Origin of the sequence: Paenilisteria riparia FSL S10-1204 (assembly GCF_000525995.1) — a bacterium.
Lineage (GTDB): Bacteria > Bacillota > Bacilli > Lactobacillales > Listeriaceae > Listeria_A > Listeria_A riparia.
Genome location: NZ_AODL01000007.1, coordinates 172,424 through 230,094 on the forward strand (window position 1 = coordinate 172,424; position 57,671 = coordinate 230,094).

General features: G+C 41.1%; 47 protein-coding genes and 1 pseudogene. 12 read left to right on the forward strand and 36 right to left on the reverse strand.

The annotated features are described in order from the left end of the window. Positions 1-177 precede the first annotated feature (177 nt). The 18 genes from cls to PRIP_RS05740 all read right to left on the reverse strand — a co-directional run bounded on the left by cls (position 178) and on the right by PRIP_RS05740 (position 26,334). Complete coding sequence (gene cls / locus PRIP_RS05655) at positions 178-1,701, reverse strand: cardiolipin synthase (protein ID WP_036100039.1); 1,524 nt, start codon at positions 1,699-1,701, stop codon at positions 178-180. A 113-nt stretch (positions 1,702-1,814) separates the two neighbouring features. Continuing rightward, a complete protein-coding gene (locus tag PRIP_RS05660; RefSeq protein WP_036100040.1) occupies positions 1,815-2,327 on the reverse strand; it encodes an AI-2E family transporter in 513 nt (170 codons plus the stop codon). 1 nt (position 2,328) lies between these two features. Continuing rightward, entirely contained in the window at positions 2,329-2,928 is a 600-nt protein-coding gene (locus tag PRIP_RS05665; RefSeq protein ID WP_036100041.1) for an AI-2E family transporter, read from the reverse strand. Positions 2,929-2,957: 29 nt separating this feature from the next. Further along, the gene (locus PRIP_RS05670; RefSeq protein ID WP_036100043.1) at positions 2,958-3,899 is read right to left on the reverse strand and encodes an L-lactate dehydrogenase; all 942 of its coding nucleotides are present in this window, start codon (positions 3,897-3,899) and stop codon (positions 2,958-2,960) included. After that, positions 3,892-6,528, reverse strand: a complete 2,637-nt coding sequence (locus tag PRIP_RS05675; RefSeq protein WP_036100045.1) for a cation-translocating P-type ATPase — start codon at positions 6,526-6,528, stop codon at positions 3,892-3,894. Before PRIP_RS05675 ends, PRIP_RS05670 begins: the two co-directional genes overlap by 8 nt. Positions 6,529-6,876: 348 nt before the next feature. Beyond that, positions 6,877-7,569 carry a Crp/Fnr family transcriptional regulator gene (locus tag PRIP_RS05680; protein ID WP_036100046.1) on the reverse strand — a complete coding sequence of 231 codons (693 nt, stop codon included), beginning with the start codon at positions 7,567-7,569 and terminating at the stop codon, positions 6,877-6,879. 300 nt (positions 7,570-7,869) lie between these two features. Further along, positions 7,870-8,847, reverse strand: a complete 978-nt coding sequence (locus PRIP_RS05685) for an ABC transporter ATP-binding protein (protein WP_077912939.1) — start codon at positions 8,845-8,847, stop codon at positions 7,870-7,872. A 16-nt stretch (positions 8,848-8,863) separates the two neighbouring features. Next, positions 8,864-9,673, reverse strand: coding sequence for an ABC transporter permease (locus PRIP_RS05690; RefSeq protein ID WP_036100048.1), 810 nt, complete (start codon positions 9,671-9,673; stop codon positions 8,864-8,866). Positions 9,674-9,700: 27 nt separating this feature from the next. Then, a complete protein-coding gene (locus tag PRIP_RS16175) occupies positions 9,701-10,732 on the reverse strand; it encodes a hypothetical protein (protein WP_052008742.1) in 1,032 nt (343 codons plus the stop codon). Positions 10,733-10,748: 16 nt separating this feature from the next. After that, positions 10,749-11,546: a hypothetical protein gene (locus PRIP_RS05700; RefSeq protein WP_036100051.1), complete on the reverse strand. Its 798-nt coding sequence runs from the start codon at positions 11,544-11,546 to the stop codon at positions 10,749-10,751. A gap of 28 nt (positions 11,547-11,574) precedes the next feature. Beyond that, positions 11,575-11,871, reverse strand: a complete 297-nt coding sequence (locus PRIP_RS05705) for a hypothetical protein (RefSeq protein WP_036100052.1) — start codon at positions 11,869-11,871, stop codon at positions 11,575-11,577. Positions 11,872-11,892: 21 nt separating this feature from the next. Further along, positions 11,893-14,040, reverse strand: coding sequence for a glycosyltransferase (locus PRIP_RS05710; protein ID WP_036100053.1), 2,148 nt, complete (start codon positions 14,038-14,040; stop codon positions 11,893-11,895). Between the two features lie 15 nt (positions 14,041-14,055). Continuing rightward, positions 14,056-16,794: a CgeB family protein gene (locus tag PRIP_RS05715; protein ID WP_241434093.1), complete on the reverse strand. Its 2,739-nt coding sequence runs from the start codon at positions 16,792-16,794 to the stop codon at positions 14,056-14,058. 61 nt (positions 16,795-16,855) lie between these two features. Further along, on the reverse strand, positions 16,856-18,094 hold the full coding sequence (locus PRIP_RS05720) for a glycosyltransferase family 4 protein (RefSeq protein ID WP_036100054.1): 1,239 nt from the start codon (positions 18,092-18,094) through the stop codon (positions 16,856-16,858). An 11-nt stretch (positions 18,095-18,105) separates the two neighbouring features. Beyond that, a complete protein-coding gene (locus PRIP_RS05725) occupies positions 18,106-19,305 on the reverse strand; it encodes a glycosyltransferase family 4 protein (RefSeq protein WP_036100056.1) in 1,200 nt (399 codons plus the stop codon). 54 nt (positions 19,306-19,359) lie between these two features. Beyond that, positions 19,360-20,643: a nucleotide sugar dehydrogenase gene (locus PRIP_RS05730; protein WP_036100057.1), complete on the reverse strand. Its 1,284-nt coding sequence runs from the start codon at positions 20,641-20,643 to the stop codon at positions 19,360-19,362. A 36-nt stretch (positions 20,644-20,679) separates the two neighbouring features. Continuing rightward, the gene (locus PRIP_RS05735) at positions 20,680-21,144 is read right to left on the reverse strand and encodes a DUF4352 domain-containing protein (RefSeq protein WP_052008743.1); all 465 of its coding nucleotides are present in this window, start codon (positions 21,142-21,144) and stop codon (positions 20,680-20,682) included. An 87-nt stretch (positions 21,145-21,231) separates the two neighbouring features. Next, entirely contained in the window at positions 21,232-26,334 is a 5,103-nt protein-coding gene (locus tag PRIP_RS05740; protein ID WP_036100061.1) for an immunoglobulin-like domain-containing protein, read from the reverse strand. A 1,144-nt stretch (positions 26,335-27,478) separates the two neighbouring features. On the opposite strand from PRIP_RS05740, the gene PRIP_RS05745 reads away from it, so the two are divergent. Further along, complete coding sequence (locus tag PRIP_RS05745; protein ID WP_036100062.1) at positions 27,479-28,942, forward strand: AcpB/EbpR/MafR family transcriptional regulator; 1,464 nt, start codon at positions 27,479-27,481, stop codon at positions 28,940-28,942. A gap of 49 nt (positions 28,943-28,991) precedes the next feature. Here the strand turns inward: PRIP_RS05745 and PRIP_RS05750 are convergent. Together PRIP_RS05750 and PRIP_RS05755 are read right to left on the reverse strand one after the other, a co-directional pair. Then, positions 28,992-29,718: pseudogene (locus PRIP_RS05750) on the reverse strand (WxL domain-containing protein). A 133-nt stretch (positions 29,719-29,851) separates the two neighbouring features. Next, a complete protein-coding gene (locus PRIP_RS05755) occupies positions 29,852-30,883 on the reverse strand; it encodes an SDR family oxidoreductase (RefSeq protein ID WP_036100063.1) in 1,032 nt (343 codons plus the stop codon). 104 nt (positions 30,884-30,987) lie between these two features. Here PRIP_RS05755 and PRIP_RS05760 point away from each other — a divergent pair, with 104 nt between their 5' ends. Then, positions 30,988-31,431: a MerR family transcriptional regulator gene (locus PRIP_RS05760; protein ID WP_036100064.1), complete on the forward strand. Its 444-nt coding sequence runs from the start codon at positions 30,988-30,990 to the stop codon at positions 31,429-31,431. 50 nt (positions 31,432-31,481) lie between these two features. Here PRIP_RS05760 and PRIP_RS05765 read toward each other — a convergent pair whose 3' ends face one another. Beyond that, positions 31,482-32,345, reverse strand: coding sequence for a GRP family sugar transporter (locus tag PRIP_RS05765; RefSeq protein ID WP_036100065.1), 864 nt, complete (start codon positions 32,343-32,345; stop codon positions 31,482-31,484). Between the two features lie 336 nt (positions 32,346-32,681). On the opposite strand from PRIP_RS05765, the gene PRIP_RS05770 reads away from it, so the two are divergent. Then, positions 32,682-34,403, forward strand: a complete 1,722-nt coding sequence (locus PRIP_RS05770) for an ABC transporter ATP-binding protein (protein WP_036100067.1) — start codon at positions 32,682-32,684, stop codon at positions 34,401-34,403. After that, positions 34,403-36,175 (forward strand): ABC transporter ATP-binding protein, encoded by a 1,773-nt coding sequence (locus PRIP_RS05775; RefSeq protein WP_036100069.1) that lies wholly within the window; start codon positions 34,403-34,405, stop codon positions 36,173-36,175. Before PRIP_RS05770 ends, PRIP_RS05775 begins: the two co-directional genes overlap by 1 nt. A gap of 100 nt (positions 36,176-36,275) precedes the next feature. Here PRIP_RS05775 and PRIP_RS05780 read toward each other — a convergent pair whose 3' ends face one another. Further along, on the reverse strand, positions 36,276-36,779 hold the full coding sequence (locus PRIP_RS05780; protein ID WP_036100071.1) for a hypothetical protein: 504 nt from the start codon (positions 36,777-36,779) through the stop codon (positions 36,276-36,278). 245 nt (positions 36,780-37,024) lie between these two features. On the opposite strand from PRIP_RS05780, the gene PRIP_RS05785 reads away from it, so the two are divergent. After that, positions 37,025-37,678 carry a Crp/Fnr family transcriptional regulator gene (locus tag PRIP_RS05785; RefSeq protein ID WP_036100073.1) on the forward strand — a complete coding sequence of 218 codons (654 nt, stop codon included), beginning with the start codon at positions 37,025-37,027 and terminating at the stop codon, positions 37,676-37,678. Here the strand turns inward: PRIP_RS05785 and PRIP_RS05790 are convergent. Next, on the reverse strand, positions 37,675-38,667 hold the full coding sequence (locus PRIP_RS05790) for a YeiH family protein (RefSeq protein WP_036100505.1): 993 nt from the start codon (positions 38,665-38,667) through the stop codon (positions 37,675-37,677). The genes PRIP_RS05785 and PRIP_RS05790 overlap by 4 nt on opposite strands. A gap of 98 nt (positions 38,668-38,765) precedes the next feature. Here PRIP_RS05790 and PRIP_RS05795 point away from each other — a divergent pair, with 98 nt between their 5' ends. Next, positions 38,766-39,584, forward strand: a complete 819-nt coding sequence (locus PRIP_RS05795; RefSeq protein WP_052008744.1) for a LysR family transcriptional regulator — start codon at positions 38,766-38,768, stop codon at positions 39,582-39,584. Positions 39,585-39,699: 115 nt separating this feature from the next. On the opposite strand, the gene PRIP_RS05800 is transcribed toward PRIP_RS05795, so the two are convergent. The 12 genes from PRIP_RS05800 to secA2 form a co-directional block, all read right to left on the reverse strand. Further along, positions 39,700-40,185: a CcdC protein domain-containing protein gene (locus tag PRIP_RS05800; protein ID WP_036100074.1), complete on the reverse strand. Its 486-nt coding sequence runs from the start codon at positions 40,183-40,185 to the stop codon at positions 39,700-39,702. A 77-nt stretch (positions 40,186-40,262) separates the two neighbouring features. Beyond that, positions 40,263-40,922 (reverse strand): response regulator, encoded by a 660-nt coding sequence (locus PRIP_RS05805; RefSeq protein ID WP_036100076.1) that lies wholly within the window; start codon positions 40,920-40,922, stop codon positions 40,263-40,265. Continuing rightward, on the reverse strand, positions 40,919-42,091 hold the full coding sequence (locus tag PRIP_RS05810) for a sensor histidine kinase (protein WP_036100078.1): 1,173 nt from the start codon (positions 42,089-42,091) through the stop codon (positions 40,919-40,921). Before PRIP_RS05810 ends, PRIP_RS05805 begins: the two co-directional genes overlap by 4 nt. A 61-nt stretch (positions 42,092-42,152) precedes the next feature. Continuing rightward, entirely contained in the window at positions 42,153-42,380 is a 228-nt protein-coding gene (locus PRIP_RS05815; protein ID WP_036100080.1) for a hypothetical protein, read from the reverse strand. A gap of 3 nt (positions 42,381-42,383) precedes the next feature. Then, positions 42,384-42,575, reverse strand: a complete 192-nt coding sequence (locus tag PRIP_RS05820; RefSeq protein ID WP_036100082.1) for a hypothetical protein — start codon at positions 42,573-42,575, stop codon at positions 42,384-42,386. Between the two features lie 699 nt (positions 42,576-43,274). Then, entirely contained in the window at positions 43,275-43,775 is a 501-nt protein-coding gene (locus PRIP_RS05825) for a hypothetical protein (RefSeq protein WP_036100083.1), read from the reverse strand. Between the two features lie 316 nt (positions 43,776-44,091). Continuing rightward, entirely contained in the window at positions 44,092-45,480 is a 1,389-nt protein-coding gene (locus PRIP_RS05830; RefSeq protein ID WP_036100085.1) for a branched-chain amino acid transporter BcaP, read from the reverse strand. A gap of 79 nt (positions 45,481-45,559) precedes the next feature. After that, positions 45,560-46,129 (reverse strand): hypothetical protein, encoded by a 570-nt coding sequence (locus tag PRIP_RS05835; RefSeq protein ID WP_036100087.1) that lies wholly within the window; start codon positions 46,127-46,129, stop codon positions 45,560-45,562. A gap of 15 nt (positions 46,130-46,144) precedes the next feature. Continuing rightward, positions 46,145-46,471, reverse strand: a complete 327-nt coding sequence (locus PRIP_RS05840) for a hypothetical protein (protein WP_036100089.1) — start codon at positions 46,469-46,471, stop codon at positions 46,145-46,147. 18 nt (positions 46,472-46,489) lie between these two features. Beyond that, a complete protein-coding gene (locus tag PRIP_RS05845) occupies positions 46,490-47,527 on the reverse strand; it encodes a hypothetical protein (RefSeq protein WP_036100090.1) in 1,038 nt (345 codons plus the stop codon). A 217-nt stretch (positions 47,528-47,744) separates the two neighbouring features. Next, positions 47,745-48,914, reverse strand: a complete 1,170-nt coding sequence (locus PRIP_RS05850; protein ID WP_036100091.1) for an AI-2E family transporter — start codon at positions 48,912-48,914, stop codon at positions 47,745-47,747. A 72-nt stretch (positions 48,915-48,986) separates the two neighbouring features. Beyond that, the gene (gene secA2 / locus PRIP_RS05855; protein WP_036100092.1) at positions 48,987-51,302 is read right to left on the reverse strand and encodes an accessory Sec system translocase SecA2; all 2,316 of its coding nucleotides are present in this window, start codon (positions 51,300-51,302) and stop codon (positions 48,987-48,989) included. 424 nt (positions 51,303-51,726) lie between these two features. On the opposite strand from secA2, the gene PRIP_RS16180 reads away from it, so the two are divergent. The 3 genes from PRIP_RS16180 to PRIP_RS05870 all read left to right on the forward strand — a co-directional run bounded on the left by PRIP_RS16180 (position 51,727) and on the right by PRIP_RS05870 (position 54,853). Then, positions 51,727-53,118, forward strand: coding sequence for a LysM peptidoglycan-binding domain-containing protein (locus tag PRIP_RS16180; RefSeq protein ID WP_173400770.1), 1,392 nt, complete (start codon positions 51,727-51,729; stop codon positions 53,116-53,118). A gap of 103 nt (positions 53,119-53,221) precedes the next feature. Beyond that, the gene (locus PRIP_RS17290; protein WP_173400776.1) at positions 53,222-53,569 is read left to right on the forward strand and encodes an NlpC/P60 family protein; all 348 of its coding nucleotides are present in this window, start codon (positions 53,222-53,224) and stop codon (positions 53,567-53,569) included. A 96-nt stretch (positions 53,570-53,665) separates the two neighbouring features. After that, positions 53,666-54,853, forward strand: coding sequence for a class I SAM-dependent rRNA methyltransferase (locus tag PRIP_RS05870; protein ID WP_036100093.1), 1,188 nt, complete (start codon positions 53,666-53,668; stop codon positions 54,851-54,853). A gap of 46 nt (positions 54,854-54,899) precedes the next feature. Here the strand turns inward: PRIP_RS05870 and PRIP_RS05875 are convergent, their stop codons facing one another. Further along, complete coding sequence (locus tag PRIP_RS05875) at positions 54,900-55,271, reverse strand: iron chaperone (protein WP_036100095.1); 372 nt, start codon at positions 55,269-55,271, stop codon at positions 54,900-54,902. A gap of 96 nt (positions 55,272-55,367) precedes the next feature. Between PRIP_RS05875 and PRIP_RS05880 the strand changes: the two genes are divergently transcribed. The 3 genes from PRIP_RS05880 to PRIP_RS05890 all read left to right on the forward strand — a co-directional run bounded on the left by PRIP_RS05880 (position 55,368) and on the right by PRIP_RS05890 (position 57,494). After that, a complete protein-coding gene (locus PRIP_RS05880; RefSeq protein WP_036100097.1) occupies positions 55,368-55,883 on the forward strand; it encodes a GrpB family protein in 516 nt (171 codons plus the stop codon). Between the two features lie 160 nt (positions 55,884-56,043). Continuing rightward, a complete protein-coding gene (locus tag PRIP_RS05885) occupies positions 56,044-56,742 on the forward strand; it encodes a helix-turn-helix domain-containing protein (RefSeq protein ID WP_036100099.1) in 699 nt (232 codons plus the stop codon). A gap of 56 nt (positions 56,743-56,798) precedes the next feature. After that, on the forward strand, positions 56,799-57,494 hold the full coding sequence (locus tag PRIP_RS05890; RefSeq protein WP_036100101.1) for an IS3 family transposase: 696 nt from the start codon (positions 56,799-56,801) through the stop codon (positions 57,492-57,494). The last annotated feature ends 177 nt before the right edge of the window (positions 57,495-57,671 follow it).

The following is a 57,671-nucleotide window of genomic DNA, read 5'->3' on the forward strand; positions in this document are numbered from 1 at the left end:
ATAATACACATTGAGTAGTCTGAATAATTAAATCACGATTATTCATAGTTGTAACAAATAGATATCGTGTGAATTATACCATATTTATGTCTCACACGTCACCTGTTTTTTTAAACTATCTTACGCAACATCAAAAAATACCAACCAGTTCACTAGACACCAGTTGGCATTTCTCGCTTATAAAATTGGTGATAATAAATTCGCTAACGTCTCGCGCATCCGCTTTGTTCTTGATTTCGAAGTCATTTCTGCTTTTGTATACAGATGACTTTCCAAGAAATCGGCATTGAAATCGCGTTCCATTTTCACAATCGCGTCACTTCGGTTATACAAGAATACCATCAACTCATGGTTTAATCGGAAGCTCCGAATATCAAAATTCGCCGTTCCAACTGCTGCGCGCTCTCCATCGATAAGCATCAGCTTCGCATGAATAAACGAATCATCGCGGTACGAATACATTTTTGCACCGGCATCAATCATGGTTTCGATGTAAGCATTGCTACCGTTGAAAGAAACACCGCGGTCGGCTTTACCAGGAATAATCACCCGTACATCAATACCACTCATCGATACGCGGCGAATAACAGCGAGCGATTCTTCATCGGGGACAAAATAAGGACTAGCAATCCAGACTGATTTCTTCGCAGAATCCATCAAATCAAGCATCGCATCACGAACCCACTTCTCTTTGTCATACGGGCCGCCATAAACGATTTGCACCCAATCATCGGCTTTTTCCGCTGGTTTCGGATTCAAATAACGCGCAATGCCGGCTTCACTAATATATTCATCCGCCGCACCAGCCCGATTCTCCATGTACACCCAATCCGTTAGAAACGATTCTTGCAACTCGATAATACCAGGGCCTTCGATTTTCACATGCGTATCGCGCCACACCTCGAAATCTGGCGTGTTACTACGATACTCTTCCCCAACATTCAAACCACCTGTAAAACCAATTTGGCCATCAATGACGACCATTTTGCGGTGATTTCGTAAATTCGCGGTACGAGCAATCCAGATAGAACGAACCGGGTCATACGCATGAATTGTAGCTCCAGCTTGTTTTAATGGCTCTAAAAACTCTGGCTTCAAATGTGCCGAGCCCATGCCATCGTACATAAAACGCACGGTTACTCCAGCCTTGGCTTTTTCAATTAAAATATCGCGGATTTCTGTAGAAATAGCATCTTGACGATAAATATAATATTGAATATGAATATGATCTTGCGCTTCTCGTAACGCCGCCAAAATGGAAGGAAATGTCTCTGAACCGTTTGTTAAAAGCGTGACTTTATTACCGTTCACAGGACGAATATCCGTGAGCGCGTACAAGCTTTTTGATAGTTCGGGTACTTCCTTGTCCGATTGATTGATTGGTAAATTATGTACGGCATCAATCAATTTTTCCTTTTCTTTGATTTGATTTGCTGTGAAAATACGATTTTGTGGGTTTCTACCAAAGAATAAATATAAAACAACACCTAAAACTGGTAACACAAGCACCGCGGCGACCCATGCGATTTTTGAAGTGGTATTGCGCTGGTCCCAAAGAAGTAATCGTACGACCACAACAAGCGTCATAATTTCTGCTACGATTGTCACCACTGTTAAAATAACTCCAGACCAAGTGTATAAGAAATAGCCTACCAGCGCAAAAAGCACAACAATAACGATAAACTGTATTAATTTCTGCATAAAATCGCTCCCTTTTCTTCATTATGTTCCCTTATTATACATGGAAGTGCATGTTTTGTCCTCTTTCACCTGCAAAATACACCGCACCCTAACGATTAGAATGCGGCATAATACTATTCATATTTCCATAACTTGAAACGGCCTGCGTCGTGAAAATCCTTGACGATAACGGTGACAATTGGTGCTAAAATTAGGCCGATAATGCCGAATAGTTGCAGGCCAACATACATTGTAAATAAAGCCACTACTGGGTTTAGGCCAAGTTTTGTGCCGAGAATTTTTGGCTCAATAAAATTACGGATAATGGTGATGACTGTGTATAAAATCAGTAATTCGATTGCAAAACTGAAATCTCCGTTGATAAATGTAAGTAGCACCCATGGAATCATGATTCCGCCAGTTCCAAATACCGGTAACATATCGAAAACTGAAATTCCTAAGGCAATCCAAATCGCGTTAGGAACACCTAGAATCGTCAAGCCGATAAATAGCTCAACACATGTAATTCCCGCGATGATAAGGTAGGCTTTGATATATTCGACCGTCGTTGTTTTGAAATGCTGGTGAACATCATGAGCTACCCGGTTAACACGCTCTGGCAATTGACGACGTATAAACGCGCCCACTTTATCGAAATCCCAAACGATAAAAAAAAGAAAACAACATGCTAAACGAGAAGAAAATGAACATGCTCGGCAAAGACAAGGTCACATTGGCAATCCAGCTCGCGATACTTCCTGATAACGAGATCATAAATGTACCTGCTTTTGCAATAATTGCGTGAAAGACATTCATGTATTGATCGGCAAGTTCTGGCGCCACGTTATGAATCCATTCAGCACCCCAATCTTCAATCTGTTGTAATGCTGGCAGAATATCATTTTGGTAATAGCCTGGAATCTTACCAACAGAGCTTCCCAATAAATGAAATAATTCCAATATGCCAAATATTAGGAGCGTGCTCACGATGGCGTAAAAGATTAACATAACCATCAACCCCCACGCCTTGCGATTTCTCCATCCTGTCTTACGGGCTAGCAATCGTGTAAGCGGCATGCACATCCAAGCAAGTGCGAATCCTATCAAAAAGGGATATAAGAGTGGCAAAACATATTTTAGCGCTAAGAAAATGATACAGACAATGCTAGCAATATACAAAAAGTGGATCAAAAACCGTTTTTGCTTCTGTACATCATGTTTTTTGGTTATTGGCGATTTGGCCTCCATGATGGTGATCCCTCCTGTTTTTTACGATTTTAGAAGAAATCCTTCATCATGCCTTTGATTTCTGATACCGAATTGTCCATATCGGCTTGCTCTTTTTCATTGAGCGGCATTTCGATAATAAACTTGATACCTTCGCGGTTAATGACTGCAGTTGAGCCAATGTAAATGTCGGAATGGCCGTATTGACCTTCTAAATAAACCGAAAGTGGCAAAATCGCGTCTTCGTCGTTGAAAATGGCTTTTGTGATGCGAGCCAGTGAAATGGCAATGCCGTAATAAGTCGAGCCTTTATGTTCGATGATTTCGTACGCCGCATCGCGAACTTTGTAGAATAATTCATCCAGAACAGCATCGGTGATTTCAGGATGGTCTTTCATCCATTCTTTAATTTGTAAGCCACCGATATTGGCATGGGACCAGACTGGGAATTGGCTGTCGCCGTGTTCACCAAGTGTGTAGGCTTGCACATCACGCGCATCAACACCTACTAATTCTGCTAAAGCTTGTTGGAAACGCGCGCTGTCCAAAGAAGTTCCTGAACCGATGACGCGTTCTTTCGGTAAGCCAGAATATTTCCAGACGGCGTACGTTAAGACGTCGACAGGATTGGTCGCAACGAGAAAAATGCCATCGAAACCGCTAGACATGACGCTGTTCACAATGCTTTTCGTTATTTTTAAATTTTTATCGATGAGATCAAGTCGTGTTTCACCAGGAGCTTGTGATGCCCCAGCTGTGATGACAACAAGATCGGCATCGGAGCAATCTTTATAATCTGCAACATAGATTTGTTTTGGTGATGTATACGCCAAACCGTGCGATAAATCCAATGCATCTCCCGTTTTTTTACCGACATTTAAGTCAATAATCCCGATTTCCCGAGCAATATTTTGCGATGTCAATGCGAACGCATAACTTGCCCCAACATCTCCAGCACCAATTAAAATTACTTTTTGTTTATCTTTACGCATTTTTACCGTCTCCTTTTTTGTTTTTTACTGCTTTTTGAATTTCTACAAAAACCAATGGGAATACTGATAAAAGAAAGGCTAGCAACCAGTGCGTTAAGCTTAGCGGTACAAGATAGAAAGTGCTAGCAACTGGCGGTATGATTACCATCAGCAAAATAATGACCATCGATAGCATCGCGCTAAAGAATAACGGTTTGTTTGATAAAAAGCCAATTTTGAAAATCGACTCGTCGCTACGAACGTTGAAAATATGCGATACAGACGACCAAGCTAAGATAACAAACGCCATCGTCATACCCACTTCCGCACTCGCACCAACCGTTGCATTAATGTCTACGAATTTCCCAATATAAAAACCGACCAAGGTAACAACTGTGAACACAACGGCTTGCGTCGCCACTTTTGCACCTAAACCATTGGCAAAAATACCACTGTTTTTCTTCATCGGCGGGCGTTCCATCACGTTAGCATCCGCTTTTTCACGACTGAGGCAAAAACCAGGAATCCCATCAGCAACAACGTTAATAAGCAATAACTGCACGGCAACAACCGGCGCACCCCATCCTAATAAAATCGCAATGAACATAATGAAAATTTGTGAAAAGTTCGTGCTGAGCAAGAAGTAAATCGTTTTGCGAATATTCTCATACGCCGTCCGACCTTCTGACACCGCATCGACAATCGTTGCAAAATTATCATCCGTAATGACCATGTCCGCAGCATTTTTCGAAACGTCCGTCCCGGTGATTCCCATCGCGGCCCCAACATCTGCTGCTTTCAAAGCCGGCGCATCGTTCACGCCATCCCCCGTCATCGTCACCACTTCGCCGTTCTTCTGCCACGCTTGTACAATCCGAATTTTGTCCTCCGGGCTAACGCGCGCATACACCGCATAATGACGCACCGTGCGCTCTAAGTCTGTCTGTGACAACTCGGCAAGCTCCGCACCCGTAATCGACTTGTCACCTTCTTCCAAAATACCGATTTCCCGTGCAATCGCAGAAGCCGTCACAATATGGTCGCCGGTAATCATTACAGTCTTTATTCCCGCTTGTCTGGCCGCCAAAACCGCCCGTTTACTCTCAGGACGCGGCGGATCAATCATACCGACCATCCCCGCAAACGCTAAATCATGCTCCAACGCTTCGGCGCTAAGGTCCGTCGGCATTTCCGTATACCGCTTATAAGCAACCGCAATCACACGCAACGCCTTCTCGGCAAACCGATCATGAACCTCCCGTGCCTGTTGCAAAAGTTCCTCCGTAAAAGCAACCGGTATCCTATCAAAAGCTCCTTTTGTAATAGCCAAAAAGCCATTTTCCACTTCATGAATCGTCGTCATCAACTTACGCTCCGAATCAAAAGGCAATTCAAAAACCCGTGGCGATTTCGCTTCCAAATCCTTTTTCGTCAAGCCTTTCTCATTTAGCAATCGGATAATCGAAGACTCCGTCGGGTCCCCAATAATCCTCTCCTCACCGTCACGCACCTCAATCGTCGCGTTATTCGACAAGCTCAACATTTCCAAAAGCTGATTTTCCGTCTCATTAAACGTCTCTTCCACTTTCGTAGGCGTCCCGTCCACCGACCAAATTTGCTGAATCCGCATCTTATTCTGCGTCAACGTCCCCGTCTTATCCGAACAAATAACCGACGTGTTCCCAATCGTTTCAACCGCTGGAATCCGTCTAATAATCGTGTTTTTCTTCACCATGTTTTGCACGCCATAAGCAAGCGTTATCGTCACAATAACCGGCAACGTTTCCGGAACCGCCGCAACCGCAAGAGAAACCGCGATCATCAGCATTTCAATCATCGTTTCACCGTGCCATAGCCCAATCCCGAATACCAGTACACCAGCAACTAGCGCGACAATACTTAAACGTTTCGCTAGCTCCTTCAAGCGTTTTTGCAGTGGCGTCTCGGTTTTCTTCGTCTCATTAATCAGGCCAGCGATTTTCCCCATTTCCGTCTGCATTCCCGTCTCCACAACGACCGCCCGTCCACGACCAGCCGTCACCAAGCATCCCGAAAATAGCATATTAAAACGGTCACCAATCGGCGCTTTTTCCGAAACAACAGCATCCGTATCCTTCTCCACCGGCACACTTTCACCAGTCAGCGCTGACTCCTCGACCTGCAAACTCCGGCTTTCAATCAAGCGTGCATCCGCTGGAATCATGTCCCCCACATTCAACTCAATAATGTCTCCCGGAACCAATTCCGTCGCGTCAATTTCCTGTTTCACGCCGTCACGAAACACCACCGTCATATGCGCATTCATACTTTGCAACGCCTCAAGCGCCTTCTCCGCATTGTTCTCCTGATAAATCCCAAGCACCATATTCAGCACAACAATCGCCAAAATCACAATCACTTTCGGATAACCGTATCCCGTCGTAACCGCCAAATAAAGCGAAATCGCCGCAGCGACAAGCAAAATAATCGTCGTAATTTCCAGCAAATGATGCCCAATTTTAGAAAGTAATGATTCCTTCTTTCCTTCTTCAAATCTGTTGGTCCCGACCTCGTCTCGCTTCTTCGTTGCCGCATCCGTCGTTAAGCCCGTCTCTGCGTCCGTCTGCAATGCCTTATAAATCGCATCTAGCTTCTTTTCTACCCAGTTCATCTTCATGACCTCCAGATTTTCCAATTTCCCCAATAATCGATATTTCATTTTATTTGCGTATGTATCCCACAAAAAAAGGCTAGAACCACTCCAGTAATCATGTCTTAATCGAAAAAACAAGATTTGCGAGCTGTTCTAACCTTATTATGTTTTGCTTCATGGTAGTTGTAAAAGAGTTATTCACGCTCTTTATGTGACTTACTTCAAGAAAAACAAATTATATGAAAACTCAAATTTCAATAAATCACATAATTTTTATCAATCTCCATACAAGTTTCTGCTCCATTTTCTCTTTTAGCTTATCATAAATAATCAATTGTACTATTTTATTCCCTTTTTGTGTATATTTTAATGCAATGAACCAGCGACTTCAAAGCCTACCATTTGTTTCAATGCATAAATATCCAAAATCGTAATTGGTTTTGGTGTTAATTTGACAAGCCCATCTTCTTCAAATTTGGATAAAATCGTCGTTGCATATTCCCGTGTAATTTGACAATAACTTGCAAGGTGATGTTGACAAATTTCTTTTGGTAACTGTCCTTCTCCTTTACCCAAATTTTTCGATTCTAAATGCAATAATGCGGCTGCAACCTTCGCTTTTGCTGGTAAAAGGTTAAATTGACCGTAATAATTAACAGATTGTGTTAAGTTTTCAATAATTTTAAGCAAAATCGAGGTTCCCCAACCAGATTCATCGATGACATTTAAAACGAAATATGGATCAATAAAGTAGGCTGTTGTCTCCGATATTGTTTCTAACGCAAATTGGCTACTTCCTCGAGATAGTAATGAAGCGAACCCGATAAATTCTCCATCCCCAGAAAATGATATCGTCGTTTCTTTTGTATTATGGCTTGCCACAATTTTGGTTACTCCTTTTTCTATATAAATGAATGAACGATTCTCTGTTACACTAGCATCAATAACAGTTTTTGCTGGTAATACTTTCTTCTTGGAATATTTATCAAATGACTTGTTGGAAAATAAGAGTATTTCCAGAAAATTTTCGTCTATTTCAACTCCAAATGTTTGTAGCATATAAATGCCTCCTTTTATATTTATGTTTCTAGTATTTGAAACTTCTTTTTAGGTTAATCGCTTCCTTGTTTTGGGTGCCATACGTTTAGAACTTAACATGATCCAAAAAATTGTGCGTTGCGTAAAACGGTATATCCGAAACCGTACGCATTGCCGTTTACTTTTCGCTTACATATTGGGGGGATGACATACGAGGAAATGCATTGAGGTATGGGACTCTATTTATATTTTTCAAGTGAAGCCAAGAACATCATCGATGACTAATGGATCTTCTCTTCTATCTTACTTTTTGTGTGTTATTCATCTACCAATTTTAAAAATACTAGCTATTAATTCATGAAATTTCGTCAAAAATGTGGCAGATTCCATGAAGAGTCCGCTGAAGATAGTGAAGACCCAGAGAACGGCAAGGTACAGGATGGTTGATTTTCGGATAGCGCCATGTGCTTTTTTTGCGCTATACGCATGTGCTGTGTCCAGTTGTTCTACGTTGGCTTGGCGTTTCTTAAGGTTTTGTTGGTATGCTTTCTTTTCTTCTTTGGATAGTTTGTTGAAATGATGGACGAATTTGCTGTACTCTAAGCCTACTTCATCGGCTGGACCATCTAAGCGGATTTCGCCGTAGTGTAGCCAGATGATGCGATCGCACAAATCACGAACTTGGCGGAGTGCGTGGCTGACAAAGAAAATGGTTTTTCCTGAAGCTTGAAACTCGGCGATTTTGTCGGTACATTTTTTGTAAAACGTGGTATCGCCAACGGATAAGGCTTCGTCAATAATCAAGATGTCTGGATCGATTTGAACAGCAATGGCAAAACCAAGGCGGGCTTTCATACCGCTGGAATAGCGCTTGATGGGTTGATCGATGAATTCGTGTAAGTCGGCAAATTCGGTAATCGCGGGAATCATCTTGGCAATTTGTTGATTGGAATAGCCAAGCATGATACATTTCAAACGAATGTTTTCCATGCCAGACAAGTTCGGTTTTAAACCTGCACCAATGGCTAATAAAGAAACGTCCCCTTTTGTTTCGACGGTGCCATGACTTGGCTGGATAATGCCTGCTAAAATGTTGGATATGGTTGATTTTCCTGAACCGTTAAGTCCGATTAATCCGACCGTTTCACCTGGTTGAACTGTAAATGAAATGTCTCGTAATGCTAGAAAAGCCGGTTTGAATTGGTTGGGACGAAGTAAGGATCGTAGTTGCTTTGCTGGGCTTGTAATCATGCTATATTGTTTGGAAACATGTGCGACACGCACGATAGGTTCTGTCATTTTTGCTCGTCCTTTCTTATAAATAATCCATAAAGCGATCTTTAAAGCGAAGATGTACAATAGAGCCAACGCCTAAGACGAGTAATGTGGCTCCCCAGAAGTACGCTGTCCACCACGGTTCTTCGAAAAACCACTGCCGTGAGAAGAAACTGTCGCGAAAGCCTTCAATGATATACACAAACGGATTTAATTTTAAAATTTTAGTGAGTAGGGAGTCTGGATTGGCGGTTACATCGACCACGGCGCCGGATACGAAGAATAAAAGTCGCATCGCAGAGCTGATAATCAGCTGGTAATCGCGGAATAAAATCGTGACGGTGGCATTGAATAAAGACACGGCGTACAAGAATAAGCACATACATAGGAAGTAGTAGAAAAATTGTGTCCAGTAAATCGTTGGAAAAATATGATTGACTAGTAAAAATCCGAGTAATATGACAAGCATCGTCGCGTAGCTGTAAAGTGATTTAAAAATCGTAATCGACGGCAAAATACTCATCGGGAACTTCACCCGTGAAACCATAGTCAAATTACTATAAATCGAGTTCGCGCCAGAAACAATAATGGCACTGATGAAAAACCATGGAATAACGCCAGCAAGCATCCAAACAATGTATGGCACACCTGCATCCATCGACGCTGCTCCGTTCATTCGAATCCCGAACACGAAATAGTATATCAACACTTGCAATGTCGGGCTTAACACTTCCCAAATCATCCCCAAGTAATGGCTTTGATACACCGCTCGTTGGTCATACCTCGCAATCCGCGCAATTTTACGAAAATGCTGTGCCTGCTCTTTTAAAATTTGAACCGTTTCGCGCATCGTTTATGTTCACTTCTTCCTTTGTTTTTAGATCATGTTAGAGACAGTTTCAACTAAGAATGGGGTAAAATATTGTCCCGTCTGATTGTGTTCGGTGTAATCCGCTAAATCCAGACGATAGGTCACTTCGCGTTTATCCAGCTCTTTAAATAGTGGCATAAGATGTTTCGGATAATGGAAATCGCCTTTTCCTACATGGAAATGTAATGCTGGAAATTGCGTGGCTTTGGCTACTTGGTTCAAAATCAGCTGATTCCAAAATTGTTTGCCCAGCGCATGATTGTCACCAAGCATCCGATAATAGCGTTCCCGCATCGAATCCGAAGTCGCACGTTGGTTCAAGTAATTGGCAATATACACTTGCGGAGCGCCGATAATGGCTTTGCCGTAACGATATTTCAAACTGTAGTACAATGCTGCGGCACCACCTTTACTAGAGCCTGTCGCAATAATATTTTCAGCAGAAATATGGCATTGATTCGCAATCGTCGTGATTAAACTCACCACGCTACGCTCAAATTGATGCTCTCTTCCAAAACCAACATAGTAACAAAATTGCTCTTGATACGAATCTAAAATAAACAACTTATTCGCATCCACTGGTTCTAAGGTCCGAATGTGGTTATACACGGGTGCACCGCCACGAAACTCTGTGGAATAAAGCCCTGAAAACGATAGAATTAAATGCTTCGAAGGCTTCTTCGCTGGCTGGAATAAATACTTGACCGGCACATCATCCAAGAAGATTTTTTCACCTGGAAACGTAACTTCTAATTCTTTTTCTGCAACACAATCAATATACAGTTCATTGGAAACTTGCGCGAACACGACTTCTTCTCCTTGGCGAACAAAAAGTCTGATTTTGTAAGCACCGCTAAATACTGGTCGGAATTGAATCTCGTTCTTTTTGCTAGCTGCTTCATACCAACATTTCTCGATGAGCTGGTTATCTTGATACACGTAATACGCAAATTCACACGGTTCGGTGGCTCCTGTCACGGTGAAAAAAAGCGCTAGGCTGGCATCTTGATATCGGACATCGTCCATTGTGATTTTCATATAGCTTATCTCCTATCTATTGTTCCTTTAGTACGCGAACGGAAGGGGCAATCTTAATCGCTTGTTGGTCCATCCGATTTTCACTTTGGTCAATGACGTCTTCTAAAGCCCCGTAGATAAACGTGGTGTACTGATTGACAAGGCGTGTATGTCGTTCATCACTGCGATTTAGAAGCAGCTCACTCGCAATCCCTTTTTTCGTTAAAAAGGTTTGGTAGCGAAGTAATGCCTCGAATTGGATGTCGAAAATGCCGGAGTACACGTACAACTTCGTGTTTTTGTAGCCCGCGTACAGCTTATCTGCAAACAGAAATTCATCTACTTGCTTCTCGAAACCAGGCGTGTTCCCGTAAAACAAAGCTTTCTCATCAGGACACAAACGGTTAATAAAGCGCCCGACGTGTATTTGCGGTATGAGCGAAAGGACATCGGTAATGAGTGGGTTCATGACACCGTAAAGTAGCGCGCCTGTCCCGCCTTTACTTGATCCAAAAGCGATGACACGTTGGTAGCCATGTTGTTTAATAAATGTTGTCAGTGCTTCGTTGAAAGCTTCATGAATGAATGTCCCATGATCCATGAAATACCAGCCATACACACTCGAAAAGTGATCCTTCACGAAGAAATAATCAGCTTTAGGCACGCGCTCTGCGAACTTCATCCACGTATAACGCTCATGCATTTCGGCGACTTCTTCTTGCGTCACCTTGCCGCTAGATATGTCTGGTATCGCATCGTTTAATGGCTTGGCGGCATTTTGGAAGACCAGCACAAGTGTCTTACTTCCATTGATTAAATGTTTTCCGTGTAACATGTTTCATCTCCTCTTCGCTCAATAGTCCTTAATCATCGTATACTGAACGGCTTTGCTGGATTGTGTGATGACTTTTGCCCGTATTTTTGTTTTTTGCAAATACTTTCACGCGGTACTCACCTGGTGCTGTAATTTCTAGTTGGTGCGTGTCGAATTTCTTGTAGGGTGATTTTTCAATCGCATCTACCTCACCTGTTTTATACACATAAAAGGCATACATCCATTCTTGGTTTGGATCTGTCGACATCGCTTTAATTTGTAGATAGGCTTTGTTGAAAAAAATGGCTACGTGTTGTATCGGCGCCTGTTCTATCTTGTTTTCCATGGAAATTTCTATCATCCTTTCTTATTTCGCTGCGGTGAGGCTGTCTCGTACTAGGACAGCAACTTCCCGGACAATTCTTTTTCTATCAAATTTCGTTTTGGCAAACTGCTTTCTTTCGGTCATTTCGGCTTCTGTTAATCCGTGTTGTTCCACTGTTGCGATCGCGTCTTCTAACGTGTGCACGATATATTTTTCCGGATAAACGGTATCGGCGCCTTTCCAGTCACGAATCACTGGTACAGAACCACTGGCCATCGCTTCGGAAACCGACACGTGTGAGCCTTCGTAATCACTTGGTGATAATAAATACCCAATCGTGCTCATCCATTCATGAACGTCATCCCCATGCGGTTCGAAAATAACATTGTCTTTCCAAGGCGCATTCTCAATTCGTTCAAAAACGGCGTCATAATAAGCGCGTTCTTTCTCACGAGCCATTAGCCAAGCCACATCTTTCGGATGCTTACTCTTAATCGACAACGTGTAGCGCGGGTCTTTTTTCCACATCGCTTCTAGTAAATCCACAGCTAAGTCTACCCGTTTTCTCGCTGGTAAAATACCGCAAATCCCTAAACGAAATGCTTGACCATCTCGTTTCGGAAGATCAAATTTTTCGGCGTCCAGTAAATTATCAATATAGACCATCTTATGACGTGGAATCCCGAAGATGCGGTGAAACTCTTCTAGCATATATGGTGTAATCACAATGATTTTGTGAATATTGTCGAGGTTCATTAAACGTGGAAACTTCAAATCTTTCTCTTGGAAATGCATACGTACGATGATTTCTTGATGCGGTTGTTTATGATTCGAGTACCAAACGGCATTTCCGAGTCCCCATTCACAAAAGACAACATCTGCCCATGCCGAACAGGCCAAGCTATGCTTTTCATCGTGTTTCTCATGCGAACTCCACACATCGGTCCGTACTTCAAAATGCGGATGCCCTTCAAAATGTTCGATTAACATACGGGCAAATTTCAAGTCATGACCGGCAAATACAATTTTAATGGGTTGTTTTTGGAATGACCAGATAAAGTCTTTCAAACGCTGATATGCCGCGTGGAACGTAAAGTACTTACTTGCTTCATACATTTGTTCTGCTGCTTGACGGTAAAGCGTTTCGTCTTGTAACACACGCGCGGTCTTCTCAATGAAGTCCGCTTCTGTATCGACAAATAATGGATAATCCGCTCCTAAAATGGCTTCATGCATCTTTGTTTTTCGAACTAATGCTGGTTTTCCTAGACGACCGTATTCCAGAAGTTTACTGGATAGTTCGACGCTATCGTCATTGTCTAATCCAGGGCTACGCCAGCTAATGCCAATATCGGCTTCTTCAATCAAGTCTTGGCAGTGTTCCCTAGAAACAGCGCCGACCCAATCTATCGATGCTTCTTCATTAAATGCTTTTTTAATGCGAAGTTGGGCTTCACGTTCTCGCAAACGTTCCTGAAATTTATCGCCCACAATTTGTGTATGAATCCGTGGATCCATCGCATGTAATTTTTTCGTTGCGGCAATGATTTCTTCGGTGTACCAATCTTCGTGGAACTTACCGCTGTAAATCAATCGGCTATGCTTATTTCTAAAACTGGGGATGCTGTCGGACTCAGGAACCATCGGATACAACAAGCGGATTTTCTCGCCATCAACGGCAATCAATTTTTGGAAGGCTTCTTTCGTTTCTTTCGTTTGTAAAAAAAGATGGTCAAAGTGATCGTAGACGCGTTTTAAATCGGCGCGTTCTTCTGGTGTGGAGCGATTATCGTGCTTGAAATCTGTTAAATAGGGCACGGTGATATGACGGAAAGCTTCGTGCTTCATCATTTCACGCACGAGGTCAAACCCACGAACAATGACTAATTGATACGGATTTTCCTGATGTAGCTGCAACATGATGGACACGGCTTCTTCTACTTTCAAACGTGTCGGTTGCTTAAAACTCATGGTCGAAAAACGCTCAAACGGCTGAATCAATTGCAAGTTTGCCTTCCCTTTTAAAGCATTCGTTAAGCGATTATTTTGCTCCTTAGCTTTTAAAAGTAGGTCTACCTGTATATGGGAATTCATACTTAGCACTGGCGCGATGGAAGTTAGCCACACCGCAGAACCGTCCATAAAATTTAAATCAATATCTCCATATAACAGAATTCGTAGTTCACTCATTCCTGTATCTTCCTCCTATATTTCAACGTGGCGAATCCACTGCTCTTCCGCGTATTTCCCGTTGTGAATAAAATTATATTTGTCGGCACTAAACAACTTGGCGCCTTGTTTCAAGTAGCTGGATAAATCCGCTCCCTGCGTAAATTCCGTAAGCAGTGTTTTTAAATCTTTTCGGAATGTAAAATGACTGTTTAAAATGGCTTGCGTACTAGATAACTTCGTCGTAAAAGTGTATTCCTCTGTCTCTTTGACACCCCAGTACTTGCCGTCTTTCTTGCGAATATAATTGCCTTTTCCAATAAAATCAGCATCGGTATACGCCGTCGCAATCATCAAATCCTCCAGATAGTTCCGTCCGTAGAAATGATTTTCTCCTAAGAAAGCTACAAAATCAGAAGCTACTAAGTCGTTCAAGCGTTGATAATTCGTGACATAATTGAGTAAAGAAATCGAGATCGTTTCGCTTTGATACGTGTTCATCATCTCGTTGATATTTTGGAAATCGAATACATTGCGGACAAAAACATGTAATTTCTTCGCCGTATAGGTTTGTTTATGGAATGTTTGCATCACATGTTGTAGTGCTTCTTCTGATTCCACAATGCTGATAACCGCCACTTCTTTTTGCTTCACTGGCAAGGAAATGCCCATATTTTCTAGCATGAACTGTAAGCGATGTTTATACGTGTGCTTATTGTAAATTTCACGGATACCGGCTAAAGATAGCTGGCGGTAGCGCTGTTCATCATGGGCAATCGCCGTCATCTGTTGGCGTAAGTCGTCTGGATTTTGAGCGATCATTACTACATTGCCAAAAATGCGTTCGATACCTTCTGAATAGCTGCTCAAAATGGGAGTTCCTGAGGCTAGTCCTTCAAAGACACGTCTCGAAAACATCGTTGGGGAATGAATCACACTGTTGACGTTTAGCATGAAACGGTATCCTTTATACGCCTTATCAATCTCGTTGTACGCGAGACTGCCCACAACATTTTGCTCAAACGCCGCTGGGAAACGAAATTCTGGTTCGGTACGCGCATAGTTCCGGTCGTAAATCGTCAAGCCGAATTCGTTACTAATAGCCAGCATCTCATCCATAATCTCGCGACGCTCTGGATGGCGGTTCGCATAATACGATCCGGCGAAGCAAACACCGTCTTCTCGTGGTGTGTCCAATTGAATTGGATTATGGTGTTTTGGCTCTGCTGCAAAAGGAAGCGCATAGACATGTTTATGTTTCGCCTGCTTTTGATAGTCTGGAATTTTGTTCGCATCGGTCGTGTAAATATGGTCAAAGCGTTTCGCTGAATCAATGAATTTATCGAAGTGAATCGGATCTTCTTTGTTCCAGAACACCGTTGGAATGCCATTGTCTCGGCACCATTGCAAGAGTTCAAATAGTTCCTCACGGCCAACGTTCGAGTAACGCCCAACTTTGTATTGCCACGTACCGAAATTACCGTGCCAAGCGGATTCTACAAACAAGAAATGCGGACGATTCGCTGTCAAAACTTCTTTCCAATTCTCCGGTGTGAAGGTAATCAGTTCGACTTCTTCGCGGTAGCTTGTCATCGTAAACTCGTCGAAAATACAAGCCACTTTTAGTTCCTTAAAGTCCCGCACCTGTTGGAATGGATTTTGTGGTATGTTTTGCGGCACAGACTTTTTAGCCTTACTAAAGACACGTTTTATATTCATTTTTTTGAGATACGCTTTCCCTTTGCCAGTCACTTTCATGGCGACACGAATGTACTTCGAATCTTTTCCCACGGTTATCTGCGTCTCCTTATTCACATCGACCATCGTTGTCGTTGTTTTGTCACGCCCGCTGTATTCCACGATAGCGATTTTGATAGCTACGCCTTCAGAAAGCTCTGCTTCAGCATAGACGCGTATTTGTTCTTCTGGAAAAACTTCCATACGATATGCTGGCATCCGCTGAAACGCAACATTTGTCTCTTTAAAAGAAGCATAATTCGCACGATCTTCGTTGTTATTAAAAAGTAAGTCACCATTTTCTTCATGCGCTTCGAGACCTTCTTCACGAATCGACCACCAATTGGCCGCATTTTTTAAATCAGTATCATCTAAAAGAACAGGGTGCAGTTCTGCTACCAACTGTTGTTGTACCGTATCAATCGTTCGAAAAACGTGTTTTATTTGTTGTTTGATTGAAGTTTTTTTTCTTATTAGCCAATATTTCCCAGTCCATTTCATAATTTTAGTTTTCATGATTTGATTGTAACGTCCTTTGAAGTGATCACGCTCTGCTCTGACGGAAACTAACGCTTTTTCTTGTTGTACAAGCATCTGTTGTTGTGCCTCATTTTCTTTTTGAATCGCTTCCAGTGGTTCTTTTTGACTGTCTAGCAGGGCAATCATCTGTAGCTTGTGTTCCGCGAGTTCTGTTTTTGTCGCTTGTACTTGCTGTATCAGGTTTTCTTCGCCTCTTAGTTGGGCTTGTACTTGTTGCTTTTCTTCCACTAGCGCTTGGTATGTTGCTTTTAGATTAGCCAGTTCTTGCGTAAGCTGTGTGATGGTTGTTTTTTGCGTTTTATTCGTTTGTTCTAGTTTTTTCAGTTCTGCTCGCAATGAAATTTCTTCGTGAATTTGTTCTTCTACTTGTTCTTTTAGCTTCTCTTGGGCTGTTTTTAAGGCTTGCTTCTCTTCCTCTGCGCGCTGTGTTTGTTCTGCTAGTTGTTGTTTTAGTTGCTCGTTTGTTTCGTTTAAGGTTGTGATTTCAATTGCTCCCATTTTCTTCTGCTTTTCTTGATTTTTTCGTTTGTTTCTTCTTTTCGTTTCTGATCTTGCATCTCTACACCTCTGTTAGCCTTTGATAGATTTTCAAGAATTTGATTTTTTCGTTTGTCCAATTATATTTTTCTCTCGCTTGGAACGTGTTTTGGTGCATTTTCTCCCGTAGTTCTGGCTGATCGATTAATTGATTAACGCCAGCAGCAATGGATAGTGGGTCATCGGATTTCACAAGCACCCCTATTTCATCCTTTGTCACCACTTTTTTAATCTCCGGAAAATTACAAGCGACAACGGGTACACCAGCCATGATATACTCAAAAAGTTTATTCGACGCGGCGGAGTAATGATTAAAGGACGTATTGTTCAGTAGTTGAAAGCCAATATACGCATTCTTTGTGTACGCAGGTAGTTGTTCTACAGGGACTTTCGGAATAAACTTCACGCGATGCGATAAATTTTGACATGCTGTTTCGGCGACTAGAAACGGTTGCCATTTGCCGTCTCCGATAAAGACCACGGTCCCTTTCTTAATATGAGGAACGGCTTCGAGTAATTTATCCAGTCCCCGCCCTTCTTGAAGACCGCCCTGATACAGTAAAATCAGTTCCTCTTCTGGTAAGTCTAATTGCTTGTGTAAGTTGATTGGCTCGATATGTGTTTGTAAAAAGGGATAGTTATAAACCACGTTTGGAAAGAATTTATAGATGCGCTTGATAAATCTCGCTCGTGTGTCATTCTCATGAATGCAGCTATCGATATAGCGCATCAAAAACTTCTCCGCTATTGGGTAAATTTTCGAGTTATACCCAGAACGGCTGACATTCACTTCATGCGAGTCAAAGATGACTTTCCGTTTTCGTATCCATTTGCCGCACACAACGGCTTGGAAAAGTGTATTTAAGTCGTTTGCGTGATATATATCGGCATCTTCCTTTAATCCCCAATAAATCATTTTGGTGATGAGTGCTATTTTGCGAATCACGTATTTTACCTTGGTTTTATAGAGCACAAGATATGTGCCGATGAAGCAGATTACTAAAAGAGGAGTATAAAAAATGGCAGCAAGGAGGAGTAAGCAAAGTATCATTTTGTGCCATCGGTGTGGAAAGGTGGGGAGTTGAAAGCCAAGGCGCCTAATTGTAAATGGATCGGGCCGTTCTTCTACGGTTGTTTTTTCTTGTCCTAACGCCAGTAATTGAAGTGCATATCCCGCCTCAGCTAGTGCCGTACATTCTCGCAATACACGTGCATCATTCGTAAAATGATTCCAGACAAACATGGTGACTTTTTTTGACATAAGTGATTACCTCATTCAAATCCAGCAATAATTTTTTCAATACGTTTGAAATTTTCCTGCCAGTTATAATTTGCTTTGGCGTAGTTTTGGCCGTTTTGGCGTAGTTGGGCACGTAGTTCGTGGTTTTCGGCTAAATGGGTGAGTCCACGGTACATCGCCTTTTCTTCATCATGCCCGTAAATAAATCCGGTATTGGACTGATCAATGATGGCTTTGCTGTATCCTGAAACCATACCGATAATCGGTAGGCCAATACCCATGTAGTCCACGATTTTTCCAGGGATGACTGTTTCAAACACAGGATGTGGTACTAGGCTGACAAATGCGACATCTGCTTGAGCTAATTTCGTGAGGACATTACCTCTTGTGTCTGGCGGATTCACATGAATATTTGCTAGTGCTTTTTCTTTGACGGAGTTGATTAGTTTTTGGTAATTCGTGCCGTAGCCAATCATTTTAAAACAAACATTAGGGTTATCTTGGAAGTACGCTGCCATTCGGATGAAACTTGCCAATTCTTGTGCTAGCCCAATATTTCCTGTGTAAATAACAGTGATTGGTTCATTGATAATTGGTCGTTTCTTGCTTCCAAGCGCCAATTCTTCCTTCGTCAATGCATTCGGTACAAAGGTTATTTTATCCGGGTCAATGCCTTGGTCTGTGATATACGTTTTGAATCGTTCGCTGTTCACGATAATTTGGTCTGCCTTTTTGTAAATATGCTTTTCGAATCGATATGCCATGTAGAGGAAAAAGCGTGAATTGAATTTTCCCACCCCTTTTAATGACTCTGGCCATAAATCGCGAATGTCAACAATCAGTTTTGTTTTTAGTTTCCGTTTCGCGATTAATCCGGCAAGTGCTATTGAAATGGGCGGACTCGATACGTAGACAACATCGAAAGATTCTTTTGTTCGAACTATTTTCAAAATAAAACGGCATACCGTCTCCAAGTAAAGGAGAAACCGAAATAACATATTGGCTTCGTATTGGCTCGTTCTCGTTTTTACACGGACAATTTTCTCGCTGTCGAGGTCTCCATCCCAAAACTTTTCCTGCTCGTAAATGGCACGATTCGGATATTGCGGTTCGGTTGTGTACAACGTGGTGTCGTACGCTTTACTGAACAACCGAAACAACTGCTTCATGCGATTCGCGGCACTTCCGATTTCAGGATAGAAATTTTGCGATATTAAAAGTATCTTTTTCAATTCATCATCCACATTTCTATTTTTGATCGCAGTTCTAGTAGCAAAATCGGTTGGTTAGGCGATGATGCTAACGGCTTGACGTTCTTTAATTGTCGAAAGCGTGCCAAGATTGTAATAGTTCGCCATGTCTTGACATGCTGTTGCCACATTTTTTGTATCTAATAGGGCTTTGGTGCGCATGTTATTGAAATCTGCACTTGTTAAAGCTCGGAATTCAGCGTGATCTACAAGTACTAATACAAGGTCAGCGTCTGCTGTTGCTGTTGCCATATCTTGTTCGATAAATGGTGCATTCACGTGCGGGTCATAGGCTACTACGTCGAATTGGGACATCGCATCTAGTTCGTGATAGATTTCTAAGGCTGGACTTTCACGGATATCATCAATGTCGCCTTTGTACGTTAAGCCGAAGACAGCGATTTTTCTGCCTTGGATTTTGTCCATTAAAGCCACGGTGTTTTCTACGATGAAGTTTGGCATGGTGGAGTTAATATGACGTGCGCGTTGAATCAGATGTGATTGTGCTGGTGCCTTTGCTGCGATGAAATAAGGATCTACGGCTAAACAATGGCCGCCAACGCCCGGTCCTGGTTGGTGTAGGTTAACACGTGGGTGTTTGTTGGCCATGCTGATAACGTCTAGTGCGTTGATGCCTAGTTCTGCGGAGATGTGTACGAGTTCGTTTGCTAGCGCAATGTTGACGTCACGGTATGTGTTTTCCATGAGTTTCGACATTTCTGCTGTAGATGCTGCTGATTCAATCAATTCGCCTTGTACAAAAACGCTATAGATTTTTTTGCCGGCTTGGGTGCAGGCTGGTGTTACGCCGCCGATGATGCGGTTATTATAGATCAATTCGTGGATGATTTGACCTGGTAGTACGCGCTCTGGACAGTGAACAAGGAATACATCCTTCCCTACGATAAGACCCGTACTTTCAACGAGAGGTAAAATGTGATCTTCAGTAGATCTTGGGGCGATGGTAGACTCAATGATGATGGTGTTACCTTTTTCTAAAACTGGTAAGATATTGCTAACGGCTGATTGTACGTAACCTAAGTCACATGATTTTAGCGCGTCGTCATTGTTTGGTGTTGGTACAGAGACGATGAACGCATCCGCTGGTTCTACTACTAAACCAGCTCGGAATGTTTTGTTCGTCAGTGCGCTGTCTAACTCGGCTTGAAGTCCTGGTTCTTCAATGTGAATTTTTCCAGTATTTAATTCTTTAATAACGTTCTCGTTAACATCAATTCCTAATACGTCTTGCTTATGATTGGCAAACATAATGGCCGTTGGAAGTCCGATATATCCTAATCCCATAACAACTATTTTCAATTTATGACAATCCTTTCTGATTTCGAATTTAATGGCTTATTTGGCTTCTGGAATAGTGATGGACCAGCTTGCTTTTTCTTTATCCATCGGTGCGTAAACAAGGGTGCCTTTTTTCACTGTGTTCGGTAGTTCGAAATAGGCTTTTCCTGCTAGTTTTTCGTTTGGCTTGAATTCATCACCGAAGTTGTTTCCTTGTGGGTAAACGTCGAATGTTTTACCGTCTGCTTTTATTTTGAAGTCGCCTGCGCCAACGCCAACTGGTGCGTTATCGTTGTTTAGGAATGACATGGCAATGCTGACCATATTTTTGTCTTTTTTCGTGCTTTCTGTTGTTTTAATTTCGCCAATCTTCATGTCAATGTTGTCGACTGTTTTGGTTTTGAATGTTTGTTTTGTTGTTTCTGTTGTTTTTGCCTTGTCTTCTTTTGTTGCTGCGTTACCACATGCTCCTGCAAAAACTAATGTTAATACTGCTGCTGTTGCTAATACTATTTTTTTCATTCGTTTGTACTCCTCATTCATTTAATAACTAAAGGGGAATAGTGTTATTCCCCTTTAGTTGTGTTATACCATTGTGTCTGATTCGTGTTAGTTAGTGATTGTTACGTTGGAAGTTGAGATTTCGTTACCTTTGTTGTCGTAACCAATGACTTGTACATCGTCTGTGGCTTTTAAGTTCAATGCTTTGATGTAGTATTTGTATGTTCCGTCTGCTTGAACGATTGCAACACTTGTTTGAACAGTTCCGTTCACTTTAAGTGCTACTTTGTAAACGTCACCTGTTGCTGTACCATTTAGGTAGCTATCGCCAACTTTTACGTCAGCTGCTGCTACAGTACCTGTTGCTGCATTGATTGTCACTGGTTTGCTGTCTAAAAGTTTACCTGCTGCGTCATATACGTTTACTTTTACTACGTCGCTAGCATTTGTGATAAGAGCTCCTGCGTAGTAACGGATAACGCCATTTGTTGCTGGGATTGCATTTTGTAAGCTACCATTGACTTCTAGTGCTACTTTTGCTACATCGCCAGTGTATGTTCCTTCAACATAGGTGTTTGTTCCGATTTTGTATGCTGTTGGTGTTACTGTTCCTGCTGTTACTACTGGTGCTTGTTTGTTGATTTTTACAGTTGCTGTGCTAAGCTCTGCGCCTGTTGCATCATAAGCGATAACTTCTACGGAGTTTGTTGCTGAAGTGATTAGTGATTTTGCGTAGTATTGGAATGCCCCTGCTGTTGCTGGGATACCTGATTTAAGAACGCCATCTACTTTAAGAGCGATTCTAGTCACGTCACCTGTAAGTGTTCCTGTTACATAGCTATCTGTTCCAACTGTGAAGTCGTTTGCTACTACAGTACCGTCCGTTGTGCTGATTGCTACTGATTTGATGTTTACAACAACGCCAGCTGAGTTGTAAGCAACCATTTTAACGTCGTCCGTTGCGCTTAGAATTTTAGATTTTGCGTAGTATTGGTATGTGCTACCTGATACGTCAATTTTTTGTCCTGGAGCGCCGTTCACTTGTAGTTCTACTTTTGCTACATCGCCAGTTAGTGTTCCTGTTACATAGCTGTCTTTACCAAGTTTGAAGCTGTTTGCTGTGATTGTTCCTGCTTGGCCATTATCCGTAGTTACTGTGACTGGCTTTGTATCTAAGACTTTACCTGTTGCATCGTATGCTGTTACTACTACTATGTCTGTTACGTTTTTGATGTTAGCTTTTGCGTAGTATTGGAATGGTGATGTTGGTGTGTTGATTGTTTGGTAAACTGTGCCGTTAACTGTTAGGCTAACTTTCGCTACGTCACCTGTAAATGTTCCTTTTACATAAGCATCTTTTCCAAGTGTAAATTTATCAGGTGTAATTGTTCCTGCTGTAACTGTTGCTGCTTTTACGTTTACTTTTGTTCTTTGTAGTTCTTTACCTGATGCGTCATAACCAATGATGTACACTTGATCTGTTGGCTGTTTGATGTTGTTTTTAGCGTAGTATTGGTAGCTTGAACCGGATACGTCGATTGCTGTTAATTTAGTTCCGTTTACTTCTAGTTGTGCTTTTACTACGTCGCCTGTTAGCGCGCCTTTAACATAGTTGTCTGTACCGATTGTGAAGTCATTTGCTGTGATTGTTCCTGCTGTTGCTTTAATAACGTTTACTTTTGTTCTTTGTAGTTCTTTACCTGCTGCATCGTAAGCTACGATGTAAACGTCATCTGTTGCTTTCGTGATGTTGTTTTTAGCGTAGTATTGGTATGTGCTACCTGATACAGTAATCATTGTGAGTTTCGTTCCGTTTACTTCTAATTGAGCTTTTGCTACGTCGCCTGTTAGGTTACCTTTAACATAGTTGTCTGCGCCAATTGTGAAGTCAGCTGCTGTGATTGTTCCTGCTGTCGCTTTTGCATTTACTTTTACTTCTGTTTTTTGTAGTTCTTTACCGTTTGCATCAAGTGCTACGATGAATACTTTGTCTGCTGGGTCTAGGATAGCTGTTTTAGCATAGTATTGGTAGGTTGAACCAGATACATTGATTGTTGTTAATTTAGTTCCGTTGACTTCCAAATATGCCTTAGTAACGTCGCCTGTTAGCGCACCTTTAACATAGTTATCTGTACCGATTGTGAAGTCGTTTGCTGTGATTGTTCCTGCTGTTGCTGCAATAACTTTGATAGATACTGATAATTCTGTTGTGTTACCGTCTGAATCTGTTACTGTATAAACAACTGTGTAGTTACCTACTTTGCTCATGTCTACATTGTTGCTCTTCACTTGGATAGCTGCTGTTAAGTCGCCATCTTCTTTATCTTTTGCTGTTACATCTGCTAATGGATCGAATGAATCTCCCACGCGGAATGTTTGATTGTCAGCAGTGATGACTGGTTTTTGGTTGGATTCTACGATAACAACTGCTGGGTTACCTTCAAGGCCGTTGTCACCTTTTTGTGTTACTGAAAGAACTGCGTCTTCTTTTTGTTCTGGAATTGTGATTGAGAAGTCGCCTTTATCGTCTGTTGTACCAGTTACTTTTGAACCGTCTGGAAGTGTAATTGTGATTTCTTTGTTTGGTTCACCTTTACCAGTAACAACTTTGTCACCTTCTTTTACTTTGTTAACATCTGGAGTTCCTGGTACAGATAGATCTTGTTGTACTTTTGTTGTCACATTAGCACTGTCGTTTACACCATTTGTTTGGTAGGTAACGACAGATTGATCTTTAGCAAGGTTAACACCTGCTGGTACGTTTACTGTCCATTTGCCGTCTTGGCCAACGTTTGCTTTTGCTGTTGTTCCGTTAGGGAATGTAACAATAACGTCGTTTCCTGGTGTACCAGTACCTGTTACTGTTTTCGCACCAACGTAGATTGGGCTAACTACTGGGCGATCAATTGCACTTGATCCTTCTGTTGAAAGACGTGTGTAATCGAATAAGCTGAAGCCGTCAATTCCTGTTACTGGACCACCGTAGTAGCTTGTTGTAACTGTGCCGTTTTTGCTTGCTAATGTCACACGACCAGCTTCGATATCAGTCCATGCGCTATTGGATGCTTTAGACCAATCAGAACCGTGATTCCATGCCATTAGATTTTTTACGTTATTGATTTCAATACGTGATTGGCTGGCAACTGTTGCTGTACCATAACCTTTCACAATATGGCCCGTTTTAGTTGATGCATTGTTGTTGTTTTGACGGAAATCAATAAATTTAGGACTGTTAAGCACTAGTTTAGAGTTGGCTGCACCACTTAAATCAAAGACAGAGGTTGTTGTTGATGGGTAAAGAGATTCTACATATGCCATTGTGTCTTTTTGGAATGTTACAACACCATTTGCTTTTACTGCTGGTTTCGCTGTTTTTGAAGCTGCACGGATGTTAGCTTTTGAACCAGTAGCGAATGTTACGGAACCAGTCGTGTAGATACCGTAGTCTGCTGCTGTAACTTTAACTGTTGAGTCTGTTCCAACATTAAATGCTGCTGCTGCGCCACCCTCTTGTCTAACACCGTCTGTTCCAGATAGATCAAAGCTTGAGTTAGCTCCGATATTAATTGCTGAACCGTAAAGTGAATGAATTGTGTGGCTGTTTAATGCTTTAATGACAACTGTATTGTTGGCTCCGAATGTTGTGTTTTTATATGTGTAGATACCATCATGGTTAGATGCTGTGATGTTTAAATTAACGTTTTTACCTGTTGATACACCTTCACCACTTGTATTTGTAGTCCAGATACCATCTGTGTAACCTTTGATATCCATTGAAGCATCGTCAGCAATTACTACGCCGCCTGCATCAATACCTCTACCAGCAGAAGATGAGATAGTAGTTTTTGTGTTAGAACCGAAGTTGACACGTGAGTTTCCTGCTGCATAAATTGCTCCAGCTTTTGCTTTTACGTTAACTTCTGTGTCATCACCGAAAATAATTGGTCCGCCAGAGTAGATACCGTAGTCAATACCAGAATCGATATCAATTAGTACGCGATCTCCTGGTGCTTTTGTTTGGTTAGATACTGAACCGAAGCGGATAGTTGCTGCTCCTGCTGAGTAAATAGCTTTATATTGTGTTCTTAATTTTAGAGATGAGCCGTCACCGAATGTGATAGATGCATTACCGTAGAAGCCATAACCATTATCACTTACGATATCAACTGCTGCATTTTTACCTACAACGATGGATGCTCCTGTGTTATATGCGTAAACGGCAGTACCTGTACCAGTTGCTTTAAGTTTTACGTCATCGCCGATTGTGATGTTTCCAGATACGTAGATACCGTTACCTACATCACCTGATGCTAGTGTTAAGTCAGCGCCATTTTTAACAACTAATGTTGCTGCTCTTACTGTTCCGTATTTTGATGCTGATTTCAAGACTGTGTTTTCACCAATAACAAGGGCACTATTTGATACGTCAAATGCGTAACCTTTGCTGGAGTTCATGTTGATGTATGCATTATCACCAATACCTACACTACCTGATGAACGAACTTTAACTGCCGTGTTCAATGCGGATAGTTCTTCAATGCGCGTGTTGTCTTCAATTACTAATTCATCAACATCCATACCGTATTGATCTGGGCTGACGATTTTATTATTTGTCCCGCCGATAGATAGGGAAAGTTTTCCGTATCCACCCATAATCATTCCCCATACTTGTACGTTGTTCGTCAAGTTAACAGTTGGTGCTGCTGATGAGTTATAACCAGTGAATATACCTTTTGTTCCAATGTTCGTAATGCTTAAGTCTTGTACATCAACAATAGAAGTAGAACGCATAATCATTTGATAGTTACCAGCAGTTATTGCGTAGCCGTTACCTTCGATGCGAATGTTGCTGTTGATTGATACGTTACTTGTGAATTGGAAATTACCAGTAATCTCGATAACGTTGATTGTTGTAGATTCTGCTGCTGCTTTAAACTCTGCGAATGTAGAAACTTGTGCGCGTTTCTCTGTTATGCCATTATCTAAAGCTAGTGCTCTTGGTTCGATCACAATTTTGCTTGCTGCTTGATCAGCTGTTGGCAATGTTGTTGATGCTACATCTTGGCCAGTCGCTTCTGCTGCAAATGATCCTGTTGGTAATACTGTAAATACTTGACTTGCAATAACTGTAGCTACTAAAAGTGATTTGGCAGCTTTCTTGACCGACGCTTTAGATAAAACGTTAATAGGTCCCTTTTGTTCTAATTTCATGTTTATTTTTCTCCTTCTTCTTTCAAAATGTCTATTTGTCTATATGCTTCCCTACGTGAAACGAGCTGTCTTCACATCATAAACACCCCCTATAGTAGATACAAAATGTAGTTTTTCTATATTAAATCAAAAATATAGAATTATCCGTATAAACTTTTATTTATTAAATTGGATAATCTACGTTTTGTATTTTCCGCAAAAGCAAATGTTTCCTTCGTGCTGTTACGAATTATATCACACTATTTTTTCGTCTACTTTTCGATATTTTCCTTTGTAAATCAGGAGTTTAGATAAAAAGAAATGTAGTTGGGTGATATATCCAAGCAAAAAAGTAAACTATTTCTCTTTTAGGTGCCTCGGGTGAAATCTTTGTTAAATTTAACAAAATGAAAGTATGAACATTTTAAAAATTCTGATTTAATATTCCCGAAAAAGCTTTGTCATGTGTTTCCATTTGGTAGATACTATATACCCTATGAAATCATACGCTTCTTTCCTGATGAAATCATACGCTTCTTTCCTGAAATTATTTTTATTACTAGTACATATTTTCATGACTTTCTTACATTGTTTCAGCTCGTTCTTTCTCAGATCAATTATTTTTAGCTATTTATTGATCTAATTTAATGCTGTCTTTTTGGTAACAAATTTCACTTAATTTTCGTTCTAGTTGTACTTAAAATCCTTATTTTGTGAATTTGTCATTGATTTGGTGTAAACTGGTCTGGCTTCATGTGTAAGAACTGAACTTACACCAAGGACAATTCTGTCTTGTTGCACGGTTAGTTTGGCATCACCTCCTTACATTGAGTGTATTTATTTTTAACGGGTGTGCTAGTTCTTGCTTTTGCTTTGGAATTTGATTTGCTTTTTTGTGGGGAATCTGGATGCTTTTATTGGAGTGCGTTTTAGATGAGAGTATTTTGGAGTACTCTTTTTTGAAGGGAGGCTAGTGGGTGGTATGGAGCGCTTCATACCTTGGTGCCTCTTACACATATAACAATACTATAAAAAAAGGTGAAATTAGTCATATTCTCAAAAACTTCTTTATCTCGGAATTTTTTGATTTGGCGTTTGCCTTAAAACATGACAAATACGGATTATGATGCTATATTGAGCTTGAAGAAAAAAGGAGTGCGTTTCGATGAAAAACCTAGTAATAGCCTCAGAATATCGGAAGTTACGGTTGTTGCACATCTTATTTACAGCCGATACCAACTATACAAAAAAAGAGCTTGCGGAAATGTTACATTGTTCCGTTAAAACGCTAGACATGGATATTAAAGGGTTGCAAAGGCTTTTTGAACCACATATTGCTCGTGTGTACGAAAATGAATATTATGTGTTGCTTGATGTTGGGGAACAAGTCAATTTTTCTTATCTATACGCAGTAACGGTTAGTAATTCTTATCTTTATTTGATTTCTAAGGATATTTTTGAAGATCAGCATTTGTCTTTGACTGAATGGGCAGAGGCGAATTTCAATAGTTTGCCAACGACGTATCGACGGATTAAGCAGATAGATACATATTTGGCGGAAAGCCGGTTAGTGCTTGAGACGACGCCGCTAGATATTAAAGGGACGGAGATTCGATTGCGCTTTTTCTATTTTCAGGTGTATAGTCGAACTTATCCGTATACGAAATGGCCGTTCCCTGATATGCCGTACGAGCGAATTAATGATTTTATCAAAAGTGTGGAACGTTGTTTTGGCATTTATTTTTCTTTATCGGCACGTATGAATTATGCGATTGCGATTGCAGTTTGTTTGACTCGTTTTAAGCAAGGCTATCAATATGTTATGTCAGACGATGATGCACAAATTTGGACGACTCTCGCTGATGCACAGCGCGAATTTTTTCTGGTGAATTATGTGGTCTTAGATGAACTTGCTGGAAAACCGTTACCTCAAAGTGAACAGTTTATTAATGTCTTAATGTGTTTTTGGACGCATTTTTCGTATGTAGACGAGGGGCAAGCTAGTAGTCGGATTAAGTATGGAAGAAAAAACACGCCTGAGAAATATAAATTAGCGTCAGAATTAGCTGGTTTATTGGAATCTTACCCGATTCGGAATCAACAACTTATTTTAGCGGGAACGCTTGATTTTCTGTCGCGTTTTCTCTTTATTGATAAGGTCAATATGTTGCCTGAGATTCCATATCCGCATATCGCTCCAGATAAACTTGTATTGAGCCGACAAATTCGCGATATTTTGACGAGCTATGAAACACACCCAAAACATCACTACATTCGGTCCAACAAAGCGATGATGGTGAACTATTTGACAAACTTCTACAATATTATTGTTCAGCAAGAAAAGCGGAACCAAATTCTTCATCTGAAAATTGTTTCAGAGAACGGCTATTTTTGGGAGGAGTTTTTGCGAGCTGAAATACGGAAGAAATATTCGGATGAACAGATTATCATATGTGATGAGCTACATTCTCATGAACATTTGCAGCACATTGATTTAATTATTAGTGATTTTCCTTTTTATGAGGAAGTGAGTGTGACGACAAATCGGCTTGTTTGGAATATGCCTCCTGCTAAGAAGGATTACGAGCAGTTGAATTTATTTTTAGCGAAGTGGAATGAGCGGAAATAGAAAACACGAGAGTCCGCAAAAATGGATTCTCGTGTTTTTATTTTCCTATTTATGCAGGTGTATCTGTTAATTCCCAAGTAAGTGTTGCTTCATACTTGCCTGGAACTTTCGATGTTTTACCTGGAACGCTTAATGTAATGCTTTCTGCTGCTTCTTGGTTATTGGCGCCGAACATTTCAACCCATGTTCCCATACCTTGGTTTTCCTCTGCATTCATCACATCAGAAGCAATTCCTTCTGGATTTAATGCAAAATCTGAAGCTGTTGGTGCATCACTTTCTGATGCCGAATTCACTGTTGGGTTAGTGAAGGCAAGGACGGCACCTGTCAATTCAGAGCCACCATTTGTGAATTGACCATCTTGTTTTACTGTTAAATGCCAACCAGCGTTGGAGCCACGATTATCTGTTACTTGCACAAAGTTTGGCACGTCTTTTACTGTTTCATCTACGCCAACTTTGATTTGATCCAGTTGCGCTTTATATACTTCGTTGTTACCAGAAATTTTTTTGTTCTCCGAAGTGGATATTGGAGATATAATCGATACTTAGAGGGCCAGCAGTACCAGTGGGATGATCAGGATCAACGGGAGTGATTGGACCTGGACCATCTGGATCTGTCGGGTCAACAGGATTCGTAATTGTGTCGTTAGGTATGAAGTTCACATCTGCCTTAGAACCTAATGTTCCGCCGTCTGCCGCTAAAGCGTGCGTTCCTGTTCCTGCCAATGTTGCAACTGTGACCATGCCAATAATTGCGAATTTTGTTAATTTCATACTACCAATTCCTTCTCTCATGTATTATTTTCTTACAACCCAAGAATACTATGAGAAAGGTCAAAAACAGGTATAATGTCAAAAGTTACTCCAACCAAGAAAAAAATGAAAAAATCGAATTTCATTCCTAGGATTAAATTAGTTTAAAATTCATCATACTATCAACCGATGCTAAAATAACTTCTTCATTTGTTGAAATAGGTTGCCAGCCAAGCATTTGTTTTGCTTTATCGTTCTTCACATTGCGGTTCATGCCATGCAATAATAAGCCTTCTTTTGCTTGTTTGTTCACTAGAGCCGCTGTGCGAAGTGCCACGTTTGGCATTTTTTTTGTTGAGACATTTTTAGAGATTTGTGGGCGCTTTGCTTTTAGTATTTCGGCCATTTCTTGTAGCGAAGTTTGCCCATCTGCTGACGCAATAAAGCGTTCGCCATTTGCCTCTGGTGTGAGCATCGCTCGAATATGAATATCTGCAACATCCCGAACATCGACAATATTGAGCGGAATTTCAGGAATGCGTTTCATCGATCCATTCAATAAATTGTTAATAAGCATAAAACTCCCAGAAATATGTTCACTTAATGAAGGACCAAAAATAGCCACTGGATTCACCGTCGCAAATTCCAACGTAATATCTGGTTGGCTTACAAAATCCCATGCTGCGCGTTCCGCTAATAATTTCGATTTTTCGTAGATAGATAAACCTGCCTCATTTTCATCCGTCCAGTCTTCCTCCGTCGTTACTACACCTATCGCAGCCTTTTTACTAAAACCAACAGCGCCAAAGTTAGATGTCATCACAACGCGCGTCACATTCATTTTTTGTGCTGCTTTTAAAATTCTTGTAATCCCTTCTATAGCTGGCCGAATCGCTTCTTCTTCGCTCTCAGGTTCATGAAAAAAAACTGGTGAAGCCACACTAAATACGTAATCGCGGTCCTCCATTGCTTCTTCCCAGTTACAATCTTTCGATAAATCTGCCTCAATAAATGATAGCTTCTCCAAGTTCTGAACCCCATTTTCTTTTAAGGTGTCTATAATCATGTCTTTTTTCTTCATCGAGCGCAACGTCGTCTTTACGTCATACCCTTTTTGTAGCAATTGCAAAAGAATGTGTACCCCGACAAAACCTGTTCCACCAGTTACTAAAACTTTTTGATTCATTTTATTTTCCTCCAATTTGTGTTTCGATTTCTTTTGAACTATACTTAGTGTAAATCCTAAACCAAGGTCGAGGTCAAACTTTTTTTGAAAAGGAGTTTAAAAAAATGAATCAAACTTACTCTATCAAAGACGTTGCGGCGTATTTCGATATTTCCATTTCATCGATTCGCTTCTACGACAAGAATGGTTTACTGCCTTTTGTTGCGAAAAACGAATCTGGTCATCGCGTGTTTACCGAGTCCGATATGCAGTTCATCCATACGATTTGTTGTCTCAAAAATACTGGTATGTCGATAAAAGACATCAAGTGCTACATCCAGCTTTGTATGGACGGCCCGAACTCGATTAACAAACGCAAAACCATGCTCCAAGAACATAAGGCTCACGTCCTTCGCGAACAAGAGAAGCTACAAGAAAACCTAAAAGAAATCGACATCAAAATTGCGCGCTACGACTCCAAAGACGCCACATCCATTATTCAAGCGCAAATCCAATACGTCACCGCAGAAAAGAAAGCACATGATATGCCAAACCCATTTCATGTATAAAAAAACCATGATACGCCTTTTTTCGGCCACATCATGGATTTTTCATTCTATTAAGCTTTTGTCATGCCGATAAGTACACCGCCAATAACGACTAAAATAACGCCGATAATTACAAATATAAGTTCTTTCTTCGTCTTGCGTTCGCCAAGTAGCAAAATCGCTCCAAGCGTTGAAATAACAACACCCAATTGCGATAAAGAAAAACCAGTCGCCACACCAACAAGACTATTCGCATAAAGCATCGCCACATTTCCCGACGCCCATAGCACACCGGGAATAATAAGCAACGCCGTCTTTTTCACGAATCTGCTTTCTGTATCTTCCTTGCTCCGCGCTGTCATTACCAATGCCGCCACAACCATCCCGACCGCTTGAGGTAAAATCGCATCGAAACCGTTGATGGCAAATCCTTGAATAATAACAACATATCCAATATATCCTAATGAAGAAATAACTAACACGATAAGTCCACTATTTAATTTTGACTCCCCAGAATTATCTTTTTCTGCATACGATGTCATGAAAATACCGATAATAATAAGTGTTAATGCAGTGAATCCAAGCGTAATTCGAAATGCCGTATCCCACTCATGAAAAAGGAAAACACCAAATAATGTTGTTCCTACAAGTTGCATCCCTGTTGAAATCGGCATCGCTTTTGAAACACCAATCAATTTGAATGATTTGAGCTGAAACATTTGTCCAACCGCCCATAAGCACCCCGTAATAAAACTAATAATAAGCGTCTCCATCGTGTATGTGGGGTCTGTAAACGCCAAAGCAATGCACGCAAAAACAAGCGCTCCAAAAGTAATTCCCATCGTTTGTTGCCTTGTTGTACCACCAATTTTCGTAATCAGTAGTGGCATAATCCCCCACATTAACGCAGGTATTAGCGCAATTAAAATATTCATCTAACAAGCTCCTCCCATTTTCTCACAAGCTAGCGAATCATGATCTCTTCAGTGATTATCCCATAATCCGTTCCATCTGTCGACAAGTCTACCTGCTGTCTTATTCATTATAATAGATGAAAGGCGTTTCATAGCAACATGCAAAAAAGCACGATTATGTGAGAAATACAACTTATGCAATGACTCTAGTTAACAATTCTATGTATCAAATTTGTCTAAATTCCGAACAATACTTAATTCCAGAATAAAGCTTCAGTTTTCTCTTGCTAATTAAAACAATTTGTATTAGAATATATGTTCGTGCTGGGTTTGCAACACACAAAAAGGAGGTCTATAATGAAAGTTTTATTTCAACACTTAAAGAAATATAAGCTTCAAACCACGCTTTCCACACTGTTTATTGTCGTCATGGTTATCTCACAATTATGGCAACCGAAACTATTACAACAAGTTCTGGAAGCAATTATTAAAGACGATATGGACGAAATCACAAACATTGGTATTTTACTAATTATTATTGCAATTGTTGGTCTTATCGCCGGTATCCTAAACACTATCCTCTCTGCAAAAGTGGCACAAGGTGTAGGAGCCGACATTCGTGAAACTAGTTTCCGCAAAATTCAAACATTCTCCTTCAGCAATATTGAGAGACTTTCCACAGGAAACCTAGTTGTTCGTCAAACGAATGATATTACGCAAGTTCAAAACTTAGTGATGCTATCTTTACAGTCACTAACTCGAATTCCGATTATGTTTATTGGTAGTTTTATTTTAGCGATGTATACTTTACCAGAACTTTGGTGGATTATTATCTTATTAGTCGTCCTTGTTTTCCTAATCGTTTTCTTGATTTTCGGAAGAATGGGGAAACATTTCGGCAAAATCCAAGCTTTCATTGACCGCGTGAATGCGATTGCGAAAGAAAACTTGGCAGGTATGCGCGTTGTGAAATCATTCGTTCAAGAAGATAATGAATTACAACGTTTCACAAATACAAGTGATAAATTGACACACCACACCATCGTTGTCGGTCAACTTTTCTCCATTATGATTCCGGCATTTATGCTCGTTTCTAATATGGCAGTTGTAGCGGCGATTTATTTTGCAGGTGATTTAGTGAAGGATAATCCTGAAGTTATCGGGGCTATCGCTTCTTTCATGAACTACTTAATGCAAATTATGATGGCAATTATTATCGGTGGTATGCTGATGATGATGGCTTCTCGTGCCATGATTTCCCTTCAACGGATTGGTGAAGTGCTAAGCACAGAACCAGACATCAAATACGATGAAAACGCGCAAGACAAAGATTTAGTCGGCAGCGTAGAATTCCGCGATGTTAGTTTCCAGTATGAAGGCGACGAAACAAAAGCACTAAAACACATTTCCTTCCAAGCTCGCCCTGGTGAAATGGTCGGTATTGTTGGTGCGACTGGGTCTGGTAAATCAACCCTAGCACAACTCATCCCACGACTTTATGACCCGACAGAAGGCCAAGTGCTTATCGGTGGCGAAGACTTGAAGAAAGTAAGCAAGCAAACACTTCGCAACACCGTGTCCCTTGTATTGCAACGCGCAATCCTATTCTCAGGCACAATTGCTGAGAACTTGCGCCATGGTAAAAAAGATGCTACCTCAGAAGATATGGAGAAAGCAACACGTATTGCCCAAGCGAAAGAATTTATCGAGCGCCAAGCCGATGTTTACGACGCACCAATCGTGGAACGCGGAAACAACTTCTCCGGTGGACAAAAACAACGCCTTTCCATCTCACGTGGTATCATTGGCGACCCGAAAATCTTAATACTAGATGATTCCACAAGTGCCTTAGATGCGCGCAGTGAGAAACTCGTGAAAGAAGCATTAAACAAAGAATTAAACGACACAACCACTTTCATCATCGCTCAGAAAATCTCTTCTGTTATTCATGCAGACAAAATTCTAGTACTTGACGCTGGAGAACTTGTCGGTGTTGGCTCACACAAAGAACTACTAGAAACAAGTGAGACCTACAGAGAAATCTATGACACACAAAAGGGAAAGGAGGTTGACGCGTAATGAAAGAATTTAAACGTATCGTCCGCTTTTTCTGGCATTATTTAAAAGCTTACAAATGGCAAATGACCGTTATTATTTTAGCCGTTATTGGTGCTACGTATTTACAAGTCAAAGCTCCTGAATATATTGGTAAAGCGATTCAAGAGTTGGCGAACTACGCGCAACGCCTCTTCACAACTGGTGTTGACGACAAGACCGACTTTGTTCATATTATCTGGATGTTGATTCTGTTCTACGTTTTACTAGCAGCAGCAACATTTATCCAAACCATCCTAATGGCAGGTGTTTCAGGTCGTGCTACAAACCGGATGCGTATTGGTCTGTTCCGCAAAATGGAGAAATTATCAATCCGCTTCTTCGATGGACATAAAGATGGCGAAATGCTAAGCCGCTTCACCAGTGACTTAGATAATATCTCGAACACGCTAAACCAAGCGCTTGTCCAAGTTTTATCCAATGTGGCACTGATGATTGGTGTTATTATCATGATGTACCAACAAAACGTGAAGCTTGCGACAGTAACGTTGCTTTTAGCTCCTGTAGCTATTTTGATTGCTGCGTTAATTATACGTAAGGCTCGTAAATATGTGGATATGCAACAAGATCGTCTTGGCGAACTAAACGGTTATATTGACGAGAAAATCTCTGGTCAAAAAATCGTTATCACAAATGGATTAGAAGAGGAAACTATCGAAGGCTTCGTAAAACATAATAATATCGTGAAAGAGGCTACATTCAAAGGTCAAGTTTACTCCGGTTTACTTTTCCCGATGATGCAAGGTATTTCCTTAGTCAACACAGCCGTTGTTATTTTCTTCGGTGGTTGGTTGGCGCTTGATGGTAGCATCGAACGTACAGCAGCACTTGGCTTAATCGTTATGTTCGTTCAATATTCGCAACAATTCTATATGCCGCTTACACAAATTTCATCCCAGTACAGCATGCTACAACTTGCAATCACTGGTGCGCGTCGTGTCAGCGAAATATTTGACGAAGAAGAAGAAATCGAACGTGCGAACTTACAAGAAATCGACGGCGTTCACAAAAGTGTGAAGCTGCAAAACATCGACTTTGCTTACACACCCGAAAAACCAGTCTTAAAAAATGTCTCCATTGACGTTGAAAAAGGCAAAATGGTTGCCCTCGTTGGCCCAACAGGTTCTGGTAAAACAACCGTCATGAACTTGCTAAACCGCTTTTACAACGTAGATAATGGTGCCATCCTGTTTGATGATATCGATATTCGTGACATCAAGCTCGCGTCCCTACGTCAACAAGTAGGTATCGTTCTCCAAGATTCCGTCCTGTTCTCTGGAACCATCCGCGATAATATCGTGTTCGGTAAACCAGAAGCAACAGACGCCGAAGTAACCGATGCTGCAAAACAAGCCAACATTCACGACTTCATTATGACGTTAGAAAATGGCTACAAAACAGAAATTAGCGATGAGAACAACATTTTTAGTGTTGGTCAAAAACAATTAATTAGCATCGCACGTACTATCATTACCAACCCGTCCCTTCTCATTCTCGATGAAGCGACAAGTAATGTAGATACCGTGACAGAAGCTCGCATCCAAAAAGCAATGGATAACGTCATTTCTGGACGCACAAGCTTCGTCATTGCCCATCGTTTGAAAACCATTCTTGATGCCGATCACATCGTTGTTCTTCATCAAGGAGAAGTCATCGAACAAGGAACACACGAATCATTATTACAACAAAAAGGATTTTACTCAGAGCTGTATCACAACCAGTTTGTAATGGAATAAACACCTATACCTCGTCGATTTTTCGGCGAGGTATTTTTTAAAATCCATCATAAAAAAATACGTATCAAAAATCTGTGATTAGATTCTTGATACGTGTTTTTTAAGGTGAAGTTATAGCCTCCGTTAAATTATCCACAAAAGTTTGCTTGTTCTCATTTTTAGAAGCTTCAGAGATGGCGTCAACATCTTTTGGCTTATCATCCCAACGGTTAGAATCAGCAGTGACCGCGATATGCATGCTTTTATCTTTATTGTCGTTCATGAATTCTGTTACGTTTTTTGGAATGTCATCCGATTGGACCGTTGTAAAAAGCACGATTTTATCATAAGCACCTGCGTTTACTTTATCTAGCTTCGTTGTATCCACAACAGAGATATGGACGTTTTTATCCTTCATATCCTGCTTCACTTGATCCATCACACTATTTTTAAAGTCACTGCCTTGAGTTGCAAGTAGCACATGTCCTCCTGTCGCTGATTTGTTTACTTCTTCACTTTCAATAACATCCATTGATTTTACATAGCGATACGTTAACATCACACCAGCAAATATAACCGCAGCACTTCCAAGAACAATCAGACTTATTTTCAGTATTTTTTTCATTAGTATTCCTCTTTTCAACTAAAATCTCTTAGGCCAAAACGACCTTACACACACTATAACAAAAGAAAAAGAAACCATTTATACATTCAATATATAAAAAAAGCATTTGGAATATCATCGCGCCCCCTTTACGCTCCAAAACTGCCTCCCCTCCATATTTAATCGATGTCACAAACAATTCACAACTCTTTTTCAAAAGAAATAGCGTATAATAGTTAGAAAGCCGTTAATAAGGAGAAAGAAAAATGCCCGAAAAATTAAATACTGTACTTGCCTATTTAAAAGAATTTCCCGATTACTATCAATATGTCTCTAAGAAAAACTACACAATCCATGAAAAAATTATATTGGAAGAAGAAAAAGCGAAACATATCTTTTTTGTAGTAGAAGGTCACGCAGCTGTGGAGTTAGAAGATAAAATTAGAAAAACAAATTACATCTCTATATTTATTCATCCATACAATATTTTAGGAATTGACTCATTCTCCTCTTTTCCTAAAAAAGAACATAGCATTACGGTCATGAGCGACCATTTAACACTGTACAAAATAGATGCCGAGTTCTTATTAAACACACTGGCTGTAAAACCAGATGTCCATGATTTTTTATTAACTAGCATTGCAGATATTTTTGCACGTCACTACACATTACTTGGGATGATTGCCAAAACTCCAAAAGAGCGACTTTACATGGCCTTTCAAAATCTCGCTACAGAAATGGGAACCGTAAGTAAAGATAAAATTATGTTACCTTCATTTATCACCCAATCCGTATTAGCACGGTATTGCCGAACAACGCAACCAAATGTCTCTAATTTATTGACCGAGCTTGTGGAAGAAGGATTTTTGAACGATAAAAAAAGTCCTTATCATATCAATAAGAACTTTTTAGCTATTTAAAAAAATAATTTACTCGCCGTAATCGACAATGCCAGCAAAGCTACCGAGCCAATCGTTGCAGCTAGAAAAACACGACCACCGCGGCGAATGATTACTTGGAAATTCACGCTCATACCAAGCGCTGCCATCGCCATTCCTAAGCAAATATAAGCGACCGAAACCAAGCCATTCAACAGCTCAGCAGGCATCGCGACAAACGTCCCAATTGCACCAGTCAACAGAAATCCGCCCATAAACCAAGGAACTGGCAACTTACTTTTTTTATCCGTCGTTGCTTTTTCCTTGCGTTGCGCGATAATCCCGACAATCACAGCCACTGGTGCCAAAAGAAGCACACGAGACAGCTTCATAATAATAGACGCGTCAAGCGCCTGCGTCCCACCTGCACCTCCAGCCGCAACAGCATGCGCAATTTCATGCAATGAAGAACCTGTCATCACCCCGAATTGCGTCGGCGTCATCCCCAACACAGGCTTCAAGCCCACCTCAATCAGCGTAAATACTGTCCCCAAAATACAAACCACAGCAACGGCCAGCACCGAATCATCATTCTTTGCCTTCACTTGTGGTGACACACCCATCACCGCAGCAGCACCACAAATCCCGCAACCACAAGCCGCCATTAACCCAAGCGAATCCTCGACTTTCAGCCATTTACAAAGAAAATATACCGTCACAATTGTAAAAGCCACAACAACAATTGCCAGAACAATCGTCTTTATTCCTGAATCCGCCAGCGCCTCCAAGTTCAATCGGAACCCCAACAAAATAATCCCCAATCGTAAAAACTTATTCGAAATAAATCCCGTCCCCGGCTGTGCGCTTACAACAACAGTCCGACTTATCTGCACGAGCATTCCAAGAATTAGCGCAATCACAAGCGCCCCAATCAATTGCAAGCCAGGTAGTAACGCCAGATACTTCCCTGCAATCGAACAAGCAAACGTCACCAAAATCCCAATCCAAAAACCTGTTTCCTTCCATTTCATTCCCAAGTTCCATTCAACTCCTCATCTTTCATGCTATAATAAAACAAAACCTAACGGGCAAAAATTCCCGGTATGTATAAAAAAGGGGGCGAATCAAATTGTTCCACTTACTCCAAACATTTATGGCCGTCTACGAAGAACAAAATTTCACACACGCGGCCCAAAAACGCTTTATCTCTCAACCAACCGTATCACTACATATCCAAAAACTAGAAGAACTCACCAATACAACCTTGTTTTTGCGAAACGGTCGGAATAAAGCTGTCCCAACAGAAAGTGCCGATCTCCTTTACATCCGAGCGAAACAAATGGCCTCCTTATGGGAAGCGAGCTTGAATGACCTAGAACAATTGCGCGGCAACATACGCACAACCTACACCATCGGGGCCTCCCAAACGATTGGCGTTTATATGCTCCCCCAAGTCCTACCACAACTTCACGCCCAGTTTCCAACTTATGATTTCATCGTCACCATCGCCAACTCAGCCACGATATTCCATAATGTCGAAACCCATGACTACCAAGTTGGCCTTGTCGAATCGCCTATCATCTCGCCAACTGTAACTCGCGAAGTGTTTGCATTTGATTCCTTGGTATTAGCAGGCGATATGAGCAGCGAGCTCTGGCTGCTACGCGAAACTGGCTCTGGCATCCGCGCATACACCAATCAATTTTTCCAACAAGAAAACATTATCCCACAGCAAAAAATCGAAATTGCAAGTAACGAAGCCATCTTGCAGCTACTCGAACAAGGTACGGGAAAAACATTACTCTCCGACCTAAGCATCCGTGATTTTTCCTTTGAAACGCCACCATCACCTATAACAAGGCCACTTTACCAAATTAGCAATCACGCTTTTCCTACCGACGATGTTCAAATCAAGTTGCTCGACCTCTTACAACAAACATTTCGTTAGTACATCTATAGCATACAAATAATTAAGCAATAAGTAAAATAGATATTTTAAATACTTATTATTAAAAAACATAATAAATAAGACGCGAAACCTGTCCTAAGATTTCGCGTCTTCCTTATTTTATCATTGCACGCTGTTTCATTTTCCCATTTTCCGAGAAAGCATAGCGAATTGCGTTTGGGAAACGGAGGTACATAACCAATCCTCGCACACCATAAATGACAATAACAGATAGCCATGTCAGCCATAACGTTTCTGTACTAATCCCTTGATCAAACATAAATTTCACCAAGATGCGTAGCACAATTAAAATTATCCAGCAAGCCGCATACACATATCCACCTTTAGAATAATAAATACCATCTCGCTCATAAACTTTCGTTATCATTCCTTGCGTAACACCGCCAATAACCCCAATAATCAGTAACACAATTCCTTCTTGCCACATCCAAGTTGACGTTAACGGATGATACATTGAGATTGCCTCATAAAGCGCCACAATCGGCAAAATAATAAACGTACTCCGCTTCAATACTCGCTCCTTCACTTGTCTTCCTATAATAAAAATAAATAATATAATACCAAGTGCTAAATTAGCCATCCTCATGTCCTCCTCAATTTATCTAACACCAGTTTACAGGAAAACATACCATTTCGCGTCTATCTCTAGGTAGATATTTAGTGTACCAAACCTTTTCGTAATGCAAAAACAACCGCCTGCGTCCGATCCTGCACATTTAACTTCTGAATAATCCGATGCACATGCGTCTTCACCGTTCCGTCTGAAATATAAAGTTGCGCCGCAATCATACTATTTTTTAATCCATCCGCCATCAACTGCAAAACTTCCAATTCACGATCTGTCAATGGCTCCATAAGTTCCTTCTGATTCATCCTATCCACAAAAAAGCCTTGCGAATTCGCTTGTAATTGCTGCATCACTTGTGCCGCGGTACTACTGGAATACATCGTTGCACCTTGCATAATTGAACGAATCGCCGTTGCCACAAAATCAATATCCGTATCCTTCAACAAATAACCCACAGCCCCTGCACGAATGCCTCGATACACATACTCCGAATAATCAAACGTCGTCAACAAAATTATTTTAACCGCTGGATTTTCCGTCATAATTTTTGCAGTTGCTTCGATTCCCGTGCAAACTGGCATCTCAATATCCATCAAAATCACATCTGGACTTTGAGCAGCTGCCAAACTCACAGCAGCTCCGCCGTGCACTGCTTCCCCAACTACTTCAAAATCTGCCTCTTGCCCTAATAAAAACGCCATTCCTTCACGAATCATCGGCTCATCATCCGCAATCATAATACGTATCATACTTCACCAGCTCCTTTTTCTATCGGAATTTCCGCATCAATTACAAAACCATCGCGCATACGAAAACGAATCACACCTCCCAATGCTTCCACACGCTCCGTCATCGCTCGCAAACCAAATCCAATCTTATTTTCCACCTTACCATCCAATTTTCCATTATCCCGAATCTGCACCATCACCCGTCCCGACTCCTGCACAATCCGAATCACTATCTCTGTTGCCTGCAAACCGTGCTTCAACGTATTCGTAATCGCCTCCTGGACCATCCGGTAAACCGCCACATCAAGCCCACTCGGCCAATCACCGCTCACCGTCCCACCTTCTTCCAACACAACCCGTAACGGTGTCTGTTGCTCCGTCTCATACACCAATCCTCGAATCGCCTGCATCCCAAGTCCATCCGGTGGCGCCCAACTATGTACTAAATGTCTCGTTTCCTGCAAACCTGTCTTCGCAACATCAATCAAATTTTCCGTCGTTTTCACAGCCTTAGCCGTATCCACTGGAATCATTTTGACCAACATCTGAAGTTGCACAATCATCGATGTTAGCCGATGCCCAATACCATCATGAATATCGTGCGCCAATCGATTGCGTTCCGTCAATGCCGCATACTTCATTGCCTCTTCCTGCGCCACTTGCAACTCAGCGTGTAGCTCCTGCAATTTCGCATAAGCCTCCTGAATCCGCACGAAATCCTCATTCCGTTTCGCCCGCAAATTAGCCGAACTAAACACTGCTAACATGCCGACCGCGCTTAGCACTCCAACGAGTCCAGGTTCACTACGACTCAAAATCAAATACCAACATACTGCCACAATTGTCGTCCCAAGACTCCATTTAAAATCCCGATTCGACGCACGCCCCAATAACACTATCAGCGCCCAATAACCAATCGACGCATATCCAAACACACCCGGCACATACAATATTGCCAAACCCGACCCAGCAAAAAGCACTACAGCAAGCGGTAACAAATAGCGTATCTCAAAATACCGTCGCGGCAACCATAAGCAAGCCCAGAAAAACACAACAAACCCAAAAATAACCCCAATCTCCGCAAAACTCCGCTCCCCAATCAAAGGAATAATCAAAAATAAAGGTGCAAAAGTAAGCAAACCCTGCCAAAAATACCGTCGCAAACCAATCATCTCCATCATCATTTGCATTTACTATACCAAATACTCCAAACAAAAAACACCATAAACCGTTCAAAGCCAATTTACAGTGTCACTCCTCTTCCATCAACCATTCCATCCAAGACGGCATCGGCACTCCAAAATCATCAAACAACATCATAACCGCCATCTGAAATAACTCCAGTCCAATGACAAAACAAACGACCGCCAAAGGAAATCGTACCCATTTATTCCAGCGTTTCCCATGATATAAATAATCCGCCAATCCTGCAAACGTTAAAAACAAAATCACCAATACAATAAACTTCAAAACAAGCATATCCTAGTCCCTCCACTGCAATCGTTCCATTGGAAGCAATCGAAATGCATCCGGACTCCCAAATTGCTTATAAATCTCCCGTTGCATTCTTTGCCCCGTCTTCACTACCTCCGTTTTTTTCACATACGTCATACACGCCAGAACAACTAAAACCACTCCCAAAACAATGAAACCCGCTGCAACCCATCTCCTCATGTTCCAGCTCTCCCTTACTTTTTAACTCCATACTACCACAAAAATACGGCAAAAAAACAAATCTTTCCTAAACGATGCAAATCACGTCTTAAGCGCTAAATAAAGTTATAATAACCAATCATTTCATAGCAAAAAGACAACGATCATGGGTTATAAAAATCTTTCATAATACATACCTGCGTTATTGCTCTACAACCAAACAAATAGGGATACATGAAATATTGTTACATTTATAAAGCCCAATAATCGTGTATACGTATCTTTCGAAGTTGACAACTCAAATAGTGAAAACTATACCAATTATCTATGGTTTGTGACTTCTGTTCATAGGAATAAGGAGAGGTCGCATGCTCATATTGACACAATATTAACCAACGGAGCATAAAGTCAGACTTTTTTCGAAGACTACTAAACAGTCACAAAAATATACTTGCAGAAGAAGTTTTTCATTTGATGAACAAAAAAAAGCACAAGCAAAGTAGCAAAAATCGCATTCGTAGGAGCTATCGCCTTATCCGTAGTAGCACAATCATTAAGCTCTATAGCGCAGGCAGCAACAACTACAGTAGTCGAAAACTAATCCAAACTGTAACTTTGTGTGCCTAAAAAATAGCGCCAAAATCTCCCATCAGATTTTGGCGCAGTTTTTATTTTTCCTATTGTAATAATACTTTACTTAAAATAATATACCTAATTAACTTAAGATTCTAATGCCCTAACATCAATTCCATCATTTTTCTTAACTGTCACATAATAATTCGACACCGTACGAATACCTGTCCAGCTATCTGTTGTAATTTTGGACTGTTTTACTGAATAGACTTTATATCTTTTGCGCGTTTGAACTTTATATGTAACATTTTTCTTAACATCCCAAGTATTAGTAAAGTTATATGTTGCTGAACTACTCAACTTAAATCCTAATACCGACTCAACTTTCGGGATTCCTACTTTGATAGTTCCACTGTAGGAGGTCGAAACTTTTGTAGATACCGAGAAACTAACCTTACCTGTTGAACTACTTTTCTTTCTAACCCCTTGAGTTTCCCAAGCGCCATATGCCATATTAGTATAACTTTTTGTTGTTGTCCACCTCGTAACTGGAGCTGCATCGGCCTTTTCTGGTACCAACAACATACCTGAAAATACCAAAGTAACTGCTAAAATCCCTATTATAACCCTTTTTAAATTATCTTTCATTCATAAAACCTTCATAATTTATATTTTTGTTAGAATATTTTATCTTCTTTTATCACTCTAACATATTTTACTAATTATTACAAAGTTGAGGAGATAATATCCATAAAAAGCTCTATTTATCTTGACACCTCTAAACTTTGGTAACCTATACAATCTGTCAAAAAAAAGCATCAGCAGTCCATATATTGAAAATATTACATAGAAAAACAGCTTAAAATTAGAGGTTCCCACCAAAATTTTAGCTGTTTCTTCAAAAATATGATAAAGCTCAAGAATCTATTTCTAATAAACATTTATGCGCATAACTCAAATTTTTCTAGGCTTTTAATTTTGAATGTTGTCTTCCATAAGAGAAATACACAATCAATCCAATCACAAACCAAACAGCAAATGAAATCCATGTAATTGCGGATAAATTCAAGATTAAATATACGCACAATATGAATGAGAGTGCTGGTACAAATGGGTAAAGTGGTGTTTTAAAGCCATCTGTTGGTAGATCTTTATTTTTTCGTAAAAAGAAAATTCCAAGTGAAACCATTGAGAAGGCAAACAATGTTCCAATATTAATTAACTCTGCCAACTGTTCAAGTGGCACTAAGCCAGCAACAAGACCCATCAAGATTGCAAAAATAAGTGTGTTACGAACTGGTGTATTACGTTTTCCCAATTTAGAGAAACTTTCTGGCAATAGTCCATCGCGCCCCATAGCAAATAGTAAACGCGTCCCACCATATGACATAACAAGGATTACTGTTGTCATACCAACAATCGCACCGAGTGATAGCAACCCTGCGAACCAATTTTGTCCAATAGCTTGAAGAGCGAATGCTACAGGAGCACTAATACCCTCTAAATCAGCAAAAGGTACGATTCCTGTTAAAACTGCGGATAGCAAAATATACAATAATGTACAAATTGCCAATGAAGCAATAATTCCGATGGGCATATTACGTTGTGGGTTCTTCACTTCTTCCGACGCCGTAGACACAGCATCGAAGCCAATGTAAGCAAAGAAAACTGTTGAAGCTCCTGTTATAACTCCGCTTACTCCAAAAGGTAGAAAAGGTGTCCAATTATCGGGCTTCACGTAAAAGACGCCTACAATAATAAATAAGACAACAACTGCAACCTTTACTAGAACCATTATATTATTAACACGCGTAGACTCTTTAATTCCTAAACTTAGCAAAATGCCAATCACGATAATGACTAAGAATGCTAATAAATCAAAATAAACGCCTTTACTCGGGTTATAAGAACCTGAAATTGCTTCTGGAATATGGAGGCTAAACCCAGCCAGTAAACTTTTCACGTAAGAAGCCCAACCACTCGCAATCGCCGCAACTGCAAGTCCATATTCTAGTAATAGCGACCAGCCCAGTATCCATGCAATTCCCTCACCAAACACATGGTAACTATATGTATACGCACTACCCGCAATTGGCAATTTAGAAGCAAATTCCGAATAACAAAGCGCAGCTAAGCAACAAGCTAATCCTGCAATAATAAATGAAATTATAATTCCTGGTCCTGCAACAACAGAGGCTACTTTTCCTGGTAAAATGAAAATGCCCGCCCCTACAACAGCACCCACACCTAACATCGTTAAATCAAATGCACCAAGCGTCTTATTTAAATGACGTTTCTCTCCTACATCTAAGTGAAATTTCTTTTTTCTGAAAAATGAATTATTGTTTTCCATCAAATCCCTCCAAATCTATAATACGAATTTTAGCATAATTTTCCGAATACTTCAACCGAGTTTCGCAAGAATTCTCCAACTACTTGCGATTTTCTGCCAGATACTGATAACCAAGCCTCCGAACCATCACATTCTCATGCGTCACACTTTTGCGCAACAAGTCCGCAATCATTAGTCGATCCGCAAAAACCGCCAAATCCTTGAATGCCTTCCCAAGCGCGTCCTCATTCGGCCACTCCATCTGCACCAACTGCTTCCACCGACTAAGCGCCAGTTGCAAATTCTCCTCCACATTTTCCTGCGCCCCAATATACGCAATTTCCTCACAATAAAACGAAATCCCACCGTGCTCATAATCATGCACATAAAAATGAATATCCTCAATCTCTTCTGACGAAATCTCAATATCTCTCAAATATTCAAAATACATGTCCAGTTTCAAACTACGAACCCCAATAAAACGCAGCGTCACGTCATACGCCTTCCCATCTAACTCCTCCAAAAATACCGCAGTCAAACAAGCCTTCCTCTCATAATACGGCGGCAACTCCAAATATCCATGTGAAAAGCGCAACATTGTGTCGAAATACTGCACTTGCATCCCAGGAAGTTCTTCTTGCATCCGCTCCCAGTCATGCCAATGTTTCATCAGTCCCTGCCTCCCTCATATCCACTTCACATACAACAAATTCGCGCCCAAATAGACCACCGCAAAACACGGAATCAAAATAACCGACGAAATATCCACAACGAAATACAAGTACACCGCCACCACAAAGCAAATAAACTGGCCAATCGCAACGCACTTCATCTTTCCTAGATTCACAGCCTCCTCATGATGCTCCCGCAAAAACGCCTTCGTCTTCTTCCAAAACACCACATCATCTATTTTTGCAGGCCTTCCTGTCACGCAAAAGTAAACAACCATACTCAAATAATACAACACAAAAAGACTAATCAAGCCAATAAAAATGATCAATATCATATCCATCGAAATACTCCACCCCACTTATTCATAACAAATCGCAACTTGTCCATCGAGCGCCAACACGACACACTTGCCACCATCATTCAGCTCAAATACCGGATGAAAATGCGATGACATCAACTTATTCCAAAAACGCTGGTTCTGCTTTTTCTTATAGCTCACTTTTGGCGTGCTTCCGTAAAACAAAAACGATAATTCTATCAATGCTTCATTATGACACCGTGACAAAATACGTTCCCGCTTCTCTTCTGGAATCGCCTCCGAAACAAGCCAGCCATTTTCTTTACGAAACGGAATTTTCTCCTTTTTAAAGAAATCATCGAGGTCTTCTGATGTGATTACTTGTACCAATTCATCCGCATAAATCGCATTAATCTCGCCGCGAGCTCGTGATTCTTTAACAATAGACGGATCTGATAAAACCTTACCTGTCACGCTTTCAAATGGCGCAGATATCGGCAAATTTAAATCGATTAGTAGCTCATCAGTAATCTCAAGCGGTTCCGCCTCAACAAGTGTATCAATCAAAGGAACCCGTTCCCCTGCAAGCCGTCGTTTCGCTACCTCAATGAAGTCTTTCGTCACCGTATCATTCTGCCCACAAACGAGCGCGACTGCTTGGTCATCCATTAAGAACAACACAATCCCCTCATCCTGCAAATAAAAATGAGGCTGCCATTCTGTTTTCTTTTTATGTTGTACTTTCAAAAGCTTCGGCTGGGCCTCTTTCATCAAGAATAAAGACATGCTCGAAACACCTTCAGTCACATAAAAGCCTCCGATTAAAAATTCCGCGTCACGCAAGCTTGGCATTGACACAAATATTTCATGTCCAGAATATTGATATGCTGTTCCTCTTTCTTTTAGCGCAGCTTCCAAATGCTTGTCGTACTCCATCACAACCATAGCTACATCGTTCCCGCAAATAGCAAGAATGTCCTCTGCCCCGTCGTCACTGTATTCCCAATCAAAGACAATTTCCATGGTGGACGCAGCATTAGGAATAATCTCCACCATGAAGTCTTCCGTAATCTTTTCTACACCTTCGATTTTACTCATATGTACCTCCTCTTTTCTTCTATCATACCGAGTTTCCGCCACATCTTCAATGACAAAATGATGAAAACAAAAAAAAGACCAGCTAGGGGGGCTGGTCAAAAAAAGGAGTTTTAAGGTTTCGCAATTAGAAAAAAGGGGGGAAAACTAACTGCGTCCTTATTACAGTTTCTATATTACATTACACCCATGAAAATTTTCGGAAAGGCTCATGAGAATTTCATGAAGTTTTGTCTGGTGTTTTCTCAGCATAATCGCTCTCAGGCTGTTCCCCATAAAGTCCCGATACACGCTTAAACCAGATAAACATATGTGTCACAATAACTTTCAGCACTGCATAACCCGGAACTGCAAAAATAACACCGAGTACGCCGAACAATTTCCCGGCTACTAAAATAACGAATAAAATCGTAATTGGGTGCACTTTGAGAGTCTTACCCATGACTTGTGGAGAGATAAATTTCCCTTCCAGTAATTGCACAACTACCCAAACGATGATTAATTTTAGCAACAACCATGGCGAAGTAACAATCGCAATAATAATCGCTGGTGTAATTGCAATCGCTGGCCCTAAGTAAGGCACAATACTCGTACATGCCGCAATAATCGCTAGCGTCAGCGCATACGGCAAGCCAATGATGATATAACCGATGAATAACAACACACCAATGCAAAAACTAACAATAATCTGTCCACGAATATAAGAACTAATTTGCGAATTGGATTCTTGTAACACTTGACGCGTATGCGCGCGCGAGTTAACTGGTAGCATTTTCAAAAGGAAATCTGGTAGCTTCTTGCCGTCTTTTAGTAAGTAGAAAAGTACAAGCGGTGTCGTCACAATCGCTAACACGACTTCGGTAACTGTACCAACCACACTGCCAATGCTGTCGATCGCACTGCTTACAACGCCAGCTCCTTTTTCTGAAATGGTTTTCGTAATATCGCTTAAATTCTCCTGCACTTTCGTTTTTGCTTGATCGAATAATGGTGATTGGGAGAACTCGTTAAATTGTGAAACTACTTTGTCCCAATAGCTCGGGAATGTTTTAACTAAGCTTACGATTTGGTCACGCACTGCAGGAACAATAACGCTAAATATTAATACTAAGATACCAATAATCACAAGATACAAAAGTCCAATCGACCAACCCCGGTGCCATCCCTTTTTCTCCAACCAGTCAATTAATGGGTTTAGTAAATAATACGAAATTCCCGCTAATATAATGGGTGCTGCTACGGTTGAAATGATGACCATCAACGGATGGAAAATAAACGAAATTTTCGTCAACACGTAAATATCAAGTGCTACTAATAGAAAAATAAGTAGCCCAAGCACAAATTTGTTTTCTGTGATGAATTTCTTGAATTTAGATAATGATTCTTTCATTCACTCTAACCCCTTTCTTACGCTTTGTTGAAAATTATACAAGTAAATCGCGATAAATTCACGTGCCAACCCTTATCCAACGACTAAACCTTCTGGATCAAGCTCTAGCAATGCATGTGCAAAGTAAAAATGATACCGATCTTGGAATTTGTTAAATAGCTCTGCACCCTCTTTTTGATACATCACTAATGGATCTTGTTGGCCGTAAGCCCGCAAATGAATCCCTTCACGCAATTGCACCATCTGGTCAAGATGAACGACCCACATCTGATCGAGCAAATTCAAATACACTTCCTTCTCAATATGATGAATGGTATCAGCAGGGAACTTCGCTCGTTGCTTGTGATGCCAATCAATCAACGCCTCCACAGCTTCCCGTTTCGACATTAGCGTTACCTGGTCAAAAGAAAACGGAAACTTCGTGCCACCGAGCAATTCAGCCATTCGTTCAAAGTGTACATCCTGCTCCTGACTTGGTGCAAAGACATGTTCCGCCACTTCCCGCAAAATTCGCTCCGAAAACGCACCCAACTTCTCCATACTAAGCAAGCGATCACGTTCCTCGTACACTTTTTTGCGCTGAATATCAATTACTTCATCATAAGATAGCAAATCCTTACGAATATCATAGTTCGCGCTTTCTAAACGCTTTTGTGCATCCAAAATCAATTGATGGACCTTGCGCGAACCCACCGGCTTATCGTCAAAATTATATTTCTGCTGCGTCCTGCGAACATATTTTTCCCAACGTTTATTATCAAAATGGTCAATTAGTTCGTCATCTAGCGACAAAATAAACTTACTAAAACCGGGGTCACCACGCCGGCCTGATCTTCCCATTAACTGCAAATCAATACGGCGACTTTCATGACGTTCGGTTCCAATCACGGCCAACCCGCCAAGTTTGTACACCCCTTTGTCCAGCTTAATATCCGTCCCGCGCCCAGCCATATTCGTAGCCAGCGTCACCATGCCCTTCTTCCCAGCACGCGCGATAATTTCGGCTTCCTGCGCATGGTTTTTCGCGTTTAACACTTGATGCGGAATTCCCGCTTTCGTTAACAGCTCACTAACCCATTCATTGCTCTTAATCGAGGACGTCCCAATCAAAATTGGCTGCCCACGTTCATAGCGCCACGAAACTTCATAAATAATCGCTTGCCCTTTTTGCTCCTTCGTGTAAAAAACTTCATCCGCATTATCCTCCCGATTCACACGTAAATGCGTCGGAATGACTACAACATCCATATTATAAATATGCCGGAATTCTTCTTCCTCCGTTTTGGCCGTTCCCGTCATGCCCGCAAGCTTCTTATACATTCGGAAATAATTCTGTACTGTAATCGTGGCCAGCGTCCTTGATTCCTCGCGAACCTCCACATCCTCTTTTGCCTCAATCGCTTGGTGAAGCCCATCATTAAACCGCCGTCCAGGAAGCGCCCGCCCCGTATGCGGATCAATAATCAACACTTCCCCGTCCAGCACCACATAATCCCTATCCTTCTGCATCAAAAAATGCGCCCGCAAAAGCAACATGGTAATTCGATGAAGTGGCTGATTTTCCTCTGCATACAACGAATCAATCTTCCAGAAGCGCTCGGCCTTCTCAATCCCCGCATCATGCAACCAAACAAGGCGTTTCTTCTCCTCGACCTCATAATCGTCCTTCAACATCGTCTGTACCAACTCATTGGCAACCCCATACAATGTCAAGTCCTCTTCCTTATGATCCGAAATCAAAAGCGGCGTCCGCGCCTCATCAATTAAAATCGAATCCGCCTCATCAATCAGTACAAAATCAAGCCCCGTCTGTACTTTATCATCCATCTGTCGAACCATATTGTCCCGCAAATAATCAAAGCCAAACTCAGAAGCCGTCCCGTAAATAACATCCGCCTTATAAATCGCCTGCTTCTGCTCTTTCTCAAGACCAGACACATTCAAGCCAACCGACAAGCCAAGGTATTCCAACACTTGCCCAATTTCCTCACGGTCACGCTTTGCCAAATATTCATTCGCCGTCACCAAATGCACCTTGTTCCCACGCAACACTTCTATGTACATGACAAACAACGAAACCAGCGTCTTACCTTCCCCCGTCTTCATCTCCGCAATTTTTCCGTCACCAAGCACAAACGCCCCGATCAGCTGGACCATTACCGCTTCCAGCCCAACAACCCGACGCGCCGCCTCTCTTACCAGCGTGAAAATATAAATCTGGTCTCGCTCCGTCATTTCCCGGTCTTTAAACTTGTTTAACCAGTGCTGCGTCTGTTCACGCAATGCCGCTTGATCCATCATTCTATATAAATCTTCCCGTTTCACTACCTCACGAGCTAAATTCCGGTACGCTTTTATAATTTTTCGATCATCGTAACTTTGTGCCATATTTGTAAGCCTCCTATCATCTTATTATAACCCAGAAACCCTTGTAGAACCAAACAAACTACAGATTAATTTTTACGCTAGAGATAGTGTGTCAAGAGGCATTGGAAAAGAAATTATTACATTTTGATTACAAATTCCTATTGTTTTTTAGAAATAGGTTTCGTTTTACGCAAGTTCAACTGGATGAATATGCATATTAGTAAAACAACAAGCCCAACCCCATGCGTCTAGCGAAGAATCAAAACAGATGTTCTAATTTCTCCTCTTTACAGCAATGTTACAGAAAATACCGCGTGTTTATAGATTCGCGCCAAATCCTTATTTCTCCATTTGTAATTTAAATTATTTCCCCGTAAAATGGGTATTACATGAGTATGTAAATAAAGACCTAGAATCAAAAGAGTGGGAAGGAGTTTTAAAAAATATGAAAAAGGCGGCACTAGCAACGGCAACGGCGGGAATCGCGGTTACGGCCTTTGCAGCACCAACTATCGCATCCGCGAACACAGTCATTGTACAAGCAGGGGACACACTATGGGGAATTGCACAAAAAGCAGGTACTGACGTTGATACCATTAAAAAAGCAAATAAATTAACTTCAGATACAATCCATCCCGGTCAAAAATTAGAAATCGTAAAACAAACAGAGGAAGCAGCAAAAGCTGTTAATGCGACATGGCTAAATGTTCGCCAAGGTCCAAGCGTTGATAATTCTATCATCACTTCTATCAAAGGCGGTACACAAGTCACTGTCCAATCCACAGAAGCAAACGGCTGGAACAAAGTCGAATACGCAGACGGTAAAACTGGTTACGTAAACGGTAAATACCTATCTGACGTGTCCGAAGTAACTGCTCCTGTTTCCGCACCAACACCTAGCGCTCCAGCTACAACAAATGAAACAGTAACAGAGCAAGATACAGCAACACCTGCACCAGCAGAAGCACCAAAAGTAGAAGTAACGCAACCAGTAGCAGAACAAGAAGTCTCTGCCAACGCAACAACCTATACAGTAAAAAACGGTGACACACTTTGGGCGTTATCTACCAAATTTGGCGTATCCGTTCAAAAATTAATGTCTTGGAACAACCTATCCTCCTCTTCTATCTATGTTGGACAAGTTTTAGCAGTAGCAGAAAGCGAAGCAAAAGCACCACAAGCTGAGCAAGAAGTCACTGCACCAGCTCCAAAAGAAGAGACTTCTGAAACCGTAACAGAAGAAGCAACACCTCCTGTTCAAGAAGAAGCTAAAGAAGAAGCACAAGCTCCAACCACACCTCCAAAAGAGGAGCAAAAAGAAGCAACTCCGGTCGTTCAAGTAGACACAAATGCATCTACATACACAGTGCAAGCCGGTGATTCCCTTGGTAAAATCGCAACGCTTTTCGGAACTAGTGTAGCTAACCTAAAAGCGTTGAACAATCTGTCTGATGATACCATCATTGTTGGTGATGAGTTGAAAGTCAAAGGTTCAGCACCTGTCAAAGAAACAGTGACAGAACAAGAACAACAAACACCAGAAGTAAAACCTGAAACACAACAACCAACCGTAAAGCCGGACACACAACAACCAAGCAATCCAGCTCCAAGCGTTACTAAACCAAGCAAACCTACTGTAGACACATCTAACACAACGAACTACACTGTCCAAAGTGGCGATTCATACTACACAATCGCACAAAAATTTGGCACAACAGTAGATAACTTGAAAGCACTAAATAACGCGACAAGCGATAGCCTACAAGTCGGCGATGTATTAAAAGTTAAAGGCACAGCATCCAACACAACAAACGTAAACAAAACCTACAAACAATAACAATGCTAGCAAACCTTCTAATACAAATAATAATAGCAGTAGCAGTTCAAGCACAAATAGCAGCAGTGACTCATCATCAGCTTCTGCCAGCTACAGCTCCCTAATCAACGAAGCGGAAAAGCACCTAGGCAAAGCTTATTCTTGGGGCGGAAATGGCCCATCAACATTTGATTGCTCTGGTTATACAAAATATGTCTTCGCTAAATTAGGCATTTCTATTCCACGTACATCTGGCTCACAGTACGCTGCAGCAACTAAAATCAGCGCAAGCCAAGCACAACCAGGCGACCTAGTATTCTTTAACTACGGAAGCGGTATTGCACACGTTGGAATCTACGTTGGGAACGGTCAAATGATTGATGCGCAAGACAACGGCGTGAAGTATGACAATATTACATCTGGCTACTGGGCGAAATACCTTGTTGGTTACGGCCGCGTAGCAAACTTCTAAAAAATAAACAAAACCGTGACGGGCATTCTCGTTGCGGTTTTTTGTTGTCCATTATGATATAGTAAAAGTATCACTTTTTAAATGAGGATGAAATGAATGAACGAAATAACATTGAAAATAAAAAAGAAATACGCCAACCAATACATACAAGGCTACCCCCTACTAACAAAAGACGTCTTGCAAAGTCTGCCTGACCTAAAAGAAGGCTCCATTCTACGACTCACAGATGAAAATAATCGCTTTATCGCCAAAGGCTACCACGGGAATCAAAATAAAGGCATCGGCTGGATACTGACGCACGACGAGTCACAACCATTAAATCAAGCGTTCTTCCAAACCCTATTCAAAGAAGCCTTCGCCAAACGGCAAGCCTTTTTTCATGACGAAGCGACCACCGCATTTCGTATTTTCAACGGAGAAGGCGATGGTTTAGGCGGTCTTACAATCGATTTTTACGATGGTTTCTTAGTTTTGCAATGGTATAGCCATGGCATTTACGAATGGAAAAACATACTGATTGCGGCTTTACACGACGTATTAGAACCTCGAGGCATCTATGAAAAACGCCGCTTCGATGACAAGGGGCAATACGTAGAAAGCGATGATTTTTTGACAGGCGAAGTGGCTCCTGAACCACTGATTGTCAAAGAAAATGGTATAAACTACGCAGTATATTTAAACGATGGCGCAATGACTGGCATTTTTTTAGATCAGCGTGATGTTCGTAAAACCATTTGCGACACATATGCCTTAGGTCGAACCGTTTTGAATACATTCTCGTACACAGGGGCTTTTTCTGTAGCCGCAGCATTTGGCGGTGCCACACACACAACCAATATCGACGTTGCAAACCGTAGCATTCCAAAAACACGCGAACAATTCAGCGTCAACGGCATGGACCCAGCAGCACACACCATCATGGCCGAAGATGTCTTCCAGTATTTCAAATACGCCAGCCGCAAAGAATTGAGCTTTGACCTAGTCATCCTAGACCCACCCAGCTTCGCCCGTACCAAGAAAACAACATTCAGCGTCGCCAAAGACTATGGCAAGCTCCTAGAACAAAGCATCCAGATCACCAATAAAAACGGTATCATCGTCGCATCCACCAACTACGCAGGATACGGCATGGACAAATTCAAAAAAGTAGTCCAAGAAGCCTTCACCAACCAGAACCGCCGTTACAAAATCGTCGAAGAATTCACCCTCCCAGCCGATTTCGCAACACGCAAAACTTTCAAAGAAGGCAATTATTTAAAAGTCTTATTTTTAGAGGTAGCCTAAAAAAATAAACCTGCGCGCTAGTCCATAGCATTCGCAGGTTCTGTCTTTATTTGCGCCAAAACGTCGTACAATCCGCTTTATCTGCAATATTAAAATCAATAATCGTCTTGATTAGCGTGTAATCCACCGGTTTGTCCCAAGGTATCTGAATAAGCATTTTGGTTGTGGGATAGCCGGAAGCAGCAATCGCGTCCGCCAGACGAACCATACCTTCCCCTTCTGGAGCAATCGCCATATGCTTTTTAGATACACTAAACCCGATAATAAACGTCCCATGATCCGTAAACATTGGCTGATTCCAAGCAATTCGCTGTCCCAAATCCGGATATTCCGTTTCAATCCACGCTAGCACTTCCGCCATACGCGCCTGATGCTCAGGACTTTCAATGTTTCCAATATACTCTTCAAAAACTTCCACGTGTTCCCCTCCTAATGGTTGCGCTATAATAAAACTCGATTACTTCCATTCTAACGTAAACAAACCAAAATACAAACAAAAAAGGAGCAGTTTTTCATGAAAATACAAGTTGTTACTTATTCCAACACATGGCCAGCAATGTACCAAAGCGAATCCGAACAAATTTCCACGATTCTAGGAGATAATCTCGTCGCCATTTACCATATCGGCAGCACCTCGGTGCCAGGCTTACAAGCAAAGCCAATTATCGACATCATGCCAGTCGTTCGAAATATCACCGCTGTCGACGCCCATAATAACGCTTTTGAAAAGTTGGGCTATGAATGCATGGGTGAATTTGGCATGCCTGGCCGTCGTTATTTCCGTAAAGGAGCTGAGACACGCACACACCAAATTCATATTTTTGAGGAAGCAAATCAAGTGGATATTACCCGTCATTTAGCCGTCCGCGATTATTTGCGCACACATCAAGACGCTGCCAATGCTTACGGTGAGCTAAAAGCCAAGCTAGCCACCGAGTATCCGGATGATATTGATGGGTATTGTGATGGGAAAGATGCGTTTGTGAAAGAGATGGAGCGAGAAGCAATCCGTTGGAAAAAAGTAAATTAGATTAACACAACTTTAACAACTGAAAAAAATAGGAATCTTGTGCTACACTTTTCTAAAGTGTAAAAACAAGATTCCTGCTTGAAAATTGATATGCTCCCTATAAAGTAGACAATGGAAAAAACAAAAATTCCAAATCTATTTTATAAGGGAGTTTTTTTATATGTCTAAACGCACACGTTTTTCAGTGGAGGAAAAATACGAAGCAGTAAAAAAATGTTTACAAGGGGAAATTTCTATTACTAGTATGTCCAAACAGTTAGGAATCCAATTCGAAACCGTCAAGACGTGGATTGTAAGATGGGAGCTCGATGGGCTACAGGGCTTACAGGAAAAGCATACGAACAAAAAATATAGTGAGGCGCTCAAACGAAAGGCGGTAGAAGCTCGACTTGTAAGCAAAGATACCATTCAAGAAGTACTCCGCACCTACCAGATTTCAAGCACGAGTGTTCTCAATCAATGGATTTCCAAGTATACTAATGGAGAAGTCAGCAAATTGACAAATCCGAGTAAGGGGAAATCCAACATGTATTATCCAGGTCGAAAAACAACGTTTAAAGAACGATTAGAAATTACGCCGTTTACCATCGCACATGAAAAAAACTACCAACTAGCTACCGAAACCTACCAGGTTTCCTACAATCAAGTGTACAGTTGGGTACAAAAATATCAAGCGCTAGAAGAAGACGCATTACAAGATCGGCGCGGTAGTTCCAAGTCAAAAGAAGAGCTCACAGAAACAGAAATGCTCACCCTACGAATCAAAGAACTAGAGGCACAAAACGAACGCTTAGAAATAGAGAACGCCATCGCAAAAAAGTTGCAGTGGATCGAGCAAAAATACCAAGACTTTCATTAATCCGACAAGAGGATATCTATTGTGTCATCGCAGCACTACGGGAAAAGTATCCCCTTGTGAAATTATGCGAAGTAGCAGGGATTGCTCAGTCTTCCTACTACAAATGGCTAAACCGCCAAGCCTCTGTTAGCGAGTTAATAAATCAAGAACTGGAGAAAAAAATAATCGAAATTGCGGAACAAGTGCATCATATTTACGGCTATCGTCGGATGACCTTAGCGGTCAATCGTGCTTTACATACGAACTATAATTGGAAAAGAATTCGCCGAAAAAAACCAAAATGGTTTAAACCCACGGCAGAGCACACGGCTAAAAATATGCTTTGTTGCCAATTCCATGCCACACAGCCCAATGAAAAATGGTGTACGGATGTGACAGAATTAAAGTATGGCAACAGGCGTAAAAAATACCTAAGCGCGATAAAGCGAGCGATAAAACGTAACCCAAAAGCAAGACCTATGATTCACAGTAATCGAGGGTTTCAATACACCAGTCATGCGTACAGACAACTAAGGGAGAAATTTCAATTTCAATTGAGTATGTCGCGTGTCGCCAAATGTTTAGACAATCAGCCGATTGAGAGTTTTTGGGGAACACTGAAAGCAGAATATTATTACCTCCATTCCATTGAATCAGAAAACGAATTAATCCGAGGGATTCATACCTACATCGATTTTTACCAGAATGAGCGTGTTGTCGCCAAATTTAATGGCCTTACTCCGAGTGAATATCGAAATAAGGCCATTATTTAAAACTATTTTGTGTTGGCAGCACTTTTTCTTGACCTAAACAAATCCATTTATTTTTGTTTTTTAGCCTGTCTACTTGACAGGGAGCAGTTCAAATTGATCATAACCTGTCTAACTTATTTTTTAGAACGACGAACTAGCCAATACATAAAACCGCCTACAAGTGCAACTGTAACTGCA

Coding starts and splice junctions, on each gene's coding strand:
- PRIP_RS05815 (WP_036100080.1), bottom strand. CDS start 42,380: ATGCTTGTTTTGAAGTTTATTGTATTGGTGATTTTGTTTTTAACGTTT.
- PRIP_RS05805 (WP_036100076.1), bottom strand. CDS start 40,922: ATGATACGTATTATGATTGCGGATGATGAGCCGATGATTCGTGAAGGA.
- PRIP_RS05820 (WP_036100082.1), bottom strand. CDS start 42,575: ATGAGGAGATGGGTTGCAGCGGGTTTCATTGTTTTGGGAGTGGTTTTA.
- PRIP_RS05735 (WP_052008743.1), bottom strand. CDS start 21,144: ATGAAAAAAATAGTATTAGCAACAGCAGCAGTATTAACATTAGTTTTT.
- cls (WP_036100039.1), bottom strand. CDS start 1,701: ATGCAGAAATTAATACAGTTTATCGTTATTGTTGTGCTTTTTGCGCTG.
- PRIP_RS05775 (WP_036100069.1), top strand. CDS start 34,403: ATGAAAGAATTTAAACGTATCGTCCGCTTTTTCTGGCATTATTTAAAA.
- PRIP_RS05830 (WP_036100085.1), bottom strand. CDS start 45,480: ATGGAAAACAATAATTCATTTTTCAGAAAAAAGAAATTTCACTTAGAT.
- PRIP_RS05680 (WP_036100046.1), bottom strand. CDS start 7,569: ATGCTACAAACATTTGGAGTTGAAATAGACGAAAATTTTCTGGAAATA.
- PRIP_RS05665 (WP_036100041.1), bottom strand. CDS start 2,928: ATGGAGGCCAAATCGCCAATAACCAAAAAACATGATGTACAGAAGCAA.
- PRIP_RS05670 (WP_036100043.1), bottom strand. CDS start 3,899: ATGCGTAAAGATAAACAAAAAGTAATTTTAATTGGTGCTGGAGATGTT.
- PRIP_RS05690 (WP_036100048.1), bottom strand. CDS start 9,673: ATGCGCGAAACGGTTCAAATTTTAAAAGAGCAGGCACAGCATTTTCGT.
- PRIP_RS05705 (WP_036100052.1), bottom strand. CDS start 11,871: ATGGAAAACAAGATAGAACAGGCGCCGATACAACACGTAGCCATTTTT.
- PRIP_RS05885 (WP_036100099.1), top strand. CDS start 56,044: ATGTCTAAACGCACACGTTTTTCAGTGGAGGAAAAATACGAAGCAGTA.
- PRIP_RS05780 (WP_036100071.1), bottom strand. CDS start 36,779: ATGAAAAAAATACTGAAAATAAGTCTGATTGTTCTTGGAAGTGCTGCG.
- PRIP_RS05770 (WP_036100067.1), top strand. CDS start 32,682: ATGAAAGTTTTATTTCAACACTTAAAGAAATATAAGCTTCAAACCACG.
- PRIP_RS05880 (WP_036100097.1), top strand. CDS start 55,368: ATGAAAATACAAGTTGTTACTTATTCCAACACATGGCCAGCAATGTAC.
- PRIP_RS05710 (WP_036100053.1), bottom strand. CDS start 14,040: ATGAGTGAACTACGAATTCTGTTATATGGAGATATTGATTTAAATTTT.
- secA2 (WP_036100092.1), bottom strand. CDS start 51,302: ATGGCACAAAGTTACGATGATCGAAAAATTATAAAAGCGTACCGGAAT.
- PRIP_RS05675 (WP_036100045.1), bottom strand. CDS start 6,528: ATGAACTGGGTAGAAAAGAAGCTAGATGCGATTTATAAGGCATTGCAG.
- PRIP_RS05715 (WP_241434093.1), bottom strand. CDS start 16,794: ATGGGAGCAATTGAAATCACAACCTTAAACGAAACAAACGAGCAACTA.
- PRIP_RS05835 (WP_036100087.1), bottom strand. CDS start 46,129: ATGAAACATTGGCATGACTGGGAGCGGATGCAAGAAGAACTTCCTGGG.
- PRIP_RS05850 (WP_036100091.1), bottom strand. CDS start 48,914: ATGAAAGAATCATTATCTAAATTCAAGAAATTCATCACAGAAAACAAA.
- PRIP_RS05685 (WP_077912939.1), bottom strand. CDS start 8,847: ATGACAGAACCTATCGTGCGTGTCGCACATGTTTCCAAACAATATAGC.
- PRIP_RS05755 (WP_036100063.1), bottom strand. CDS start 30,883: ATGAATCAAAAAGTTTTAGTAACTGGTGGAACAGGTTTTGTCGGGGTA.
- PRIP_RS05790 (WP_036100505.1), bottom strand. CDS start 38,667: ATGAAATGGAAGGAAACAGGTTTTTGGATTGGGATTTTGGTGACGTTT.
- PRIP_RS05720 (WP_036100054.1), bottom strand. CDS start 18,094: ATGTCAAAAAAAGTCACCATGTTTGTCTGGAATCATTTTACGAATGAT.
- PRIP_RS05845 (WP_036100090.1), bottom strand. CDS start 47,527: ATGAGTAAAATCGAAGGTGTAGAAAAGATTACGGAAGACTTCATGGTG.
- PRIP_RS05825 (WP_036100083.1), bottom strand. CDS start 43,775: ATGAAAGATAATTTAAAAAGGGTTATAATAGGGATTTTAGCAGTTACT.
- PRIP_RS16175 (WP_052008742.1), bottom strand. CDS start 10,732: ATGAAAATCACAATGGACGATGTCCGATATCAAGATGCCAGCCTAGCG.
- PRIP_RS05800 (WP_036100074.1), bottom strand. CDS start 40,185: ATGGCTAATTTAGCACTTGGTATTATATTATTTATTTTTATTATAGGA.
- PRIP_RS05700 (WP_036100051.1), bottom strand. CDS start 11,546: ATGTTACACGGAAAACATTTAATCAATGGAAGTAAGACACTTGTGCTG.
- PRIP_RS05785 (WP_036100073.1), top strand. CDS start 37,025: ATGCCCGAAAAATTAAATACTGTACTTGCCTATTTAAAAGAATTTCCC.
- PRIP_RS16180 (WP_173400770.1), top strand. CDS start 51,727: ATGAAAAAGGCGGCACTAGCAACGGCAACGGCGGGAATCGCGGTTACG.
- PRIP_RS05810 (WP_036100078.1), bottom strand. CDS start 42,091: ATGCAAATGATGATGGAGATGATTGGTTTGCGACGGTATTTTTGGCAG.
- PRIP_RS05840 (WP_036100089.1), bottom strand. CDS start 46,471: ATGGATATGATATTGATCATTTTTATTGGCTTGATTAGTCTTTTTGTG.
- PRIP_RS05745 (WP_036100062.1), top strand. CDS start 27,479: ATGAAAAACCTAGTAATAGCCTCAGAATATCGGAAGTTACGGTTGTTG.
- PRIP_RS05740 (WP_036100061.1), bottom strand. CDS start 26,334: ATGAAATTAGAACAAAAGGGACCTATTAACGTTTTATCTAAAGCGTCG.
- PRIP_RS05765 (WP_036100065.1), bottom strand. CDS start 32,345: ATGAATATTTTAATTGCGCTAATACCTGCGTTAATGTGGGGGATTATG.
- PRIP_RS05760 (WP_036100064.1), top strand. CDS start 30,988: ATGAATCAAACTTACTCTATCAAAGACGTTGCGGCGTATTTCGATATT.
- PRIP_RS05870 (WP_036100093.1), top strand. CDS start 53,666: ATGAACGAAATAACATTGAAAATAAAAAAGAAATACGCCAACCAATAC.